Here is a 49467-nt window from a genome sequence, read left to right as displayed (position 1 = left end):
CGCCGATGGTACTGCAGGGGGGACCCTGTGGGAGAGTAGGACACCGCCGGACTTCTTTTCACAAAACAGTAAAGGCCACCCAGTGACGGGTGGCCTTTACTGCGTTACGGACACCCTCCAGAAGGAGACGAGATGTCGGAGAACGATCGCGATAAAAAGGGCGACGACGACCGTCGACGCTCCGGGGATGGACAGCGTCCCCGACGTTCTTCCGATGGTCCCGCTCGAGGCGGGTCTTCGTCGACCGGTCGGAGCGGTGGCGCAGATCGTCGTTCCGGCGATCGCGCGGGTTCGGGTGATCGCCCGTATCGCCCTCGCAACGACAACTCTTCGGGTGACCGTCCTTATCGGCCCCGTGCCGAGGGCGGTTCGAGCGAGCGCCCCGCCCGTCCCCGCAATGACAGTGCGTCCGGGGACCGTCCGTACCGTCCTCGCGCCGAGGGTGGTTCCGGAGACCGTCCCTACCGTCCCCGCAATGACAGTTCTTCCGGTGACCGCCCTTATCGTCCCCGAACGGAGGGTGGTTCGGGAGACCGTCCGTACCGTCCCCGTAGTGACAGCGCTTCGGGCGATCGTCCGTACCGTCCCCGCAACGACAGCTCTTCCGGTGACCGCCCTTATCGTCCCCGCACCGAGGGTGGTTCCGGCGACCGTCCTTACCGTCCGCGCACGGAGGGCGGTTCCGGCGACCGTCCTTACCGTCCCCGTACCGAGGGTGGTTCCGGGGACCGTCCCTACCGTCCCCGCAATGACAGCTCTTCCGACGGCCGTCCTTACCGTCCCCGTACCGAGGGTGGTTCCAGCGACCGGCCGTACCGTCCCCGTACCGAGGGTGGTTCCGGCGATCGGCCGTACCGTCCTCGCGCCGAGGGTGCTTCCGGAGACCGTCCGTACCGTCCCCGTACCGAGGGCGGTTCTGGAGACCGTCCGTACCGTCCTCGTCAGGACGGGGGAGCGGATCGTCGCTCGGGTCGCCCCTCTGATCGGGGTTCGTCCGATCGTGGGGGCTACCGGGGAACGCGTCCGCCGCAGGATGCCGATGTGCGTGCGGCGAAGGCGGCGGAGCCGGATCTCCCCGACGAGATCACGCCGAAGGACCTGCACCCGAGTGCGCGCAACGAGCTGAAGACGCTGAGCAAAGAGAACGCGGAGGCCGTCGCGCGGCACCTCGCAATGGCCGCTCAGCTCATCGACGAAGAGCCGGAGAAAGCCCACGAGCACGCGCTGGCCGCGTCACGTCGCGCTGGCCGCATTGCGGTCGTCCGCGAGACCGTCGCGATCACGGCGTACGCGCTGGGAGATTACGCCCTGGCGCTGCGTGAGCTTCGTACTTACCGTCGCATCTCCGGTCGTGAGGACCAGGTGGCACTCATGGTCGACAGCGAGCGTGGTGTGGGTCGCCCGGATCGCGCCGTCGAACTCGGCCGCTCGGTCGATCGCGCGGAGCTGCCCACTCTCGCTCGTGTCGAACTCGCGATCGCGATGTCCGGCGCACGGCTCGACCTCGGCGACCCTGCGCGCGCGTTGACCGAACTGGACATTCCGGAACTCGATCCCGATCGCGCGTTCGAGTGGAGCCCGTCGCTCTTCCAGGCGCGGGCGACCGTACTCGAGGAGCTCGGGCGCGACGACGAAGCAGCGGAATGGCACCGCCGAGCCGTTGTGGCCGCGGACGCGATCGATGATTCCACCGGTGTGGGCACCGACGAGGAGATCCTCGTCGTCGAGGAGTTCGACGAGGACGCTCTCGACGACGCAGACGACCTCGACGACGCAGACGACCTCTCTGAAGCTGAAGCTGAAGCTGAAGCTGAAGCTGAAGCTGAAGCTGAACGTGAAGTTGAGCCCGAGCCCGAGTCGGACATCAACACGGACGATCTCGACGAGCCGAACGGTGCGTCGGTCGACGCGGCGGATGCGGCATCCGAATCGGGCGAGGACGACACGCGAGACGACGTCTGATGGCGCTCTTCTCCCGTGCGGCGACTCCGCTCGATGACGTGGATGCGGTTCTGGCCGACCTCGACGGCGTCGTGTACGCCGGTGCCGGTGCGCTGCCGTACGCCGTGGAAAGCCTGAACGAAGCCGCGAAGACTCGGCGTCTCGGATTCATCACGAACAACGCGTCGCGAACCGATGCGTCCGTCGCCGCGCACCTGACCGATCTGGGTCTGCATGTCGCGGCGGACGATGTCGTGACCAGCCCGCAGGCCGCGGTGCGTCTGTTGAAGACGCGCGTCGAGCCGGGCTCGGTCATCATGGTTGTCGGCGGCGAGGGCCTGGTCTTCGAACTCGAGAAGGCCGGTTACGTCGTCACGCGAAGCGCGGATGATTCTCCGGCGGCGGTGGTGCAGGGTTTCGCGCCGCACGTGGGCTGGTCCGACCTCGCGGAGGCGGCGTTCGCGCTGAAGCTTCCCGAGGACGAGGGTGGGATTCCCTGGATCGCAACGAACACCGACTGGACGATCCCGCAGTCGCGCGGCATCGCGCCGGGAAACGGCACGCTCGTGTCTGCCGTGCATACGGCCATCGGGCGTCTCGCGACGGTGGCAGGCAAGCCGGAGATTCCGATCTTCGAAGAGGCCGTGGCGCGTTTCGGTGCGCGTCATCCGCTCTTCATCGGCGACCGACTCGACACCGATATCGCCGGCGCGCAAGCGGCCGGCATCCGGTCTGCGCTCGTTCTGACCGGTATCGACCGGCCCAAACACGTCCTCGCGGCGCCGTCGAACTCGCGACCCGATTTTATCCTCGGCGACCTGCGTGAACTCCACGAGCCCTACCCCGCGACGCGGGTCAAGGGAGATGTCACGATCGTCCGCGACGCGCGCGTGGCGATCGACGGCGCGGACCTCCGCATCCTCGAGGCGGGTTCCCGTCCGATCGACCTCGTGCGTGCGGGTGCGGCCGCGGTGTGGGCGAGCGGACGAGCGATCTTCGGCTTCCGCGTTCCCGAAGAGCTCTACGCGGATTCGTTCCACCGTCCCTGACGTCCCCGCCGATGCCAGGCGCGACCGTATCCTGGAGGGATGGACGGTCACGAGACGGATGAGGCACCCCACGACGGACCCGACGATCTGCTTCCGGCCCTCGAGGTGATCGAGCAGCAGCCCCTCGCGGCTCGCGCTACCGCGTACTCGGCGGTCCTCGACGACCTTGCCCGCCGGCTCGAGTCCGGTCCGGCCGGCGCATGAGTCCGCGCCTGGACGCCGAGCTCGCCGCACGAGGACTCGCTCGATCCCGGTCGCACGCGGCGACCCTGGTCACCGACGGTCTCGTGCGCGTCGATGGGATGGGGGTCGTGAAGCCCTCGCATTCCGTGACGGCGGAGACCACGATCGATGTCGCCGCATCCGACCACTACGTCAGCCGTGCGGCGCACAAGCTCGTCGCGGCCCTCGACTCCTTCGCCATCGACGTTTCGGGGCGCGCGGCGCTCGACATGGGAGCGTCGACCGGCGGGTTCACCCAGGTGCTCCGCGAGCGGGGCGCGTCACGTGTCGTCGCGGTCGACGTGGGCCACGGCCAGCTCGCCCCGCGGGTGGCGGCCGATGCGGGCGTCACCTCGATCGAGGGGTTCAACGTGCGTTACATGACGCCTGAATCTCTCGCCGAGGCGGTGGGGGAGCCGTTCTCGCCCGACGTGATCACGGGTGACCTGTCGTTCATCTCGCTCGGGCACGTGCTGCCCGCCGTGCGCGCGGTGTCCGGTGACGACACCGACATCGTGCTGCTGATCAAACCGCAGTTCGAGGTCGGGCGCACGGCCGTCCGCGGGGGTCTGGTGACGGATGCGGCACTCCGCGCGGACGCCGTATCGCAGGTGCTGTGGACCGCGTGGGATCAGGGCCTCGGTGTGCGCGGGCTCATCACGTCGCCGATTCTCGGAACGCACGGCAACAGCGAGTACGTCGTGCATCTCGGCCGCCGTGGCGGCAGCATTCCGACAGAATGGGAATCCACCGTGATCGAGCTGACGGGAGTGCGATGACCAGCGAACGCTACATCCTCATCGTCGCGCACGCGCGGCGCGACGACACGGTCGATGCCGCCGCGCGGGTCATCGGTGCGCTGCTCGCTGCGGGTGCGGTCCCGGTGCTCGCAGAAGACGACCGCGCGGAGCTGATCGAGCTTCTGCCCGCGTGCTCGAGCCTGCCGACGCTGGGGCTCGACATCCCGCTGTCGGAGATCGAACTCGCGATCGTGCTGGGCGGGGACGGCACGATCCTCCGCGCCGCCGAGATGGTGCGCGGGGGGACCGCGCCGCTGCTGGGCATCAACCTCGGCCACGTCGGGTTCCTCGCCGAGAGCGAGCGCGACGACATGGATGACGCGGTCGCCCGGGTCATCGCCCGCGACTATCGCGTCGAGGAGCGCCTCGCGCTCTCGGTGCGGGTGAAAGACGCATCCGGCGCCGTGATCTACGAGACCTGGGCGCTGAACGAGGCGACGGTCGAGAAGGCCAGCCGCGAGCGGATGCTGGAGGTCGTGATCGAGGTCGATGGCCGGCCGCTCTCCAGCTTCGGCTGCGACGGCGTCGTCGTGTCGACGCCCACCGGATCGACCGCCTACAACTTCTCCGCGGGCGGGCCCGTGATCTGGCCGACCGTGGAAGCCATCGCGGTCGTCCCGCTCTCTGCGCACGCCCTGTTCGCCAAGCCGCTCGTCGTGGGGCCGGAGGCCGCCGTCGCGATCGAGGTTCTCGCGCGGACGAACGGCACCGGCATCCTCTGGTGCGACGGCCGGCGTTCCCACGAGTTGCCGCCCGGTGCGCGCGTGGTCGCTCGGCGTTCCACCCGTCCGGTGCGGCTGGCGCGGCTGCATCCGCCGGCATTCACCGACCGTTTGGTGCAGAAGTTCCGCCTGCCGGTCACCGGATGGCGCGGCCCCGATCCCGCCGTCTCGGACGGCGCCTCGGGACTCTCCTCGTGATCGAGGAGATGCGGCTGCGCGGACTCGGGGTCATCGCCGATGCGACCCTGCCCGTCGGGCCCGGGTTCACCGCGATCACCGGGGAGACCGGCGCGGGAAAGACGATGGTCGTGACCGGCCTCGGGCTCCTGCTCGGCCAGCGCGCCGACTCGGGCGCCGTGCGTTCCGGAACGGGCGGCGCGGCGGTCGACGGCGTGTGGATCGTGGCGGATGACGGACCGGTGGCGGAGCGCGTGCGCGACGCGGGCGGCGACCTCGACCCCGTCGGTGACGGTCGCGCCGAGCTCATGCTCGGGCGAACGCTGAGCGGCGAAGGCCGAAGTCGCGCGACGGTCGGCGGACGATCGGCGCCCGTCGGGGTTCTCGCTGATCTGGCCGACCTCCTGGTGGTCGTGCACGGCCAGTCCGACCAGTTACGGCTGAAGTCCGCTGCGGCCCAGCGCGACGCGCTCGACCGGTTCGGAGGCGCGGCGATCAGCTCCGCGCTGGCGACCTATCGCGCGGCGTACGACGCGCTGCGCGCCGTCTCGCGGGAGCTCGACGGTCTCGTGACCTCGCGGGACGAGCGCGCTCGGGAGGCGGAGGAACTCCGCGTCGCCCTGGCGGAGATCGAAGCCGTCGATCCGCAGGCGGGGGAGGACGTCGCACTCGCGCAACGGGCCGAGCGACTCTCGAACATCGAGGAGCTGCGCGAATCGGCCGCGCTCGCGCACGCCGCGCTCTCGAACGAAGACGAGGCGCCGGATGCCCTGACGCTCGTCGCCGAGGCGCGACGCGCGCTCGAGCGGGCCGCCGGGAGCGACGAGACCCTGCAGGACCTCGCCGGTCAGGCGGCGGACATCGGCTACCGGCTCACGGATTTGGCGACCACGATCGCGGGCTACCTCGCGGACCTCGACGAGAGCGGGCCGGCCGAGCTCGCCGCCGTCGAGGAACGGCGGTCGGTGCTCTCCGCGCTCGTGCGCGTGCACGGTTCGCTCGACGCGGCGCGCGACCTGACGTCATCCGGCGGTCTCCGCCTCGCGGAGCTCGAGGACGACGGCACCCGGGTCGAGCGGCTCCAGGCCGAGCGGGATGCGGCCGCCGCCGCACTCGATCAGGCCGCCGCCGAACTGACCGCCCGGCGGACGGCGGCGGCGGTGCGTCTCGGTGCCGCCGTGACCGAGGAGCTGCGCGCTCTGGCGCTGCCGGATGCGCGCGTCGACGTGTCGGTGAGCGAAGGATCCGAGACCGTGGCCGGCCGCGACGACGTCGCGATCCTGTTGGCACCGCATCCGGGCGCCGAACCCCGGCCCGTCTCGCGCGGAGCCTCCGGCGGTGAACTCAGCCGGGTCATGCTCGCGATCGAGGTCGTGATCGCGGGAACCGACCCGGTCCCGACCTTCGTGTTCGACGAGGTGGACGCCGGGATCGGCGGTGCCGCCGCCATCGAGGTCGGGCGGCGACTCGCCCGGCTGGCGCAGAACGCGCAGGTCATCGCGGTCACCCATCTCGCGCAGGTCGCGGCCTTCGCGAACAACCACTTGAGCGTCGTCAAAGCCCACGACGGGTCGGTGACCTCCTCGAGCGTGCAGCGATTGGAGGGCGCCGATCGTGAGGCCGAGATGGCGCGTCTGCTCTCCGGGTTGGCAGACTCGGACGCAGCTCTGACCCACGCGCGCGAGTTGCTCGCGCTCGCTCGTCCCACCCGCTGATAGGATGGAAGCCCGTGACGCACTCTTCTGGCTCAGGCCTTTCTCACGGTTCGAACGACGACACCACCAAGCACATTTTCGTGACGGGCGGTGTCGTCTCCTCGTTGGGTAAGGGTCTGACGGCCGCCAGTCTCGGCAATCTCCTCACTGCGCGAGGCCTTCACGTCGTCATGCAGAAGCTCGACCCGTATCTGAACGTCGACCCGGGAACGATGAACCCGTTCCAGCACGGCGAGGTCTTCGTGACCGACGACGGTGCCGAAACCGACCTCGACATCGGTCACTACGAGCGCTTCCTCGACATCGAGCTCAGCCAGGCCGCCAACGTCACCACGGGACAGATCTACTCCCAGGTGATCGCGCGCGAGCGACGCGGCGAGTATCTCGGCGACACCGTGCAGGTCATTCCGCACATCACCGACGAGATCAAGCGACGGATGCGGCTGCAGGCCGACCAGACGCCGAAGCCCGACGTGATCATCACCGAGATCGGCGGCACGGTCGGCGACATCGAGTCGCAGCCGTTCATCGAGTCCGCGCGTCAGATCCGTCACGAGCTCGGCAGGCAGAACGTGTTCTTCGTGCACGTGTCGCTCGTGCCCTTCATGGGCGCGTCCGGCGAGCAGAAGACCAAGCCCACCCAGCACTCGGTCGCGACGCTCCGCTCGATCGGAATCCAGCCCGACGCGCTCGTGCTCCGCAGCGACCGCCCCGTCACCGAGTCCAACAAGCGCAAGATCGCGCTGATGTGCGACGTCGACGAGTCCGCCGTCGTCAACGCCGTCGACGTGCCGAGCATCTACGACATCCCGACGATGCTGCACGACCAGGGCCTCGACGACTACATCGTCCGCGCGCTCGGTCTCGCCAAGGCGGCCGAGGTCGACTGGTCGCGCTGGCAGCAGGTGCTCGGCGCCGTGCACAACCCGAAGCACGAGGTGACGATCGGGCTGGTCGGCAAGTACATCGACCTGCCCGACGCGTACCTATCGGTCACGGAGGCGCTGAAGGCCGGCGGTTTCGCGCACGAGACCCACGTCACGATCACCTGGATCCCCTCCGACACCTGCGAGACGCCCGAGGGCGCGGCGAAGGCCCTGTCCGGGCTCGACGGCATCATCGTGCCCGGCGGCTTCGGCATCCGCGGGATTGAAGGAAAGCTCGGTGCGCTCCGGTTCGCCCGCGAACAGGGGATTCCGACGCTCGGCATCTGCCTCGGCTTGCAGTGCATGGTCATCGAGTACGCGCGGAACGTCGCGGGTCTCGAGGGAGCATCGTCGAGCGAGTTCGATCCGCAGACCCCACACCCGGTCGTCGCGACGATGGCCGAGCAGGTCGACATCCTCGAGAGCGGCGACCTGGGCGGCACGATGCGGCTCGGTCTGTACCCTGCCGACCTCGCCGCGGGTTCGATCGCTGCGGAGGTGTACGGTGCCGACCGCGCGTCGGAGCGTCACCGTCACCGCTACGAGGTCAACAACGCGTACCGCGAGCAGCTGAGCGCCGCGGGCATCGTGTTCTCGGGTCTGAACCCCGAGCTCGGGCTGGTCGAGTACGTCGAACTGCCCCGCGACGTGCACCCGTACTACATCGCGACGCAGGCGCACCCCGAGCTCCGCTCGCGCCCGACGGCGCCGCATCCGCTGTTCCGCGGCCTGATCGGCGCGGCCCTCGAGCGGCACCGTTCGAGCGAGCTCTTCGACGTCGAGAACGGCTGAGATGACCGCCGCCGAGCTCCACGACGAACCGTTCGACCCGGAGGTGCTCGCGAGCGATCTCGTCTACGAGGGCCGTGTCTGGAACGTGCGGTCCGACACGGTTCGCTACAACGACGGCGAGATGGTGCGGCAGTACGTCGACCACACCGGAGCGGCGGCGGTCGTCGCGATCGACGACGACGGGCGGATGCTGCTGATCCAGCAGTATCGGCATCCGATCCGTCATCGCGACTGGGAGATCCCGGCGGGCCTGCTCGATGTGCCCGGGGAGGCGCCGGAACTCGCGGCGCGGCGAGAGCTCGCGGAGGAGGCCGACCTCGAGGCGTCGTCGTGGGAGCCGCTCGTCAGCATGTTCACCACGCCCGGAGGCAGCGACGAGATCGTGCACATCTTTCTCGCCCGCGGGGTGCGAACGGTCGCGGCGGATTACACGCGCGAAGACGAAGAGGCCGACATCCGCCAGGAGTGGGTGCCGCTCGACGACGTCGTGACGGCCGTTCTGGCCGGAAGGATGCGCAACAGCATCTTGATGGCGGGGGCGTTCGCCGCGGCGGAACGGCTGAGGCGGGCCGGCGCGGTGTCCTGACGTGCAGCTCGAGCGTGCCGTCGACGCGTACCTGCGTCATGTGACGATCGAGCGCGGTCTGTCGGGCCACACCGTCGCCGCCTATCGACGCGACCTCGCCGGGTATGTCGCGTGGATGGTGGCGCGCGGCATCACGGATGCGGAAGCGGTCACGCCCGCCCTCGTGGCCGAGTTCGTGTCCGAGCGGGCCGGCGCCGACCCGCGTCCGGCGGCGACGTCGCTCGCGCGGTTGCAGTCCTCGGTGCGGGGGCTGCACCGCTTCCTCGTTCGCGAGGGTCGTGCCGAGGAGGATCCCGCATCCGCCCTCCGGCCGCCGACCCTGCCGCAGCGCCTGCCGAAGGCGCTGACGATCGACCAGGTGGAGCGGCTGCTGGATGCCGCCGGCCCCGCGCCCGGGGCGGAGACGGTGAGCGACCTGGTTCCGGTACGGGACCGTGCCCTCGTGGAGCTGCTCTACGCGACGGGCGCGCGGGTGTCGGAGATCGTGCAGCTCGACGTCGACGACCTCGCGCACGGTGACGTGCTGAGGGTGCGGGGCAAGGGTGCGAAGGAGCGCATCGTGCCGGTGGGGTCGTTCGCGCGGTCGGCGACGGATGCGTACCTCACGCGCGCGCGGCCCGAGCTCGCCCGGCGCGGCAGCAGCACGCCGCGCCTCTTCCTCGGCGCGCGCGGGGCGCCGTTGTCGCGGCAGAGTGCGTGGGCGGTGCTGCAGACGGCGGCCGAGCGGGCGGGGCTCGATGCGCACGTGTCGCCGCACACGCTCCGGCACTCCTTCGCGACCCACCTGCTGCAGGGCGGAGCGGACGTCCGGGTCGTGCAGGAACTCCTCGGGCACTCCTCGGTCGCGACGACGCAGATATACACGCACCTCACGGTCGATACCCTGCGCGATGTCTACACGACCGCGCACCCCCGCGCGCGCTGAGCCGCCGCTGTCGCTCCTGCAGCATCCGCATCCGCTGTCGCTGCCGCATCCGCCGTCGCGAGATTCGGAGATGCGATGAGATTCGGAGCGCCCGCGCCGTTCTTCTCCGAATCCCGTGACATCTCCGAATCCCGTGACGCTCCCAGTGACCGGCCGGGCGGGGTTTTTCCCGGCGGGCGGGACCGAAGTGCGCGGGCGGATGCGGCGAGGATCGACCCATGCCCGTCCGCACCGCGTCACCCGCCCGCGCCACGGCGATCTTCTGGATCGTCGCGGGCCTCATCGGGGAGGCGGTCTCGTTCCTGCTGTACCTCGAGTACGTCGGCCAGCTCACCGGCGCCGACGCGATCGTGTCGTGCCAGCTGAGCGTGATCGTCACGTGCGGACCCAACCTGCTCTCGCCGGGCGGCAATCTGCTCGGTTTCAGCAACTCGATCATCGGCATCGTGATGTTCCTCGGCCCGGTGTACGCGGGTGTGAGCGCGCTCGCCGCATCCGGTGGCCACCGACTCTGGTTCTGGCGCGTCTACCAGTGCTTCCTCGCCGCCGGGTTCGCGCTCGTGCACCTGTTCGCGTATCGCAGCATCTTCGAGTACGGGTCGCTCTGCCCGTGGTGCATGATCGTGTGGCTCGTGACCGTGCCGCTGTTCTGGGTGACGCTCGGGTGGACCCTCCGCGCGGGCGTCTGGGGCGTCGGCTCACGAGGGTTCGGGCAGTGGCTCCGCTCGTGGGCGCCGCTCATCGCGATCGTGAACCTCGCCCTCATCGCGGTCGTCGCGCAGGTGCGGCTCGACGCGCTCGGCTCGCTCTTCTGACGTTCCGTCGCCGCGGGCGATGCCGTTTGCGGCATGCCCTTCCCGCGCGGCGTGCTCGGCGTCGCTAGAATCGAGGCAGGGGTTCGGGTCGGGAGTTCCGACGGACCCAGAGATCGGGAGTACGGTGGCGCAGCGCGTGAGCAAGGCAACGAGGACGTCGTCCGGCAAGGACGATACGCTTCTCGGGCCGACCGGTCGTCCCTATCACGGGTTCCCGACGCCGCCCGCTCTCGACAGCCACGGTCCTGCGCGCATCATCGCCCTCTGCAACCAGAAGGGTGGCGTGGGCAAGACCACGACGACCATCAACCTGGCTGCCTCGCTCGCGGCCTACGGGCGCAAAGTGCTCGCGGTCGACTTCGACCCGCAGGGCGCACTTTCGGCCGGGCTCGGCATCCAGACGCATGACGCGCCGACCATCTACGACCTACTGCTCGACACCAAGCGCGACCCGCGGACCACGATCGTGCACACCTCGGTCGAGGGACTCGACGTCATTCCCGCCAACATCGACCTGTCGGCGGCCGAGGTGCACCTGGTCAACGAGGTCGCGCGCGAGACGATCCTCGCCCGCGTGCTGCGCCATGTCGCGTCCGATTACGACGTGATCCTGATCGACTGCCAGCCCTCGCTCGGCCTCCTCACGGTCAACGCGCTCACGGCGAGCCACGGCGTGCTGATACCGCTCGAGTGCGAGTTCTTCGCGCTCCGCGGCGTGGCCCTCCTGATCGAGACGATCGACAAGGTGCGCGACCGCTTGAACCCGAGCATCACGCTCGACGGTGTGCTCGCCACGATGTACGACCCCCGCACGCTGCACTCGCGCGAGGTTCTGGAGCGGGTGGTGGAGGCCTTCGGGAACGACGTCCTCGAAACCGTGATCGGCCGCACCGTGAAGTTCCCGGATGCGTCGGTGTCGGGCATGCCGATCACCGAGTTCGCCCCCGAACATGCGGCCGCGCAGGCGTATCTGCGGCTCGCGCGGGAGCTGGTCGCCCGTGGCGCCGTCGCCTGAGCGCGAACCCGCCGCATCCGATCCGGGACCCCTCGCGCCCGCTGCGCCCGACGACTCGGGCTTCCGTGTCACCGTCGGTGCGTTCGACGGCCCGTTCGACCTGCTTCTCTCTCTGATCTCGAAGCGCGAGCTCGACATCACCGAGGTCTCGCTGAGCGCGGTGACCGACGAGTTCATCGCCTACCTGCGGGCCCTCGGACCGGATGCGGAGCTCGATGAGACATCCCAGTTCCTGGTCGTCGCGGCGACGCTGCTCGACATGAAGGTCGCGGGGCTGCTGCCGCAGGGCGAGCTCGTCGACGCCGAAGCGGTCGCGCTGCTCGAGGCGCGGGATCTGCTGTTCGCGCGGCTGCTGCAGTACCGCGCGTTCAAAGAGGTCTCGACGTGGTTCGCCCGATGCTTGGAGCGGGAAGACCGCCGGCACGTCCGGAGCGTGCGCATCGATGAGAAGTACCGCCGCGCCGCGCCGGAACTCGTCTGGAGCCTCAGCGCGGAGGACTTCGCCGCGCTCGCCATGCTCGCGATGGCGCCGAAAGAGGTTCCGATCGTCGGTCTCGATCATCTGCACGCGCCGCTCGTCAGCATCCGGGAGCAGGCGGCGATCGTCGTGACCCTTCTGCGCGAGAAGGGCACGCTGAACTTCCGCGACCTCATCGCCGGGGTGACGGTGCCCGGCGTCATCGTCGCGCGATTCCTGTCGATCCTCGAGCTCTACCGGAACTCGGCACTCTCGTTCGAGCAGCTGGAGCCGCTCGGGGAGCTCACTCTGCGCTGGAGCGCGGAACGCTGGTCCGACGACAACCTCGCCACCCTGGGAGCCGACTATGACCGCTGACCACGTGGAGACGCCGAACGGCGGTGTCGAGAGCCCGTCCGGCGAGAGTCGGGCGTTCGAAGAGACCCCCGCGACCGAGCCCGAAACCGGTCCCGGCTGGCCGCAGGATGTCGGTTCGGTCGCGCGTCGACTCGAAGCCGTGCTGCTGCTCGTGGACGAGTCGCACAGCGTGGTGAGCCTGGCCGCCGCCGTGAGCGCGCCCGTGCCCGCGGTGCGGAAGGCCATCGCGGCGCTCGTCGCGGACTACGACGGACAGTCGGACGGGCCCCAGCGGGGGTTCGAGCTGCGCGAGGTCGGCGGCGGATGGCGCCTCTACGTGCGTGAGGAATACGACCGGCTGATCGCCGAGTTCCTCGGCACGCAGCAGCCGTCGCGCCTGTCGCAGGCGGCGCTCGAGACACTCGCGGTCATCGCCTACAAGCAACCTGTCACCCGCGGTCAGGTAGCCTCGATTCGTGCCGTGAACGTCGACTCGGTCGTCCGAACACTCGTGGGCCGTGGGCTCATCACCGAGGTCGGACACGACGGCGAGACCGGCGCCATCCTCTACGGCACGACCGAGGCGCTGCTCGAGCACCTCGGGATCAACGCCCTCGATGAGCTGCCGCACATCTCGCCGCTGCTCGATGACGGGTCGGCGGGCTTCGACGAAGCAATCCGGTGAGCGCGACGCGCTCTCCGCGGAAGGACACACCATGAACGACGACAGCACGCTCGATACCGAGGGCGTTCGCCTGCAGAAGGTATTGGCGAACGCGGGCGTCGCCTCCCGCCGGGTCGCGGAGAACCTGATCGTCGAGGGCCGCGTGCGCGTCAACGGCGAAACCGTCACCGAACTCGGCAGCCGGATCGACCCGGAGACCGATCTCGTCGACGTCGATGGCGTCGCCATCCAGCTCGACCAGTCCAAGCGCTACGTCATGCTGAACAAGCCGACCGGCGTGGTCAGCTCGATGCGGGATGACCGGGGCCGCCCCGACCTCCGTCAGTTCACGGCGGAATGGGAGGAGCGCCTCTACAACGTCGGGCGTCTGGATGCGGAGACGAGCGGTCTGCTGATCCTCACGAACGACGGCGGACTCGCGCACGTGCTCGCGCACCCCTCGTTCGGTGTCACCAAGGTCTACATCGCGAAGGTCGAGGGACGCGTGCTGCCGCAGACCATCGCGCGTCTGACCCGCGGGGTCGAGCTGGAGGACGGACCGATCGCGGCCGACAAGGCGCGCCTGCTCGACACGTCGGGGGAGACCAGCCTCGTCGAGCTCACGCTGCACTCCGGACGCAACCGGATCGTGCGACGGATGCTGGCCGAGGTCGGCCACCCGGTGCGCGAGCTCGTGCGCCGCCAGTTCGGTCCGCTGCACCTCGGACCCCTCGCGGCGGGCCGCGCACGGGAGTTGACTACGATAGAGCGGGGTGCGCTTCTCACGCTCGCGCGCCGCGGTGCCGGCGAGGTGCCGCCCGAAGAGCAGGAGAACGAGTGAGCGACACCATCGCAGCAGGCGTGCCCGCGCGCGTCGCGCCGCGGACGGCGGGCCTTGTGCGCGTCGTCGGTGCCGGTCTCCTCGGGGCGAGCATCGGCCACGCGCTGACCGCTCTCGGCGTCGACGTCGCGTTGGCCGACACGTCGCCCGCGCAACTGCAGCTCGCGATCGACTACGGGGCGGGGCGCGCCGCATCCGCCGCCGACCTCCCGGCGCTCGTCGTGGTCGCCGTGCCGCCCGATGTGACCGCCGATGTCGTCGAGCGCGAACTGGCCGCTTTCCCGGGGGCCGTCGTCACCGATGTCGCGAGCGTGAAGATCGCCCCCCTCCACGAGCTCCGCTCGCGCGGCGTCGACCTCCGCCGCTACATCGGTTCGCACCCGCTCGCCGGGCGCGAACGCGGCGGGGCCATCGCCGCGCGCGCCGACCTGTTCATCGGACGCCCGTGGGTCGTCTGCCGTGACGGTGAGACCACCGCATCCGATCTCGCGCTCGTCGAGGGGCTCGCGCTGGATCTGGGGGCGACGCCGCTCGAGATGACTCCCGAGGAGCACGACCGTTCGGTCGCCCTCGTGTCGCACGTTCCCCAGCTCGTCGCGAGCCTGCTCGCCGGCCGTTTCGTCTCCGCACCAGACGGCTCGCTCCGCCTCGCCGGGCAGGGCGTGCGCGACACCACACGGATCGCTGCTTCAGCGCCCGAACTCTGGGTGCAGATCCTCGGGGCGAACTCCGGTCCGGTCGTCGAGGTGCTCGACGCGCTCGCCGGTGACCTCACCGACGTCGCCGACGCGCTGCGGGCGCCGACGGCGCCGGGTGCGCGACGGGCCGTGGCCGACACGATCCGACGCGGCAACCAGGGTGTCGAACGTCTCCCCGGCAAGCACGGTCAGAACCGCCGCTTCGAAACGGTCGTCGTCATGGTCGATGACACCCCCGGCCAGCTCGGCCGGCTCTTCGGTGAGCTCGGTGAGCTCGGTGTCAACGTCGAAGACCTGCGCCTCGAGCATTCGCCGGGCGCCCAGTTCGGTCTCGCCGAGATCAGTGTCGTACCCAGCGCCGCCGGACCCGCCGCCGCGGGCCTGGAAGAGCGCGGATGGAAGATTGCGAGCAGTTCCCATGAATGAGGACGTCTTCATCGTCGCGGTGGATGGTCCCGCCGGCAGCGGAAAGTCGTCGGTGTCGAAAGAGGCCGCCCGCCGCCTCCGGTTCGGCTATCTCGACACCGGTGCTGTGTATCGCGCGCTCGCCTGGCATGCGCTCGATCACGGTGTCGACACCTCGGACTCCACCGCGGTCGTCGAGGTGCTCGGCGATTTCGACGCCGCGATCTCGCTCGATCCCGACGACTACTGGGTGCGTGTCGGCGAGGTCGATGTGACCTCTGCCATCCGTGAACCCCGCGTGGCCGACGCGGTCAGCGGCGTCGCCCGGGTCTCGGTCGTGCGGCACGCCGTGAACGATCGGTTCCGCGCGTTGATCGCGGACTCCGACCGCGCCGGCGTGGTGGTGGAAGGCCGCGACATCACGACCGTGGTGGCGCCCGACGCCCCCGTCCGGGTGCTGCTCACCGCGTCTCCCGAGGTGCGCGCGGCCCGCCGTTCGGCGGAGATGACGGATGCGGACGCCGCTGCCGTCGCCGATGCGCTGCACCGCCGCGACGCATCGGATTCCGCCGTCGTGGATTTCATGTCGGCGGCGCCGGGCGTGGAGGTCGTGGACACGACCGAACTCGATTTCGAAGGATCGGTGACGGCGCTTCTCGCTGTCGTCGCGAAGATGCAGGAGGTGCAGAATGCGCGCTGAAGACGAATACGAAGCAGGGCCCGATCAGCTCGAGGAGCGGTTGGCGGACATCGATGAGACGCTGGCCGAACAGCGTGCGTCGGCGCTCCGCGAGGGGCTGTCGGACTACGACCTCGATGACGAGGATGCCGACGTTCTCGCGGGCCTTCTCGGCGAGGGCGACGGGATCGAGTACTCCGCGGCTCTTCCGGTCGTCGCCATCGTGGGCCGCCCGAACGTCGGCAAGTCCGCGCTCGTGAACCGGATCCTCGGCCGTCGTGAGGCCGTCGTGGAAGACACTCCCGGTGTCACCCGTGACCGCGTGATCTACAAGGCCGAGTGGCTCGACCGTCGCTTCTCGCTGGTCGACACCGGCGGGTGGGAGCCGGATGCCCGCGGTATCGACCGTTCGGTCGCGCTGCAGGCCGAGATCGCGATCGACCTCGCCGACGTCGTCATGTTCGTCGTCGACGCGATGGTCGGGGTGACCGCGACCGACGAGCACGTCGTGAAGCTGCTCCGCCGCAGCGGCAAGCCGGTCATGGTCGTCGCGAACAAGATCGACGACGCCCGCCAGGAGCCGGAGGCGGCCGCGCTCTGGAACCTCGGCCTCGGGGTGCCGTATCCGGTGTCGGCCATTCACGGTCGTGGCGTCGCCGACATGCTCGACGAGCTCATGAAGGTGATGCCGGAGGTCTCGGCCGTCGGCAAGCAGGAGATCGGCGGCCCGCGTCGCGTCGCGATCCTCGGCCGCCCGAACGTCGGCAAGTCGTCGCTGCTGAACAAGGCGGCCGGTGAGGAGCGCGTTGTCGTCAACGAGCTCGCCGGCACGACCCGCGACCCGGTGGACGAGGTCGTCGAGCTCGGCGGCAAGCTGTGGCGCCTGGTGGACACCGCCGGCATCCGTCGCCGCGTGCACCTGCAGCAGGGTGCGGACTTCTACGCGTCGCTGCGCACCTCGGCCGCGCTCGAAAAAGCGGAGGTCGCCGTCGTCGTTCTGGACGTCTCGCAGCCGCTCAGCGAGCAGGACGTGCGCATCATCGACCTGGTGCTCGAATCCGGTCGCGCCCTGGTGCTCGCCTTCAACAAGTGGGACCGGCTGAACGACGACGACATGGAGGGAATCGACCGACGTCGGTACCTCGAGCGTGAGATCGAGCAGGACCTCGCGCACGTCGCGTGGGCGCCGCGGGTCAACATCTCCGCCCGCACCGGTCGGCACTTCGACCGCCTCGTGCCCGCGCTCGAGACCGCGCTCGCCTCCTGGGATCAGCGCATCTCGACCGGCAAGTTCAACGCGTTCCTCTCCGAACTCGTGGCCGAGCACCCGCATCCGCTTCGTGGGGGCAAGCAGCCCCGCATCCTGTTCGGCACGCAGGCGAGCACCCGCCCGCCGACTTTCGTGCTGTTCACGACCGGCTTCCTGGACCCTGGCTACCGCCGGTTCATCCAGCGTCGTCTCCGTGAGATCTGGGGCTTCGAGGGAACCCCGATCCTGGTGAATATGCGAGTGCGCGAGAAGAAGCAGCGCTGAGCCGGGTTCACCGGACGATGACTTCGGTGAACCGCTCCCGCGGAAGTTCGTCGAACTGCAGCGCCGAGCGGACGGGTGTCCCCGAGCGGGCGCCCGTCGGCCGGTAGCGCTGCAGCGCCCACGTCTCGACGCCCCGCTCGGCGAGGTCGTGGCCGAGCGCGGCGAGCCCGGTGTCGTCGGTGAGGTCCGGATGCGCGGTGGTGCGCACCTCGTACCCGAGGGGACGCGGCGTGTCGCGCCGCACGAGGTGATTCGCGATCACGAGTTCGAGCGAGCGTTCGGCTGCCCGCCCGCTCGAGGGGCGCCCGGTGACCTGACCGTACTCGGCGAATCGTGCCTTGACGTCGATTCCGATCCAGTCCACCTTCGGCAGGATGCGGGCGAGCAGCGCCGGATACGGACCCCCGGTGTGGAGCCCGACGGAGAATCCAAGGCGCCGGACGTCGTCGATCGCGGCGCCCAGACCGCGCTGCATCGTCGGTTCGCCGCCCGAGAAGACGACGCCGTCGAGCAGGCCGGTGCGGGTGCCGAGGAAGGTCAGGACGTCCGGCCACGTCAGCGCCCCCGGGGTGCGGGGGTCGATCAGGTCGGGATTGTGGCAGTACACGCAGTCCCAGGGGCACCCCTGCAGAAAGACGGTCGCGACGAGCATGCCCGGCCGATCGACGGTCGAGAGCCGGGTGAGTCCCGCGATGCGGAGGCCGACCGCCCGGGGTACTCCGGTCGCGGGGAGGTGTGCGGCAGACACGGCGGCGCTCAGACCGCATCCGGCACGAGGTACGCCTCGGCCGCGCGGAACGAGAACGGAACCCGCTCGGCCGCCTCGCCCTGCTTGCCGATGTTGAACGACGAGATTGGGCGGAAGTAGCCCATCACCCGGGTCCACACCTCGCAGGTCGCGCCGCAGTCGGGGCAGAGTTCGTGCTCGCCGGATCGGTACCCGTGGGCGGGGCAGATGGAGAAGGTCGGGGTGACCGTGATGTACGGGATGCGGAACTGCTCGAGCGCGCGGCGCACCAGCGCGCGGCACGCCGCGGCTGACGGGGCGGCTTCGCCCATGTAGAGGTGGAGAACGGTGCCGCCGGTGTACTTCTGCTGGAGCTCTTCCTGCAGCGTCATGGCCTCGAAGGCGTCGTCGGTGAATCCGACGGGAAGCTGCGAGGAGTTCGTGTAATACGGGTTCGTGGCCGTTCCGGCCTGCAGGATCGCCGCGGGACCGAAGTGCTCGCCATCCGATTTCGCGAACCGGTAGGTCGCGCTCTCGGCGGGGGTCGCCTCGAGGTTGTACATGTGGCCGGTCTGCTCTTGGAACTCCACCATCCGATCGCGCACGTGATCGAGGATCGTGCCGGCGAGAGCGATGCCGGATGCGGTGGTGACGTCGTCCTGGCCGTGGGTGAAGTTGCGGACGAGCTCGTTGAGGCCGTTCACGCCGATCGTCGAGAAGTGGTTCTCGAGGGTGCCGAGATAGCGCTGGGTGTAGGGGAACAGGCCGCCTGCGAGGTGGTGGCCGATGACGTCCCGTTTGGCTTCGAGAGAGTCGCGGGCGATCTCGAGCAGTGCGTCCAGTCGGGCGAGGAGCGTGGTGCGGTCGCCCGCGTGCACGAATCCGAGGCGGGCGCAGTTGATGGTGACGACGCCGATGGACCCGGTCTGTTCGGCCGAACCGAAGAGTCCGTTGCCGCGTTTGAGGAGCTCGGTGAGGTCGAGCTGCAAGCGGCAGCACATGGATCGGATCATGTGCGGATCGAGGTCGGAGTTCAGGAAGTTCTGGAAGTAGGGGAGGCCGTACTTGGCGGTCATCGCGAAGAGAGCATCGACCTCGGGGGTGTCCCAGTCGAAGTCGGGGGTGATGTTGTAGGTCGGGATGGGGAACGTGAACGCACGGCCGTCGCTGTCGCCGGCGGTCATCACGTCGATGAAGGCACGATTGATCATCGCCATCTCGGGGGCGAGGTCGCCGTAGGTGAAGTCGGCGACCTGCCCGCCGACGAGCGGATGCTGGGGGGCGAGGTCGTCGGGGCAGGTCCAGTCGAACGTGAGGTTCGTGAACGGCGTCTGCGTTCCCCAGCGGGACGGAACGTTCAGGTTGAAGACCATCTCCTGGATGCCCTGGCGTACGTCGGTCTGGGTCAGGCCGTCGAGGCGCACGTATGGGGCGAGGTAGGTGTCGAAGGAGCTGAAGGCCTGCGCGCCGGCCCACTCGTTCTGGAGCGTGCCGAGGAAGTTCACGATCTGGCCGAGTGCGCTGGAGAAGTGGCGGGCTGGCGCGGAGGAGATCTTGCCCGGGATGCCGTTGAAGCCCTGCTCGAGGAGGTTTCGCAGCGACCATCCGGCGCAGTAGCCGGCGAAGACGTCGAGGTCGTGGATGTGCAGGTCGCCGTCGCGGTGGGCGGCGCCGGCGGCGGGGGAGTAGACCTCGTCGAGCCAGTAGTTGGCGATCAGTTTGCCGGAGGCGTTCAAGATGAGTCCGCCGAGCGAGTAGCCCTGGTTGGCGTTCGCGTTCACGCGCCAGTCCTGGCGGCGCAGGTACTCGTCGATCGTCTCGGCGACAGCGATGGTGCGAGGTGTTGCGGTGGTGGGGCTGGTCGGGGCGGGGATGGGGGTCGAGGTGGGGGTCATGGCGCGCTCCTGGTGCGGTGAGGGGAGGCGGCGCTGCGGATCGGTGGAGCGTCGTCGAAACGCAATATATGGGGGTACGTGCGACGATCGCACACGACATGTGCTGTCGGCACAGTGCGCGTGCGGATGCGGCGGAGGCGCCTTTGTGAGCTCGTACAGTCGTGCGCGTCGTTCTCGCCCGGGAGGTTCTCGGGGCGTACTCGCGCGCGCGTGATCCCAGATCGCGTCACCCGGTGCGCGTTGGATCGCCGTGAAAACCCCTTGGTTCATGACACGTGTCGTTTCGTCGTGGTGCCGGTGTGACAGGCTGGAGCGATGACGATTCTGCCGCCCGAATCCGGCGAGCCGCGGCGCCCGCAGGGCCCCCGCGATCCGGGTGATGCCTGGGTGGAGGCGCCTTCGGGTGAGCGGTACTGGGGTCGGTTCGGCGCCGCGGGCCTCCTCGCGCTCGATCCGGAACTCGGTGTCCTGTTGCAGCACCGTGTGGCGTGGAGCCATCACGGCGGCACCTGGGCGCTGCCCGGCGGTGCGCGTCACGAGGGCGAGTCGGCGACGGATGCCGCCATCCGTGAGGCGACCGAAGAGGCCGGGGTGCCGGGTGGGTCTGTTCGCCCGCGTCTTCTCGGTGTTCTGGACCTCGGGTACTGGTCGTACACGACTCTTGTGGCGGATGTCGTCGTGCCGTTCGAGCCCGTCATCAGCGATCCGGAGAGCCTGGCGTTGGCGTGGGTGCCGGTCGCGGAGATCGATGGGTATCCGCTGCATCCGGGGTTCGCGAGTTCGTGGGTGGGTCTGCGGCGCCTGCTCGATGTGCGTCCCCTGGTGATCGTGGATGCGGCGAACGTCGTGGGATCTGTGCCCGACGGATGGTGGCGCGATCGCGCCGGGGCGACGGCTCGCCTGATCGAGCGCATCGCGTTGTTGGCCGATGCAGGTGTTCCGGCAGCGGCGTTGGGGTTGGATGCGGCGCACTGGTTCCCGGAGTTCGTGGTCGTTCGCGAGGGTGCCGCGCGGGGCGCGAGCGCTGAGCGAGGTGCGGGTACTGCGCGTGGTGCGGGTGCTGCGCGTGGCGATGACGCTGCGCCTAGTGACGGCGTCGCGCCTGATGCGGATGCTTCCGAGGCGGGCGGTTCTCGTACGGATGGAGCGGAGCGCATCAGCGATGCCGTTCGGGCCGTCGATGCGCCGGGTGCGGGGGACGACGAGGTCGTCGCGCAGGTCGTGCGGGCGACCGCATCCGGATACCGGGTGACCGTGGTGACGAGCGATCGCGAGCTTTCGGCGCGCAGCACTGCGGCCGGCGCGGACGTGCGTAGCGCGGGCTGGCTGCTCAACCTGCTCCCGGAGTAGCGGACGGCACCCGAGCGCACTCCCGCCCCGTCCCTCCCGCGGCCACGCTCCCGCCCGTCCGCGCGGGCACGCTTCCGCCCATCTCTCGCGCAGGCGCACTCCCGCTCCCTCCTGGCGGGCACAGACCCATCGCCGCCACCGGGCTCGCACCCTCATCACCCCGGCTCAGGACGGTGGCGGGTCGACGCTCGAGGCGAACACGACGCGGTTCTCCGCAGTGTCGGGGTATCGGCGTCCGAGGGGGCTCGTCCACTCCAGATCTCCGTGCGGGAGTTGACGCACACTCCACGCCGTGGCGTGCTTCAACGAGTGGTGTCGTCGGCAGAGATGCGCGAGGTTGCAGACCGCGGTCGGACCGCCGAGCGCATGATCCACGGTGTGATCGAGGTCGCACCGGGAAGCGGGCATTCGGCATCCGGGAAAACGACAATGCCCGTCGCGAACCATGAGCGCGCGCCGCATCTGCTCGGTCGGGCGATATCGATCGACCGCGAGCACGCATCCGGTGATCCGATCGGTGAAGATTCGTTCCCACCCGGTCGCGCTGCCCGCCAGAAGTCGGGCCGTCGCCGCGTCGATCGGTCCGGAGCGGTCGAGTTCAGCCGGTCCGTCGTCGCCCACGAGACTTGTCACCGGGATCGTGATCCGAACCGAGGCGCGGATTGCCGAGAGCCCGCTGCCCTCCCCGGGCCCCGACCCCACGGAATCGGGCGTGCTCGTGAGGACGAGATCGCTCAGCAGGTCGGCGCGGAGCTCGTCCATCGTGCGCGGGTCGCGGTCGTCTGCGCCAGTCGCGTCGTGGATCTGCCGAGCAAACTGTGTGAGCCGGTCGTGCGCGCCGTGCGCGAGAACCGACGGCAGAATCGCCAGCAGCTCGCTCATGCCATCGTCGAGATCGCGCACGAACACGCCGCGTTGCCGGCTGGCCTCGGCGTGGCGCTCGGTGAGCGACCGTGGTTCTGCGCGCTCCGCCAGCCGACGAGCGACGGGCCGCAGGCGGCCGGGCGTTTCTCGCTCGGCCACCGCGAGAACGTCTCGCTCGAACGCGGCACGTGCCTCGTCATCCTCGAGGTGGATGCCGGCCTCCGCAATCACCCGCAGGTGAGCGCGGGAGATGCGTGCTTCGCCGAGAGCGGCCAGCGACAGTGGGAGTCGCCGCGCGATCGCCGATGACTCGACGAGCTGGCGCTGCACGGTGCGATCACTCACGCGGAGTGCGGAGGCGAACTCGGCCGCGAGCGAACGGATCGGCATCTCACGGTCACGGGTCGATCGGTCGGTGACGCGAGACATCTGATCTTCGGCGATGGCGGCGGCGGTCGCCATCAACGTCACTTCGAGCGCCTGCATCGCGGCGATCGTCGAGCGGGCGTTCTCGACCCCCAGAACCAGCGCATCGAGGAGTGCGACTTCGGCCTCGATGGGGCTCAGCGTGCGCTGTTCGGACATGTTCCTATTGTCGCGCGAACCTCGGACATTCGTTCGAACGTCGACGGTGCACCGCAGAACGCGCGCTCGGCGAGGCGGCGAGGAGGGCGTCACTCCTCGGTCGTATACCCCCGGAGCCGATCGAGGTCGCGGCGTTCGCGTTTGGTCGGGCGTCCGGCGCCCCGGTCCCGCGTCGGCACGAACGGCACGGATTCCCGGGGAGGCGGGGGAGGCGTCTGATCGTCGACGGCGGCCGCGGCGAGCGGGGCACTGACGCGCTTCGTGATGGTCTGGCGGACGACGAGGATGCGGTCGAAACCCGCGATGCGCACGCGCACCTCGTCGCCGGGTCGCACTTGCTGTGCGGCCTTCGCGCGGTCACCGCCGATGCGGACGTGCCCGGCGCGGCACGCGGTCGTCGCAGCGGAGCGTGTTTTGTAGACGCGCACCGCCCACAGCCAGGAGTCCACGCGCACGGGGCTGACCGCATCCGTCATCGTGCCACCGCCTCGCGCGCGCGTGAGGCGGTCACGACGCCGACGACCAGCAACGCCTGCCCGAGGCAGTAGGTGACCATGACGAGCGGGCTGGTCCAGTCGGGCATGGCGTCGGGGAGGAAGAGGCGGAACGCAAGGACCGTGTCGGATGCGAGGAAGAACGCGCCGCCGGCTGCGATCACGGGGCCGCTGCGCGCGGCCGTGAATGCGGTGCCGGCGAGCACGACGCCGTAGGCCGCGACCGGAAGGGCGAGTGCGCCGAGGTGCGGCCACAGGAGGACGAGGAGGAGGGTCCACCAGGCGGCGTAGATCCACGACCACGCGGGTTGGCGCGTGCCGCGCAGGTGACGCACGAAGAGCCAGATGTACGCGAGGTGCGCGAGACCGAAGCTGAGCAGCATGACCGGCAGGGTCGGTGCGAAGGGGAAGAATGTCGCGGCGCCGTCGCCGAGCCAGGAGAAGGCGAGGGCCACGAAGAGCAGGGTGAAGGGGGTTCCCCATCCGGACCCCCGTCCGGCCCAGGGCGCGGCGACCGCGAGAACCGGCATGAGCGCCAGTTTCGTCGGTGCCGCGACGGCGTCCGCATCCAGGGCGAGAGCGGTCACGTGCACGAGGGCGAGCGCGGCGAAGGCGACGAAGCCCCACCACCAGTTCTGCGGCAGTGCGGCGCGGGAGTCGGGTTTCGCTGCGGTGCCCACCGCCCCACGGTAGCGCGCCCTGCCTCAGGTCAGCGCGAGCGCGACGATGGGGCGGTCGGCGCGTGCCCGGGCGGTCTCGACGAACCCCGCGCCCCGAAAGGTGCGAAGCGCGCCTCGGTACAGCTCGTTAGTGCTGGCGTCGGTGACATCGGTGTCGACCGGATAGGCCTCGAGGAGCCGAGCGCCGTGGCCGCGGGCGAAGTCGATGGCGTGTGTAAGGAGGGTCCTCGCGACGCCCTGTCGGCGGAACTCCCGCCGCACCGAAAAGCAGCTCACCGCCCAAACCGTCTCGTCGTCCCACGGCTCGGAAGAATGTGCCGCGTAGATTCGGGTGCGCGAGAGGCGGGGTAGAAGCGTGCGTGGGCCGACGCGCACCCAGCCGGCGGTCTCGCCGTCGATCTGTGCGACGAGCCCCGGTGGCGTGGCGGCGAGGGTTTCCGCGCGCATCAGCTCGGCACGCTCCTCGCGGGTGGACCGCGAGTAGTCGGCGTTCGTCAGAGTCCACCATTGGCACTGGCATGATGCGCCGTCGCCCCCGCCGGTGAGCGCATGTTCGACGTCATCGAAACGGCCGGGTCCTGCGGGAAGCACGGCGACGGGGCTCATGGCACGAAGGTACTGGTGGCCGCCGACACGGTCTACGGCGGGCGGATGCAGACACGGAGCGCACGGCGGTTCGCGGGCGGTCACGGGGTCGGCTAAGATGGTCTAGTTGCCCGCGTGCGGGCGACATCGGGATGTGGCGCAGCTTGGTAGCGCACTTGACTGGGGGTTAAGGGGTTCACCCTTCCCGGACGGCCCGAATAACTGAAAATTGAATGCCACGGGCTGTGGCGCAGCTTGGTAGCGCACCTGACTGGGGGTCAGGGGGTCGCAGGTTCAAATCCTGTCAGCCCGACAGATGTAAAATACCTGATCAGAAGGTATTTTTATGAAGTCGTGAGATCGGTAAATCGCCGGTCTTGGACCCAAATATGTACCCGTTGAACCCCTTGACTCGACATGGTCAAGGGGTTCAACCATTTCTAGCTACTCATCGCCGCCTCCTTAGGTGCTGGTTCATGCGTTCTGCGGCGTTCTGCAGTGCGCTGTCGTCAGTGTGTAGGTATGCACGTGTTGTCTCGACGGATGCGTGCCCGAGGATGTCGCTCACGACATGGATCGGGATCCCCGCGTTTGCGAACCAGGTTGCACCCGCGTGCCGAAGGTCATGACGGCGCAACCCCGGAAACCCGAGTGATGCAACCATCTGATCCCAGCCTGTTGCATCACGCAACGCTGCGGTGGTCATGACGCCGCCGCGCGGTCCACGCAACAGCGGCAGGTTGCGTGCCCGTTGCACTGTGAGTCTGCGCAGCGCTGGCTCAAGTGGCTCGATGATCGGAACGCGGCGAACTCGACGCCCCTTTGGCGGCTTGATGCTGAGGCCGCCGGCGCCGGGGAAGCACTGACGCTCGATCGTGACTAGCTTGCTCGTCCAGTCGACGTCGCCGACGATGAGTCCGGCTACTTCTGAACTGCGCGCGGCGAGGAATGCGCTGAGCATGATGTGGTCGCCGTAGCTTTGGTGGATCGCAGCGCAGGTCTCAGCGATCCGTGCAACCTCATCGGGCGAGGGAACGGGTCTCGTACGCTGAAGTTCCGTGTTTTGGTGGTAGCGTCTGCCGGCGCGGTCGCGTACGGGATTGCGAGCGATGAGATCATCGCGCACCGCTTCATCGAGCATCCGTGTCAGCGCGGCGATCGTGCTCTTGAGTGTGGAGCGAGAGTGCTCGCTCTCCCAGAGGTCGATGGTTCGATCTACGAGCCCGGTCGTGATGTCGTGAATGCGCAGATGCCCGAGGGCAGGCAGGACCCGGAGTTGGAGCCCGGCACGATATCCGGTGGCGGTCGAGGTTGGGTCGACGCCGCGGAGGAATCGGCCATTGATCGAGAGTGCGTAATCGCTCAAACTGATGAACGGATCGATCTTATGAATCGAACTCGCCCGCATGAGTTCGAAGAACTCCCGGGCGCCGACCTCATCGTCAACCGTGACCGAGCGGCTCCGGCGCTCGCGCGATGACGGGTCAGTCCAGCGGACTCTGGCACGAAATCGAGATCCTCGTTTCAGCGTGTCGAGGTGGAGGCGAGTTCCGGGCGGCGGGAGAGCGGGTGGGCGAGTGATCATCCGATCAAGGATCTCGCCTCATTGATGTAAGTATTCCCCGCCCTTCTGTACGAGATATTGCCGTGCGTCCGCCACAGTGATCAACGAGGTCGGCGGACTCCAACTTGCCTCGGAACTCCTCGAATACGCTGCCCCAGCCGTCATCCGCGAGAACCGCATCCGCCGCAATGAGACGGTGAACTCCCTCACGGCGGAGCAGGGGCTCGGCAAGAGCTGATCGTGCGGGCGTGATCGATTGTTTGATCGGCCGTGCAACCTCAAGCCTCCCTCGTGACAGATACCTGCCACATGTATTGAATCGGGAGGCGCACTGCCCCAGCGGTGGATTCCTGACCGATTCCCGCCTCTCGGTGCCTAGAAGGCCCCAGAATGGTGCGGTAAAGTTGAGTGCTGCCACACGAAATGCATGAAGGAGGACGGTGATGAAGCGTAAGGCGATCGACCAGGACGCTGTAAAGCGTGCCGCCGTACGCTCCACACGTGAGTCAGCGTCGCTGGAACGACGAACCGTGCCGGCAAACTATGTTCGGTCTGCAAAGACCGGGCGCTTCGTCGTGGCCCGCAACACGCAGAAGTGACGCTCGATCCGGGTTACGGCGAGACTCCGCTCCCGTTCGATGAGCTGGATGCCCTGACTCCGGCGGCTCGCGAAGCCCTTGAAGAACCGATCACTAAAGCGGCCGTCTACGACCTCGAACAGGCCGTCGAAGCCGAGGTTACCGAACAGCTCATCACTGACGTTCTCGAAGACCGACTCGGGCTCGACGAGCTGCTCTCAGACCGCTTCCTGCGAGAACTGCACCAAAGACTGTACGGGGATATCTGGATCTGGGCAGGGACGCACCGGCGTCATCTCTTCAATCTCGGAGTCGACCCTGCCTACATCGCGCTCGAGTTGCGGATCTCTATCGAAACCATCCGGTATCGATGGGATCACACCGAGGACTGGACACCGCGTGAACTCGGTGTCGCTGTGCATGCTGAATGCGTGCGGATCCACCCATTCACTGATGGGAACGGCCGGAGCACCCGCCTGTATGCTGATCTGACGTTCCTAGCTGCTCAGGAGTCAGAGGACGTCGAGATGTACGACTGGTCGATCGACAAGAAGCCGTACGTTGAACTGCTCCGTGCCTATGATGTCAATCGTGACCCCACGCCGCTCGCGGCCTTCATCCCCATATACAAGCTCTAGCGCCGCGATCTGCAGCACGATTTTGTGACGGGTTCTTAGCCACGTAGCTAATACAGTCTGCGTATTTGTAGTGGGCTCGATCGTCGCGGCCTACTCGGTGTGTCAGGAGCCCGAGACGAGACTGGGAAAGTTGGGATGCTCTTGACTCAGCACCCGCTTTGTTCTTCCAAGACGAGTACGTCTGTGATTGGCCCTCCGGCGATTCCAGGTTCGAGGATTAGGGCTGGCGAATAGCGCGAATCACTCGTATCGCTGATCTCCCACTCGTACACCACCGTGCGGAGGGTGTTGAGATAGCGGCCGATGAGGATGGCCATCGGATAGGGGCCGTGGAATGCAAGATGTACCTCGGCACGTCCGTTAGTGGCGGCTAGTTGTTTTATCTGCCGCGCGATGGCAGCGCTGAGCCGTCCTGCTTCTCTAGAATCGATCCGATCTGATCCGGCAATTGAGATCACGGCTGCTGTCGTGAACGGTTGTGTTGAATCATGCAAGAGGCGTTCAAAGGCTGTCTCATCGGGGGCGGGCGTCAGACTGATGAAGATCGCGGCACGATCTGGGACCTCAGGTTGTCGTAGCCCTGCAACTATGAGTCGCGTGCTGTCGAGCTGGGTGGTTATCGGATCGTCTTCGGGGGTGACGGACGTCCAGATCTGATCGCGAGCATCGAGCACCTCGACGTTGCCGATCTTGGTTTCGGGAAGGGCTGCTCCGATAGCAAGGGCAACCGAGAGGTGTGCCCCGCCGGAGATCCGTGCAGTTTTCGCGCCGGAGGCGTACACGGCGTCTCCAGTGAGCGGGAGAGTCGTCTTGAGGTGTTCAAGCCCATCGCGGGAAGGAAGACGTCCGTTGTCGGATGACTTGATGCGGATGTGCAGGTCGTCTTCGTCGGCTTCGAGGGCAAACGGCGTGGGGCGGGTCTGGACACGGATGCTGAACGGCCGCCCCTCCTCGCGGATTCTCGGTCGTCGCTGCTCGACCCGGTGCATGAGTAGATCACGCACGATTTCTACTTCACCGGTCGGAGCCAGCATGTTGCTTTGTTTCTTGTCTGCGAGCGTTCGCGCGGGTGAGAGTCGTAGGAGGCGGTCGGGTCCGTCGTAGTCGCACTTCGATCCGTTCCCAACCCGGGGGATCGCATTTGCGATACACAGGCTGAATGCCGAATCGTTGTCGAGTTCGAGTAGGCGAGGCAACTCGCGTTCGCGAACGATTTCGCTGTAGACGATCTCCGGGGTCACGACGAGAACACCAGCCGAGAGCCCTTTGGTGAGCGCCTGTTCGAGCCGGTCGATAGTCGTCCCGGCTCGCAGATCGCTGTTATCTCTCCACACGACAAGCCCCGCGGCTCTCAGCAGGCCCTCGAGAGATTCGGCATGGGGCGTTCCGTCTGACTGTCGGTACGAGATGAAGACCGGACCGTCTCCGCGCACGGCTCCATCGGGCAAGGGGCCCAAGGGCGCGAACCTCGACGCTGGGAAGGAAACTTCCGCTTTGGTACTGGTGATGCGACCCAAGCGGTGCCGTTGGGCGACCAGTCCGATGAACGGATCGGTTCGGCCAGGCGCATAGACCAGCAGCGCTACTGGGACATCGCTGCTTTTCGCGATTGCACGCATGGCGGCGACGTCCGTCGGACTAGGCCCCGAGGGGGCGGGATGACTGTGCCATTCGCCGATATAGCCTGTCGGATCGTCATCTGCTCGTCCAGCGAGGAATTCTTCAAGGAGCTCGTTCGCCCGGACGTCGTCTCGAACGTAGCGATTAGTGCCGGCCTGCCCGTCGACAGTCAGGGCGTGGGTAACAACGATGTTGCGTCCCTCCCTGTACCCGAGAAGGACCCCGCCCGCTTCGAGCGGAAGCTGCTTTGCATTCTCGGAGGCGATCGTCTCGTGAGCATTGCCGCTCAGCTCGATGCGAGCAGGCAAGCGCGTCACAGTTCACCTCCTTGTGGGCTTGATGCGATGGTTCGCACCTCTCCCGCCGGATGGAGCGGGCTGTTCGTCAGTAGTCCGAGCGCATGTCGTACCGTTGCTGCAGCCGCTTCAATCACCGCGTACGGCGGAGTTGGTGAGATTGGGCTTCCGCATCCAGCTTCGAACACATCCGCTGTGGAACGCTCGGCATCGAGCGCCGAGGGCGGGTGAGGAGTGGCGCCGTCGAGTGGCGGTAACACGTCGATGCGGTACGTGGCACCATCGTTCTGAAGCGCAGCCGAGAGAACGCGTGTTCCAAGCGACTTGGCCGAGACATGGAGGAGCGCCGTGGTCGCGAAGTCAGCAGTCGCATTGACAACAAGATCGTGATTCTGAAGAAGCTCGACGGCTGCGTCGCCGGAACTGATGTTGTCATCAACGACTTCGATGTCGGAACCCTGGATGTCGGCGCGAGCCACAAGGTGACCCTTTACAGCTTTGCCCTTCGTCAGCCCGACGGCTTCGGGGCCAACGAGATGGCGAACGAGGTTGCCCGGCATCACGACGTCTCCATCAACAAGAGTCAGATGGCGGACACCGGATCGCACGAGCGTGTCTGCCACGAAGGAGCCCAGTGCGCCGACACCAACGACAGCGACACGGCGATCACTGAGCGCGAGGGCAAGGACGCCTGCCCGAGCCTGTCTGGCCGCGTTGGTATCTGCTCCTGAACGCAGACGTCTGACGGCGATCCCACCGGCGGTCGTCGGCCAGACGTCCAGAGCGATCGCACCGTTGTGAGCACCACGTCGATAGATGAGAACGAGGACTGCCACTGTGTGGTCGCGAATCCGGCGGTCCAGATCCACTGCGGGATCGATCAGCGCTGAAATGTCTTCCCACGTTCGGGGAGGAGCGGCCACCTCGCCAAGGTCGGCAACGTATCCGAACCGGTCTTTGCTGTGTTTCGAGACCTTCGCTGGTCGCGTGCCTGTTCCGATTCGCATGACGTCGTTCTTCGCGGGACGGAAGCGCACAAAGCCGTTTCGGTGCTGCTCGAGATCATCGTACAGATAGACACGAGCGTCCTCGGACAGGTCGAAGTACCGGTCGAGGTCGAGATCGGGACGATCGTCTGGCCAACCGGCGTCTGCTCGTTCGAACCAGGCCGTGATGTGCTCGACGAACTCGCTGGCCTCGGTCCACCACAGTCCGTCATGATCGTCCTCGGCGATCAGGCACAGTGAGCCGTTGAGTTCTCGGTGCCAGGACCAGGGCACAAGATCGAGCTCAATGGGGACGACACGCGGCGGCTGGAACGGGAACCGCGATCGTAGCGTGATGAGCACTTCCGTAGCTCTACCGGAGTGCGAGATGGGTCCCCGCCATCCGGCGTCGCTTTCGGTGAAGCCGCCACGGATGAGACCTTCTTCAAAGTGTTGCCGCGAGTAGGCGATGTAGTCGTCGTACTCGGTCAGGCTCACCCGAAAGTCCTTGTGCCGGCGGGCACCACCCGGGCGCCAGCAAGGATTGCGGACGCGCGCTTGCTGCCGTCTTCGTTGAAGCCGGGCGGCATCGGGAACACCGTCTTGTCGTCGCCGTTCTTGCCAAGGAGTTTCTGGAAGGCGAGCGCCGCCTTGCCCTCATCCTCCTCTGCCAGGGCATCATCCGCTGAGATGGCTGCATCCGCGAATCGAGTTCGCGCCGCTTCGAGTTCCTCGTCCGAGGCGCGTATGTGAATCGTCGCACCAGCCAGGGTGGGGTCGTTCACGCCGATCCCGTATGTCACGAAATTCTCGATGATCTTGCTTACCTCGGTGAGTGCTGACACGTAGTATTCCGCTTGGTCACTCCCTGACACGGCGCCCGACGCGAAGGCCTGGTAGGTCGCCAGTTCGAAGAAGAAGCCCCCAGGCTTCTTTTTGCCGAGTTGGGCCCGCCGGGTCTGACGGAGCAACTTGACCGTAGGCACGTAGTAACCATCGTGAGCCGCGTTCATCTCGCTGGACAGCGAAGTTAGACCCTCGGGGGTTGTGCGAACCCACTCGTTCTCGTCACCCTTCTGCGGGATCTCCCATGTCTCTCCGTCCCAATGGGGACGGGCCGGGACGGCGTCCACGTAAAGGTCGTACTCGGGGAAGGAGACCTGGAGGCTGCGGTCCTGACGCTTGGTGCGTCGGTGCCCGTCGGAGTCAGTGCCGAATTCCGCGTGCAACACGGCAAAGAACTTATCGAGGATGTCCTTCGATGTGACGTCGCTCGGCATGTCAGGGAGGCGCACGAATACGTCGACATCTTTGATGCGTTTGATCGACACGTTGCGCTTGTATGAACCGATCAACACGGGGGAGACGCCGTACTCGGTGAGCTTGGCGTCCGCCTCGAGGGCATCGCGGACCAGCCGATGCGCTTCTGGCGCGTTGGTCTTGTCATCGCTGGGCTCGATGGAACTCAGCGCATCCTTGAACTGCTGTTTGAGGTGAGCCATCGGCTCCTCCGATTCGGATTGTAGGGGGTCGGTGTTCCGAGTCTTCCTCACACCACCGACAGTGCGAGGAAGACTCGGAATGGGGGCTATTTCTTCTTGCCGCTCTTGCCAGTGCTCTCGTTGGTCGTCGTCTTGGGGTGACTCTTCACGGTTGACTGCTTCACAAAGCGCCCGGTGATGGCGCTACGCCCTCGCTTACCTGCCATTGCTCTCACCCCCCTTGTGTTCCAAATTCGATGTCGTGTTTCAATTCTAACACAGCCGTGTCGAGAGTGACTTGGTGTTGCACATGTGAGACACTCGAGTATGGCCAAAACAACGATCAACACGGCCGCGCTCTACTCGGCGCTCGACGCTGCCCGCCAAGAACGCCAGCTCTCGTGGCGAACGCTGGCAGGTGAGATCGGTGTGAGCCCGTCGCTGCTCTCAAGGCTCGGCAACGGACTGAAACCTGACACCGACGGATTCGCAACGATCATTGCGTGGCTCAGGCTCCCTGCCGAGGGCTTCTTTGAGCGCGATGGCGAGAGCAATGCCGACGACGCGCGTGAACCAGATCTCATGGCGCAGCTCGCGCCCCTTCTCCGGGCCCGTAAGGATCTAAGCGAGACGGATATCAACTACCTACAGCAAGTAATCGGCCTCACCGTTGAACGCGCTCGGGCGAAGGGATGATCTGTGCGTCGCGGATTCAAGACCGAGGCGAAGCGCCTTGCGCTAGAGCTTCGGACTGAAATAGGCCTCGGCGCGCACGCGCCCTTCGACCCGTATGCCTTCGCGTTGGAGTACGGAATCGCTGTCGTTCGACTCAGCGAACTCGACGGAGCAGCCCGCGAGCATTTCCTGAAAGAACAGGGGAGCGCGCTGTCAGGCGCGTTGATCCCAGACGGCACAGGAGCTGTGATTCTGGAGAACGATGCGCAACCGCTCACACGGAGGCGGACCACAATGTGTCACGAACTTGCACACGTTGTTCTTGAGCACTCATTTGGTGTCTCGCTGTCCGACGAACGGAAGTGCGGCCTCGGAGGCCAGCAGGAGGAGGAAGCCGACTGGCTCTCTGGCGAGATGCTCATTCCCTACGACGGCGCCTTCCGGCTGGCCCGAGCCAACGCCACAGATGAGCGTGCAGCTCAGGTGTTCGACGTGAGTCTTGCGGTTGCCCGCTGGCGAATGAACCACAGCGGAGCGCGCAAAGTCATGCAAAGAGCTCGTGCCAAATGGGCGTGAACCACACATGACCAACTCGATCAGCGCCTTTCCCCTCGGGACTATCGAGGGCGTCGCCAAGATCGTCGGTGACCTTTACAGCGGCACCGAACTCACACGCATCATCGCCGAGGTGCCGCTTCGCTCTGACCCGGGCGAAGGACACACCAAATGGCGTCGACTCGCCCACGCTGTCTCCAGCAATCAAGCAAAGATCGGTAACGGGAATGCGCTGGTAGCTCTCGTGCGGGCGGCAATGCGGCCGGAACGCACACTCGATCGCAAGTCCCGCGCAGACATCGCACGCGATGAACTCAATCAGGTGCTATCGCTGGTGAGCCTCAGAGTGCTCGCTGACGGACGAGTAGCGACGGCAAAGAGGGCGTCTACTGACACTGAGGCGCTGGCTCGCTCTGAGCGGCTCTACAAGATTCTCGAACAACGCGGAGCACATGCTGAAGTGCTTGCGTACTGCCGCGAAGACCTCCTCCGCAAGGATTACTACGAAGTGGTCTTTGAGGCCATCAAGGGTCTGGGGGCACGAATTCGTTCTCAGAGCGGTGTTGATGCCGATGGATACGGCCTCATCGAGAAGTCGATGGCCGGCTCAAGCCCATTACTCCGGATCAACGAAGGGCTAACCCGAACCGAACGGGACGAGCAACTCGGCATAGCCAACCTCGCGAAAGGTCTGTTCAGCGCCTTCCGGAACCCCGTGGCTCACGAGCCCAAGCGGTACTGGACGATGAGCGAGCTGGACGCACTTGACGTTCTGGGAACGCTGTCCATGATCCATCGTCGGCTGGACACAGCGACCTCACGGAACGGTGAGGGAACCTAAGCATTGCTGGAGCTATTTCAGTCGACCTAACAGCGCGGATCGCGAGCGCGGATGCGTCGCTAGCTGTAGGTGGGGTTGTTGTTGCTGGGTTATCGATCAGTAGTCGATTCCCCGCCGCCCGAGGCCTGACCACCCTCCTGTGACCGACGTCGCCACGCGATCAAAGTTGGCCAGCGCACTCGGGCGTAACGATGCTGACGCAAAGTCGCTTGTGGGTGACGACTGGGCCGACGTGGAGCAAGCATGGGCGGCGGTCGCAGGTAGCCCAGCCTCCCGCTACAGGTTCCAAAATCAGTTCGCCAAGCTCGCAGCGTGCTGCAGGCTAGGCCTGCGTTCGCGGATCGAAGCTAGCCGCAGTGCGCGGCACGAGAGTGGGCTCGATCGCCTCACCGAGGTGGTGGATGCGCCAGCTGCTGATTGGCACGACCGCGATCTCTGGGCGCCACACGAGTGTCACGTGCATTGTTGCGGGGACGGCGGCGATGTCATCGTTGAGATGCGCATCGGTTTCGACGAGGCGCACGTAGGCGACGTCCGGTGCCCCGATACCGAATAACGCTGTGGTGCTGATCTTGAGACCTGATGAGAAGACGGATCGAGCTCGGGAGAAGTCTTCCCAGGTGCCAAGCGATTCGGGAGTGACGAATGCGCCGCCTAACAGTTCTCCAGCATTCGCTTGTTCCATATCGAGGCCGGTACGAAATACATCGACGAAGAGTGATGGGTGCCAATCGGGGAGCGACTCGTAGGTCACCATCGCGTCGTCTTCTTCGGTCCAGTCAGTCGGTTCGTCGCTCATCTGGCCATAGTGGCAGGGGGCACCGACATGAGGGCGAGGCGGTCCTCGGTTGCGTCGGAGTGTCGGATCTAGGGGGCCTCTGCGCCGCTGAGGGCCGTGCGGACGCTGTACGCGGGGTCGTCGGCCAAGACAGCGCGCACATCTGCATGGTTCCCATTGGCTTGGTCCGTGAGTGCGCGTGCGAGTGCTCGACGGACGCGCGCGTCGGGGTCCCGCGCCAAGCGGATGCCGAGGTGTTCAGGTTCGCCGTGCTCAACCCACTTCAGCGCCACCAGACTTCGGATAGCCCATCCTTGCATCGAGAGAAACGCAAGGTCGTCTTTCACCGTGTCACCGAGACGTTGCAGCGCGATGGTCGGCCAGTAATCGGCCTTTTCGCCGAGCAGCGCGTAGACGACGCGTCGGACTTCTCTTCGCTGGTTATCGTTGCCTGCGAGGCTGGCGGCAAGCGCTAGCGCCTGCCCGCTACTTCCCTGGGGCATCCCGTTCATCCGGAAGCCGCCGAGCTTGTGGGTGTACTGGCCGTTGAGTTCGTCGTACTTCGACGGAGTGGGCGATTTTGCGAGTCGCATGGCAGTCTCAAAATGACTTGAACGGTGGGCTTTATTGAGATGACGTGTGAGATTGCCTGCCGCGTTTAGATAGTCCGCGCGATCGCTCGAGCCAAGGTGCGGATCATCTGCGCGAATCAGTAGTTCGGTAACCGCGGTGTTGATTGAGTCTGAGGGCAGATGACGGATGAGAAGTGAGTCGCCGATCGCATTCGTGCCGACGCTGTAGACGCCGGCGACGTGGGCAAGCGGTGTGGTGAGCCGCGCCAAAGCATCGGTCGCGACGGCCGGATCGATGTCGGTCGGGTTGGCGAGTGCCAGCGTTTCCTGTGCCCAGTGGTTGCGTGCTGCGGCGAGTACGGTGAGTCCGTCGCGTGCGAGCGTCTCGTACTTGCTGATCGCATCGTGGGCAGTCTCACTTCGCGCGCCCTGCGCTCTGCCCAGAAGCGGCACAAGATGGGCGATGGCCCGTGGAGCGAGGTTCGGATGGCTGAGCGCGATTCTCGCCACAGCAAGCGCTTCATCGTCATCGTGGAACCGGTAGTGGTTTTCCTGCACCTCCGGTTGCCGCTCAAAGTGCTCCAACGCGGCGGTCGCCGGTTCGAGAGCGATGCGGCCGGCAATACCCGCCAATGCTTTGATCGCGTTGTTATAGCGCGAGGTGGCAAAGGAGCGCAGATCGGGTCGGGTACCTTCCTCGGCTGCTGCGAGCTCCGCAACGATATGCTCCGCGATGAAGTCCACGAGGGTGTCGGGTACGAGATCCGCCTGGGAAGCGATGAGGCGGTAGGTGGCGCCGACCGTCCAGTAGTTCGGCGCGCCCAGATTTTCCGTGATGTCAAGGAATTGAAGCGGCAGTGACTTGCCCAGTGAGTCGATCTGTTTTGTCGCACCGACCTGCGCGAGGTGATGAGCGGCGAGGGTAGGTTCGTCAGAATCGATCAGGATCGAGGCAAGCACGCGCCGCGCGCGTTCTTCTTCTACCAAGTCGCTAGTCGCGACCGCATCGCGCAGCGCGCGCTGCGCGGAGATCGCCGCAGATCGCAGGGTGCCCTCGTTCAGTCCTGATAGCGCGTCGACGTAGGCGTCATGGGCCGTCGGCACGATTGGCCTTGAGGTGCCCATTTCCCGGACAGCGGTTTGCAGAGGGAGTAGCTCGTTGCTTGTGAACGGGTTCCAGCGTGAGCGGAAGGAACGCCTGCTGAAGATCCACGTCGATGCTTCGCCCCACTGCGAGGCAAGCGACGCAAAGCCGGAGGCCTCATCCCAGGCCAGGTCGGCTTTCTTGAACTTCTCGTATCGAGCGAGGCTGCGTGCGTGGCGAGCGGCGATGAGTCCGGAGACGCTATATCCGTGGGTGATCTTTCGAGCATCGGCAAGAAGCTCTGCCCAGTCCTGCGTCGACTCGGCGATGATCAGGCGAAGGCGCGTGCGTCGTATTTGATCGAGACCAGGGAGACGGGACAGCTCGGCCAGGGTGGGGACGGCGCTGCTCAGCCAGTCGGAGCGGTCGTTAGCAATAGCTGTTTCGCCCGCAAGGAGCGCGAGGCGCGCCTGGTCCTCGGGCTCCCCAAGCCGCAGCTCCTTGATGTCCGGAAGATAGCCGAGCGGATTCATGTAGAGGTTGATCGCGCTTTCGGCGACCTTGCGGCAGGCATCTACTGTTGGGGCAATGTTGGCCTGAGTTGTTAGCTCCGCGAGACGTGACTGCGTTATCTGGGCGGTTGTCGCGAGGCCTTGCTCGAGTGCCGACCAGAACTCATCGAGAGTGTGGCGTGCCGCCTCCTCGGCCCGTCCGTTGAGAGCCAAGAGGCGCACGCGCTCCTTGTCGTGAGACGCCGCATGAGGCTTGAACCCTGCATTTTGCAGGGCAGCCTGCCCCTTCTCGATGAGCGCAAGCGCCTGTTCGGGATCGGTCGTTTCAGCCGCCTTGTCGAAGAACTCCTGGGCGCCCGTGGAGACCTCTGGGGTGCGTGCGATTGCCTCGCGCACCCCGGCAGCATCGGCGGTGGGGACTTGGGTGACGTCGATCTTGAACTCGTGACAGAAAGCCTCGGCGGTGGGCATACCGAAGTACTCGATCACGATCTCTGGCCGCTTACGCAGGAACGCCGAGAGTTCCTGCGCATCCCAAAGGTCGAGAACGATTGGGTGAAGCTCCTTGCGCTGAACAGCGAGTTCCTCGACTGCGCCGGTGCTCTTGACGGCGCATGCCACGCCTAGGATCAGGCGCTGAACCGTGAACGGCTGCTCCACATTGCGGAACTTCTTGATCGCGGCGGTGAGTTGAGATTTTCCGAACTGCTTGTAGTTCTTGCTCTGGAGAGCGACGCCCGCACCGTCCGGCGCCAGTGCAACGATGTCGAGTCCGAGTTGGGCCTGCCCGCGGTCTCCGTAGAGCTGGGCTTCGCGAAGTCCTTCGACGTCTCGCATCATCCGCAGTTGAAGGCGCTCGAAGTTCTCCCAAGAAAGGGAGGTGAACGGGAGCTCCTCGAGCTTGCCGATCACCGGAGCCGGGGTGGTGACCGACGCTGGCGCGTACAGCGATGAAGCCAGCGACAGAGGTTTCCAGTCAGCCATAAATTTCCCGCCTCGCCCAGCTCCGATCGCGCCCTGAACTAGGGCCGAACCTGTCGACTCCATCCTACGAGGGGCGCTGAAGGGCGCTCCTTCACCAAGACCGATGCCAATCGCAGAGGACACCCCCTCACTGGTCCGCATCTCATGCGGCGGAGAAGGCCGGGGAGCTCGGCGGTCGAAAGCGGGGGACCAAAAGGGGACCAGAATCATGCAAACCACGCATCGCGTGACGTGTTCTGCATGATCTGATCCGCAGAACTATGCGTTTCTTGGCCCGATTTTGGCGGTTTGGACGCCTGGGGGTCAAGGGGTCGCAGGTTCAAATCCTGTCATCCCGACCATATTGAGAATGTTCCAACCTTTGGACAAAGGGACCTTCTCGGAGGTCGAAAGAGAATCCCTCGCAGAAATGCGAGGGATTCTCTTTTTTGTTGGCGCCTCAGCGCGCGGGTCAGCGATCTCGCGCTGCGCGTTCCAGGCGTGGAGGGCACCGTTCACTTCGGTGCGTTCGCTATCGATGACAAGGGTGTCGTCGTCAACGTGCACGACGAGCTGGGTGAACATCGCGCCGAGCAGATCGCGACGGACATGGTCCGGCACTCGGTTGTAAAGCTCGATCGGGTTCGCCAGCATGTCGACGTAGGCGAGGACTAGCTCAGCGCCGTAGTTGAGTCGCTCCTGCGTCTGCACAAGCTTCTCCTCGATGACTCCCTTCTTCAGAGAGACCTGCTCAAGCCGTTCGCGCAACTTGTCGATTGCCATCGCGCCGTCCGCAGCGAGTTCGATCAGGCGGTCTTCTTGAGCTTCTAGCTTCACCAACTCCGACCGAAGACTCTTCTTGACCTCACGGTCGGAGGCGTGAAACTCGTCGACAGTCTTAGCAACCTCGGCGCGGATGGCGTCGAGAGCGTCGGGAGTGAAGCGTTCGATGGCGACAGCTCGTGCCACTGCCGCTTCAAGATCGTCCATTCGGATGGAGCCAAGTTGGCAGCCTTCGCGCTGCTTGCCAGAGCAAACCCAGTACTCGTACGTGCCGCCGTTGCCCGCACTCTGGCTGTAGACGAGACGGCGCTTCTTCCCCTCGCTGCCACAGCGGCCGCAGTACATCATGCCCTTCAGGTAGTGAAAGTGAATGAGGTCGCGGTCTCCCTTGCGGTTACGGCGGCTCAAGATCTCTTGGCAGGCAAGGAATGTCTCCTTACTGATGATTGGCCTATGACGTCCGGGGTGGATCTTGCCCTTGAAGCGGATGACCCCCGTGTAGTACGGGTCCCGGAGCAGCTTGGCGAGCGCGCTCGCCGACAGTGGCTTGGCAGGGCGCTTATGGGACGGCCGGGTGGTGAGCCCTTGGTCCTCGAGCATCGAGGCGAGCTGCCAAACGGAGTACTGGTTGGTGGCGTACTGCGCGAAGGCCCACGCGATGATCGGGGCGCGCTGCGGGTCGACGTCGATGGTGTTGACGAGTCGGCCGTCATAGTCTTTTCGGACGTTGAGGTAGCCGAGCTTCGCCCGCCCCACGCTGCCACCGCGCTCGACCTTGTGCGCGAGCTTGGCTCGGATGTCTTCGCCGGACATCCGCACCTGGACTTCGTTCATGATGTCGGTGATGGCTTCCATGGCGTCACCCATGTAGCCGTCGCCGAACTCTTCCTTGGCGGAAATGAGCCGAACGCCTTTTTCTTCAAGGCGCCGCTTCGTGATGGTCGCGTCAGCGAAGGAGCGGAACGCACGCGAGCGCATGTAGATGACGACGTAACGCACGCCGGGGTTGTCGTCGATGTACTGCAGGAGCTTCTTGAACTCGGATCGCTTCTCGATGGTCTGGGCGGACTGTCCGGGCTCGACGAATTCACGCACTATTCGTGCTTGGAGTTGTCGAGCCTTCTTCAGTCCCCACTCGCGCTGAGTCGCGATGCTGTTTCCGTCCTGGTCGAGGTCGGCAGAGGTGTTCATCTGACGAGTCGTCGAAACGCGCAGATAGAGGACGGCGTCGCCTCCTGCTGTCACGGTTCCACTTCGGTCTTCGTTTGACTCGCGGAAGAGATGCTCCAGGCCGGTGGTGGACGTTAGGGGTGACGCGGTTGATGGGGTTTGTGGACTATATGGGCTCACGGGCAGGGCTCCTTCGGTTAGGTCCTCTGGATTAACCCTCTGTTGGCCCTCGAAGTCCAGGCCTTCGGCGGCGCTCCGGCCCTCCAGGTTGGGTTCCACCGGGGGTGCGCCATTGTTGTAGAAATCGCCTCGGTTGTCATGTTCGGTCATGGCATCCTCCGTCGTCTTGTGGTTCGGGTATCGGTCGGCTTACTGGACGACCTCGATGCCGCCGGGAGCGCCCGTGTGTGGGGCGAGGTCGCCGCCGGGGGCCGCTGTAGCCGGCTGCGGGGGACCGAGGCCGCCAGCGGGCGCGTGTGGCCCGAAGGGCGCGCTCCCTTCGGGCCGGGTGGACGGACTTGTGGCAAGGAGGTTGGACTCAGCGATGCCGACGAGCGCGCGGGTCAGCTTCCGGTAGTCGGGATGGGTTCGCCGTGTCGACTCGATCCGGATGTTCATTCGGAGGCGCGGTCGCCCGCGGCCTCGCTTCGGCACGTGCTGCCCTGGTGAGGATCCGCTATCTGATGAAGACATGGAGTACCTCCTCTCGTTCAACGACGTCGTAGATGTCGCGCAGTCTGGCCATCAGTGGTTCGTAGTTCCACTCAAGTGCGTCGGACTCAAGGCCCTGGTCGATGCACCAGTCCGCGAGGCTGGTCTCCCAGTCCTCGAGGGGGCTGAGCGCACGCAGGGCGTCTTCCTCGCTCTTGAACGTGCCGGCGAACGCTTCATGAAAGCTCTCCATGAGGTTGTCGCTGCCGACGCTGACGTCGGGAAGTGAGAGGAAGGCTTGGAGCGCCTTGTCCTCTGGGAGCTGGAGGTCAGTGAGGAGCTCGATGAGACCGTCGACTTCACCGCTGTCCCAGTTCGCCGGGACATTCACGATGAAGTGCTCGCCTCCAACGCGGACGCTGGTGCGCACGAGCAGCAGGTCGAGCTTGGGGGCCAGATGCTCGTTCATGAACTGGCGTCCGGTGCCCGTGTTCTCCCGAGCGACGAGGTAGGTGCCGAACCAGTCGATGAGCTCCTTTGTGGTGGCATCGGCGTGGTCGTCGGTATAAAGCGCGAGGTACTCGTCGCGAAGCGTCAGGTACTGCCCTTCTCCGGTACGCCCGAAGTCCGCCAGGGCGCTCTCTCGTCCGTAGGCGCGGCCAAGGACGTGGGCGATACAGCGGGCGGTGCCGTCGTCGACCTCGGTGTGTTCGGCTGTCGCCTGTGCGATGCCGTCCGAGATCATCTGGCCGAAGCGGCCTCGGGCTACTTCGAGACGTCGCCAGTCGGGCGTCTGGCGCTCACCAGCCGGTCGGACTTCGGGAGCCTGGTGCGGTTCGTGCTCGCTCATGATCGGCCTCCCTCCGTGAGGATGTAGCGGCCGAGAGCGTCGACCCACGCTTCCCGTTCCAGAGGCACGGTGACCTCATTGAGTTCGTTGAGGGCGCGCTCGGCGTCGAGCTGACCGGTCGCGGCGAAGGCCTCGAGGGCGCTGCCGGGTCCGTCGTGCATAGTTGCGGCGAGCATCCGGGCGATGCCCTCGTCAGCGACGTTCGTATCGCCGTAGCTCCAGTCGTCGAGGATCTGGAGTGCGGTGTCAGATTGGTCGAGTGACGCTGGGAGCGTCGAGTCGAAGTTGAAGCGTGTTTGCGTTGGTTGGGTGATCATGGTGAAACCTCCTTTCGGTTATGTGGTGTTGGGGTCAGGAAGCTGATCAGCGCGTCGAGCGCTTTATCGGCTTCGCAGGTGGTGAATAGATCCCCGGGCAGGTCACGGTCGGCACGGATGGATGCCGTGAGCTTGCGAGTGCGCTCGGCGTCTGGTGTGATCCAGAGCACGGCCGGGAACACGTCGCTTCGGGCTTGCTCGGTGCCGGTTTGCCGGTACTGCTGGTAGGTGTGGCACTTTCTGATAACGGCCGGCAGATGCTCTGTGTCGCGGTCAACCTCGACGAAGACGTGCGCTTCGACCTCAGCGTTGGCGATGACGACAAACAGGTCCGATTTGAGCGTTACCAGCCCGAGCGGTCCTTGGAACGGTCGCCAGCAGCTTGGTTCGGTGTCGAGCTCCAGAATGTCGATCTCGCCGCGCATCTCACATTCGCGCAGGGCGATGGCGACCTCTGCGACGGCGAGCGTGTGCGCCAGGAAGGTCTGCGAGGGGGTGATGTAGCGTCGTCGGTTCGGCTCGCCGCGCTGGGCTCGTAGGAGCCGTTCACCCGTCGCGGCGAGGTGCCAGGTGGTGGCGGCAGAGCCGCGAGCAGGTCCTCCGACGCGCCGCTGGATTCTTGCGATGAAGCCGTGCGCTTCGAGGCGTAGCAGCACGCGGTTGGCGAGTCTCGTGGCCGTGGGGACCGTGGCGTGCGGGCCATGAGGCGTGGATGGAAAGTGCAGTCGCTGGAGCTGTCGGGTGGTGAGCGCACGGAAGCGCTCGAGGTGTTGCAGGATGCGATGGTCGCGGTCGGTCAGAAGCGACTCGAGCTGATGCACCCTTGTGGGGTTCCAGGCGTCGGTCATGAGGCGCCTCCGGATGCGGTCGGACGGTCGGCCCCCACACCGCTCGAATGAGCGGGAGTCCCATCCCAAGAGGGCCGAAGTTGGCCGGAACGGGGGCGATTGGTGCACCGCGTCAGTGCTGCGATTGGCGCATCGACTGGCGCACCTCGGCCACAAGGCAACGTCGCTCTGAACCGCCCGTTCATGCTCGCCTCCGCTTTGTGTGAGGCACCACTTCCGGCCCTTGCGCAGCTGGGTCTGAGGTCGCCGCGGTGGTTGATGATGCTGGAGCAGTTACGGAGGCGGTCGCGAGTTGGCGGAGGCGGTGGGCTGCGCGGATGGCGGTGCCGTGCCCGAGGCGTACGGGCGGGGTCAGCGTGCGGGCGGAGAACCAGCCACTGGGTCCAGAGGCGGTCAGGACGTTGGCGTAGATCTCGTACTGGGGGAGGAGCTGGATGTCCTCGGCGCTGAGTCGTGGGCTGGAGCTCGCGATCCGCTTGGCTTCTTTGGCGCTGGTGGAGTAGGTCACTTTGCTCTTGGTGTTGACCTCGATGGCCTCGGCGAGCTCGCTGCCCATTTGGTAGAAGCCTTGGCCGAACAGTGCCCACCCGACGCCGTACGAGCGTGAGATCTCGAGTGCCGTCTCAAGGGGCACCGGAAGGCGCAGGAATTTTCGCACCTCATCGACATATACGAACCCCGGTCGCTTCTTCGGGTTGGTTTCCGTCGCCCGCTCCTGGGCGGCCAAGAAGATCTCTGAGCAGATGAGCCCTCCGATGAGCTGGCCCGTCTCCGTCCCGCCGAGTGCCTCGTTGACACTCACCAATACGATCCGGTCGCCCTTCCAGATGTCTCGCAGGCGGAACGGCGGGTCGGCTTGGCCGAGGATGGCCGTTACCCCGCGCCGCATCAGGTACCGGCGAAGTTTGTTCATGGGGGCGGCGATCTCGTTCTCCTGCTGCGCTGGCTTGAGCGCCTCGAAGCGTGCCCAGAACCGCGCAACCTCCAGTTCCCCTGCGACGGAGGGGGTGACGGTGCGCCGGAAGGCGGGTTCCGTCAGGAGCCGAGAGATGTCGAGCAGGGTGTGCGGCGTCTTCCGCGTCTGTCCGTCGATAGCGAGTGTCAGCACGGAGGCATACAGGATGTCTTCCGTGCGCGGACCCCAGCCGCTGGCGAAGACGCTTTTGAAGACGGCCAGGATGCTGTCGGCGACGGCGTACGCGTCCCGTCCGCGGGCATCAAGCGGATTAAACCCGGCCGTCCCTTCTGGATCCGAGGGGTCGAATAGGACGACGCGCTCACCTTCCTCGGGTGTCAGGCAGTCCAGCACATAGGAGACGCCTTGGCCTTTGGGGTCGATGAAGCAGACGGGCCGACCTGCGCGAACGTCGGACAGCAACCACGGCACGAGCGCCGCCTCCGTCTTCCCTGCCCCAGTGGGTGCCAGAACCGATACATGTGAGAGTCGAGCCTCTGCCGTGATCCCCACAAGACGCTCGGGGCCAGGAGAGGTTCCAACCGCGAAGACGCTCTCAGCGTCGGACACCCCCTTCGCTACTGGCAGGCGCTTGGGGTGCAGCGGTTCGACTCCGGGGAGGTCGCTGTCGCCGAGCGGCCAGCCCAACAGTGCCGTGAGTTCGGCCGCGGTCAGCTCGAGTCGGGCTCTCGCGGGGCTGCCCGCATCGAGACGACCGGTGGGCTCGCGAACAAGCCGCAGCGTGACCCCGATCGCCTGGATACTCTGCAGACTGCCGAACAGTCCTCGGACGAGTGCCTCGCGGCGCTTCGGATCGGGGCCGCCGACGCCGATTCGCAGCGCCACTTGGAGTCGGGCCTCGGCGGCATGGTCTTGGAGCTTTCGTCTGGTCTCGGGTGCGGCCTTCTTGATGCCGCGCCAGAGCCGTGAGCCGGTCGGCTGCAACGGGTCGGAGCTATCCGGATGGATCCCTCGCGGCGCCCGGGCTCTGCCGAGTACTACCTGAAGAACGAGCGTCTCGCCCTTCTTCCTCGCGGCCAACGCCCCATAGATGGACGCGGTCAGATGCTCGGGATCTGGGGTGCCGGTCGGCAGGCCGCGCTGCTGCGCCTCGACTCGGGCACTTGCGACGAGCGGAGATCGGCTCGCCGCCTCGAAGACGACATCCGGGAGCGCGGTTCGCAGCAGGTGCTTGAGTTGATGGACGCTGGTGGGGGTGCATCCCAGGATGAACTGGATGCCGTCGTCTGCTCTCGTTTCGAGGGAAAGCGGCCGGGGGATGTCGGACGCGGCGAGTCGAGCCAGCAGAGTGGTGACGGTGACGGGCTCAATGGGCCGGGGTAAATGGAGCCGGGTGAAGACGAACGGATCAGGCACGATGTACCCCTTGCTTCATTCCAGCGGGCTGGGTGCGTTTTGATGCGCGGGTGGCGTGATCGGCTTCGGCTTCTGCCTCGAGAAGCGCCTTCTGCAGCGCCGCACTTGTGAGGATCTGCGCGAGCGTCACGGCGGAGTGCCCGTCGGTCTGGGTTGTCACCCGGACTCGCCGTGAGCGGCGGGCGTAGTGACGACGGGTTGGTGGATTCTTGGTCATGATTCACCTCCTTTCGGGTTCGGATTGATAGGTACGGACTCGGCAGATTCGGAGGCCTCCGGAGCGCAGAGCGGATTGCCGTTTATGAGGCAGGTCTGGGTTTTTGTCAATACATGTTGTCTATTCCGCAACGACTCGACAGGGGCGAACATGCTCATGCTCACCACCGCCGATCGCGGCGCCACCGGATGAACCAGATGGTCGCCCAGATCAGACCGGCAACGGCGGCGATGAGCAGGAGCCATCCCCAGATTTGGCTGAGGAGCTGCAGCGCCAGCCAGAGCACGAACACTCCGGCGAGTGCCAACAGGCAGGCGCGAAAGAACTTGGTCATGAGTGGCTCCGGCTTCCGCTCCTTGGGCGTCTTGCTGTCCTCGGGCCAGAACACAGCTCAGCCCTCGCCTTCTCCATCGGCGGACGCCACCTCGGTGTCGCCCTGGCGGGCGAAGTCGCTCGGGACGGAATAGCCCCAGTCGGCCAGCGAGACGTCGCTCTCGATCTCGTTGCCCCAGACGCTCCAGTTGGCAACAGGCGGGTTCCGGCGGGCGAACAGCTCGAGCTTCTTCGTGTCGGATCCGCTGACCCGGTCGATGACGCTGTAGATCTCGTCCGGCTTGACGGAATGGTCGAGCAGAGGCCAGTACGCCCAGGTCGGCTGACTCTTGAACTGCACCGGTGCTTTGCCCTTGGTGCCGAACAGCACGTGCTCGGTCGCGTTACGCAGGTAGTTGCCGAGCGTGAAGCGGGGCTTGATCCAGGTGAGCGGTGAACGCGGTGTGAATCCCCATGCCTCCATCACGTCGTACCCGTCGCGCAGCGTCGCGTTCGTGACCCAGAGCCAGAGGTGCGCGTTCTCTTCGGAGAGCGCCTGAATCGCTGTGCCCATGCCCTTGATCTGGTCCATCGACATGAGGTCGTAGTGGCGCGAGGCGCCGAGCGCTCCGGTTTGATGCGTCGGCCACGGTGGGTCCGCGTGGAAGACGCCGAACTTCCGGACGTCCAAGGTCTTCGGCATCGGCGCCTTCTCGGTGCCGGGTGCAGTAGGACGGACTTCGCTGTTGAGGGTCATGATGAGCCTCCTTTCTTGCCCGTGGTTACGGCGGGCCGGTGGATGAGTAAGAACGGACTGGTGCGAACTGTCAATGCGCGAGTCGCGGATCAACGGGGGTGAGATTCGCCTCCGCAGGGTCTGCGACTGGTGCAGGCATGAGACGGGATCGGTCACGAGAGCGCCTCCTTGCCGAGTGGTCCGTGGAGCACGGAGTGTCGCGTGCCCCGCCTGGTGGCGGTCAGCGATCGGTGGATTGCGGCCGCGAAGGTGCCCGGTGGGTCCGACTGGCTGAGCGGCGTGACCGTCATGTTCGGCGCATTGATCAGGTCGGGTGGCACCTGTCCTCCGAGCACCACCGCGTGCACACGCCCGGGGAACGCGAGGAGCCGGGACATCACCTCAGACGGGTCACGATCGGTGAGCTCGAAGTCGGAGAAGATCGTCGCGCGTACCTCGTGGTCGGGGTGTTTCGCGGCGAGCCGTTCCAGTGCGGTGAGGCTCGGCGACAGATCGCTCGTGCCTGCGCCGCCGGGATTGCGCAGCGACGGTTCGAGACGACGTTGCAGGTGGCGGTGGTTGAGCGCCGTGATCCCGCTGGTGCCGTGCGGGTGGTCGAAGTGGAGGACCGCTACCTTCGAACGATTGGTGGCTGTCCACTCCGCGACTTGGGTGATCGCGCGGCGGGCTTCGCTGAAGCGGTTGCCGACGGGATCCGTGCCGTGTGGGGCGATCACCGAGCCCGAGTCGTCGAAGAGGAGGATGTCGAGGCACGGACGCTTCGGCTCGAGTCCGGGCCAGCCGAGCTCGATCCACGGCTCGCGCTCCGCCGGGAAGTCCCGGGTCTGGATGATGCCACCAGGCAAGATCCATGAGGGTTGAATGTAGGGGTTCACTTGGCGCCCCCGCTCCGACGGGTGGTCTGCCCGATATTGGTGGTCTCGGCGACGGGACCGTTACCGGCTGTCTGCGGGTTCCGGCGAAGGATGCCGTAGAGCAACCCCTGCATGTGGTGTCCCGCGGCAGTGCCGCGCTCCAACTGCTCCGCATGGATGGAGGCGCTGGTCGCCAGTGCTTCCTCGCGGCGCTGCCACGGCGTCGACGCGGCAAACGCCTGGTGACGGCTCACCTCGCGCTGGTAGTCCGCCTCTGCGTTATCGAGAAGATCTGCGACCGCGTCAGCAAAGCAGAAGCTCTCGATCCAGCTGGCGGCGGCAATTGCAGCGGCGATGCCGCCGAACACCAGTCCGACGAGCGGATCCTCGATGCTCGCGCGCAGAGCGAAGATTGCGCACGCGATCGTCCCCGCCACAGCAATCGACACATAGATGAGGGCTTTGACGAACGGCCAGCCGCGGTCCGGTGCATCGAAGAAGTGCGCGTGCGGGAGCAGCTCCGGGCTGAGTTCTTCGATGGGGCGGGAGCGGCGCACACGGTCGCGGACGTCACGCACCTCCCCACCGCTTAGTCCTGCCGTGACCGTCGCAGCCGCAGCTGAGATGGCCATGACGAGCGCGATCGCGGGGATCTCGCCGAGCCAGATCGCCGCGGTCGCGATACCGGCGATGTCGCCCATCAGGAACGCGGCCTTGGCGAGCAGGTGCCAGCGCTTCGCCTTTGGTGGGCGTCGCCGGTACGGGGTCAGCACTGCCAGGACGGCAATGAAAGACCGTGTGACCGTCGCCAGGACGTCGGTATGCCCCTCCAGAATGTGTCCTGCGGCGGAGGCGGCGGGCGTCAACCCGGCCGCCTCCACCTCGGGTTCCAGGGCGGACTCGTGCGCGGTCGCTTGGTGCAGCGAGTGCTGTTCGGCGGTGAGCTCGTCGTACTCCGGACTCACCCACAATTTGGCCACCGCGTCGGGTTGCGGGGTCGCGCCGGCCTCGTCGACGCGGGGGAGGGCGATCTGCTCCGCCCGCGCATCCGCATCGCTCGCTCCTACGAGCGGATCGAGTCCCTTTTGCACCGGACTCACCGCCCGTCCGTCACGACGAGGCACTGCGCCGCACCGGTGTTGGCGCACAGGCGCGTGTAGAAGGCCTTCATTCCGTCGATGAAGTCCGACGGGAGCGGATCGCCGGTCGTACGGCCGATGCCCACGACGGCGACACTGGCCTCCAGGAGCTGCGGAACGGGCACCTGGTCCGCCAGCGCCGTGGCCTCCTCAGCCGACAGTGTCCGATCGATGGTCACGCCCTGGTTGGTCATGCCATCGGTGAGCGCGGTCACCTCCAGATGCATCTCGGGGCGAAGCGTCCGGGCTTCGTCGAACAATCGGAACAGTCCGACCACGTCCGTGCCGCCCTGCGGGAGCAGTGCGATCGCGGGAGCGTAGTTCTTCTCGACCTCGGCCATGACGTCGCGCACGACGCCGGGTACACGGCGCAGCTTTGCAATATCCGTCGCGCCGTCCACGGAGATGTCTCCCTCGTAGATCGGTGCGGTGACCGAGTTCGTCCCAAAGGCGACCACGGTGAGGTGTCCGCCGCAAACGGCGACACGTTCCGCCTTTGTCTTCAGGTACGCGAGGTGCTCCCGCGCAATGAACTCGTTGTTGCTCGTGGCGCTGCCGTCGACTGCGTTGTAGCTGTTGATCTGTTGACCGTCCGGGCAGGTCTCGAGGATCTGCTGGAGGCGACCGAGGTCGCCCGGTGCGGAGGCTGTACACCCGGCGAGGAGCGCTGCTCCGATCGCGAGTGTGATGCCAGCTGCCGCGGTGCGGCGGGATACTGAAGACGTCATTGACGTGTCCTTCCAGTTGCTTGTTGCGAGTGATGGGTGGGTGTTGCTGACACGGGGCGATCCAGTTACCGCTGGGTCGTCCCGCTTCTCTTGCCGGCAGGTGGTGCCGGTGAGTCCTACCGGGAGGGGGCTGTGGTCGCTTCGCAGATGCGCAGCGAGAGGCGGGTGATCTGCTCGATGTGCTTGCGCCCCGACGGGGCAAGGACGGTGAGGCCGTCGAGGCGCAGGTCGGGATGCTGCATCGCGACGTGCGCCTTCTGCAGGGCAATGGCGGCGAGCTCGAGGCGCGCGATGGCTTCGAACTGGGCGTTGGGGATGGTGGCGGGCATGGAGTGTCCTTTCAGGCGGGGCGGTCGTTAGTGACGGTGAACCGGATACGGGAGGCGTCACATCGGTCATCTAGCGCGTTTGGGGTGGGTGCTGGTTGGGGTCCTCCACATGGGCGGAGACTCTGCAAACACGTGCTGGCAGAGCGCGCAGCCGACGCTGTCTTCGAGCCACCAGCCGCGAGCCATTCGGATGGTGCGCGGACGGCCACGCTGATCGCGGCACTTGCACTGCGCCGAGACGTACTTGCTGGCATTCCCCGCTTCGCCCTCCCCGAGCCCGAGCGGCGTCACCGACACGGATGGCAACGCCACCGCTCGGCCGGTCGCGCCGCTTGCGGGGAGCAGACGGATAGCGCTCTCCAATTCGGCGACCAGGTCCCCGAACCTGTCCCGCCCCACTTCGGAGAGCCCGACGGTGACGTGCCCGATGTAGCTGCGGTCGTTCTTGGCAACACGAAGACCCAGGAGCGTGGCCAGACGAGCGAAAGTGCGGTTGTGGTACCGATTGCCGCGTCCCGACGTGTCTTTCAGTCCCAC

Annotated in this window: 48 protein-coding genes and 1 tRNA gene (1 of these 49 cut by a window edge); 24 read left to right on the top strand and 25 right to left on the bottom strand. The window is 66.4% G+C overall.

The window, feature by feature from the left end:
* Positions 1-1041 precede the first annotated feature (1041 nt).
* From LMI96_RS05845 to der, 17 genes are all read left to right on the top strand, one after another.
* Positions 1042-1962 carry a hypothetical protein gene (locus LMI96_RS05845; RefSeq protein ID WP_228360790.1) on the top strand — a complete coding sequence of 307 codons (921 nt, stop codon included), beginning with the start codon at positions 1042-1044 and terminating at the stop codon, positions 1960-1962.
* Positions 1962-2990 carry an HAD-IIA family hydrolase gene (locus tag LMI96_RS05840; RefSeq protein ID WP_223721612.1) on the top strand — a complete coding sequence of 343 codons (1029 nt, stop codon included), beginning with the start codon at positions 1962-1964 and terminating at the stop codon, positions 2988-2990. The genes LMI96_RS05845 and LMI96_RS05840 overlap by 1 nt, the downstream gene beginning before the upstream one ends.
* Before the next feature lie 39 nt (positions 2991-3029).
* Entirely contained in the window at positions 3030-3194 is a 165-nt protein-coding gene (locus LMI96_RS05835; RefSeq protein WP_228360789.1) for a hypothetical protein, read from the top strand.
* Positions 3191-3991 carry a TlyA family RNA methyltransferase gene (locus LMI96_RS05830; protein WP_223721610.1) on the top strand — a complete coding sequence of 267 codons (801 nt, stop codon included), beginning with the start codon at positions 3191-3193 and terminating at the stop codon, positions 3989-3991. The genes LMI96_RS05835 and LMI96_RS05830 overlap by 4 nt, the downstream gene beginning before the upstream one ends.
* On the top strand, positions 3988-4932 hold the full coding sequence (locus tag LMI96_RS05825; RefSeq protein WP_223721609.1) for an NAD kinase: 945 nt from the start codon (positions 3988-3990) through the stop codon (positions 4930-4932). The genes LMI96_RS05830 and LMI96_RS05825 overlap by 4 nt, the downstream gene beginning before the upstream one ends.
* Positions 4929-6626 carry a DNA repair protein RecN gene (gene recN / locus LMI96_RS05820; protein ID WP_228360788.1) on the top strand — a complete coding sequence of 566 codons (1698 nt, stop codon included), beginning with the start codon at positions 4929-4931 and terminating at the stop codon, positions 6624-6626. Before LMI96_RS05825 ends, recN begins: the two co-directional genes overlap by 4 nt.
* 14 nt (positions 6627-6640) lie before the next feature.
* Positions 6641-8344: a CTP synthase gene (locus tag LMI96_RS05815; protein WP_228360787.1), complete on the top strand. Its 1704-nt coding sequence runs from the start codon at positions 6641-6643 to the stop codon at positions 8342-8344.
* A gap of 1 nt (position 8345) precedes the next feature.
* On the top strand, positions 8346-8930 hold the full coding sequence (locus tag LMI96_RS05810) for an NUDIX hydrolase (protein ID WP_223721606.1): 585 nt from the start codon (positions 8346-8348) through the stop codon (positions 8928-8930).
* A gap of 1 nt (position 8931) precedes the next feature.
* Entirely contained in the window at positions 8932-9855 is a 924-nt protein-coding gene (locus LMI96_RS05805; RefSeq protein WP_223721605.1) for a site-specific tyrosine recombinase XerD, read from the top strand.
* Between the two features lie 218 nt (positions 9856-10073).
* Complete coding sequence (locus tag LMI96_RS05800; protein ID WP_223721604.1) at positions 10074-10670, top strand: vitamin K epoxide reductase family protein; 597 nt, start codon at positions 10074-10076, stop codon at positions 10668-10670.
* A gap of 136 nt (positions 10671-10806) precedes the next feature.
* Positions 10807-11685, top strand: a complete 879-nt coding sequence (locus LMI96_RS05795; RefSeq protein ID WP_223721603.1) for a ParA family protein — start codon at positions 10807-10809, stop codon at positions 11683-11685.
* Positions 11669-12520, top strand: a complete 852-nt coding sequence (locus LMI96_RS05790; protein ID WP_223721602.1) for a ScpA family protein — start codon at positions 11669-11671, stop codon at positions 12518-12520. The genes LMI96_RS05795 and LMI96_RS05790 overlap by 17 nt, the downstream gene beginning before the upstream one ends.
* Positions 12510-13184 (top strand): SMC-Scp complex subunit ScpB, encoded by a 675-nt coding sequence (scpB, locus tag LMI96_RS05785; protein WP_223721601.1) that lies wholly within the window; start codon positions 12510-12512, stop codon positions 13182-13184. Before LMI96_RS05790 ends, scpB begins: the two co-directional genes overlap by 11 nt.
* Before the next feature lie 31 nt (positions 13185-13215).
* Complete coding sequence (locus tag LMI96_RS05780) at positions 13216-14004, top strand: pseudouridine synthase (protein WP_223721600.1); 789 nt, start codon at positions 13216-13218, stop codon at positions 14002-14004.
* Positions 14001-15128 carry a prephenate dehydrogenase gene (locus tag LMI96_RS05775; protein ID WP_223721599.1) on the top strand — a complete coding sequence of 376 codons (1128 nt, stop codon included), beginning with the start codon at positions 14001-14003 and terminating at the stop codon, positions 15126-15128. The genes LMI96_RS05780 and LMI96_RS05775 overlap by 4 nt, the downstream gene beginning before the upstream one ends.
* On the top strand, positions 15121-15807 hold the full coding sequence (cmk, locus tag LMI96_RS05770; protein WP_223721598.1) for a (d)CMP kinase: 687 nt from the start codon (positions 15121-15123) through the stop codon (positions 15805-15807). Before LMI96_RS05775 ends, cmk begins: the two co-directional genes overlap by 8 nt.
* Entirely contained in the window at positions 15797-17320 is a 1524-nt protein-coding gene (gene der / locus LMI96_RS05765) for a ribosome biogenesis GTPase Der (protein WP_223721597.1), read from the top strand. The genes cmk and der overlap by 11 nt, the downstream gene beginning before the upstream one ends.
* A 7-nt stretch (positions 17321-17327) precedes the next feature.
* On the opposite strand, the gene LMI96_RS05760 is transcribed toward der, so the two are convergent.
* Positions 17328-18068 carry an anaerobic ribonucleoside-triphosphate reductase activating protein gene (locus tag LMI96_RS05760; RefSeq protein WP_223721596.1) on the bottom strand — a complete coding sequence of 247 codons (741 nt, stop codon included), beginning with the start codon at positions 18066-18068 and terminating at the stop codon, positions 17328-17330.
* An 8-nt stretch (positions 18069-18076) separates the two neighbouring features.
* Complete coding sequence (locus LMI96_RS05755; protein ID WP_228360786.1) at positions 18077-19942, bottom strand: ribonucleoside triphosphate reductase; 1866 nt, start codon at positions 19940-19942, stop codon at positions 18077-18079.
* A 315-nt stretch (positions 19943-20257) separates the two neighbouring features.
* Here LMI96_RS05755 and LMI96_RS05750 point away from each other — a divergent pair, with 315 nt between their 5' ends.
* The gene (locus LMI96_RS05750) at positions 20258-21292 is read left to right on the top strand and encodes an NUDIX domain-containing protein (protein ID WP_228360785.1); all 1035 of its coding nucleotides are present in this window, start codon (positions 20258-20260) and stop codon (positions 21290-21292) included.
* 165 nt (positions 21293-21457) lie between these two features.
* Here the strand turns inward: LMI96_RS05750 and LMI96_RS05745 are convergent, their stop codons facing one another.
* From LMI96_RS05745 to LMI96_RS05730, 4 genes are all read right to left on the bottom strand, one after another.
* On the bottom strand, positions 21458-22741 hold the full coding sequence (locus LMI96_RS05745) for an HNH endonuclease signature motif containing protein (RefSeq protein WP_223721593.1): 1284 nt from the start codon (positions 22739-22741) through the stop codon (positions 21458-21460).
* 89 nt (positions 22742-22830) lie between these two features.
* Positions 22831-23217 carry an RNA-binding S4 domain-containing protein gene (locus tag LMI96_RS05740; RefSeq protein WP_223721592.1) on the bottom strand — a complete coding sequence of 129 codons (387 nt, stop codon included), beginning with the start codon at positions 23215-23217 and terminating at the stop codon, positions 22831-22833.
* Positions 23214-23915, bottom strand: a complete 702-nt coding sequence (locus LMI96_RS05735) for a lysoplasmalogenase family protein (protein WP_223721591.1) — start codon at positions 23913-23915, stop codon at positions 23214-23216. The genes LMI96_RS05740 and LMI96_RS05735 overlap by 4 nt, the downstream gene beginning before the upstream one ends.
* A 24-nt stretch (positions 23916-23939) precedes the next feature.
* Entirely contained in the window at positions 23940-24521 is a 582-nt protein-coding gene (locus tag LMI96_RS05730) for a GNAT family N-acetyltransferase (RefSeq protein ID WP_223721590.1), read from the bottom strand.
* Positions 24522-24739: 218 nt separating this feature from the next.
* On the opposite strand from LMI96_RS05730, the gene LMI96_RS05725 reads away from it, so the two are divergent.
* Positions 24740-24813: transfer RNA gene (locus tag LMI96_RS05725), tRNA-Pro, on the top strand.
* 135 nt (positions 24814-24948) lie between these two features.
* On the opposite strand, the gene LMI96_RS05720 is transcribed toward LMI96_RS05725, so the two are convergent.
* On the bottom strand, positions 24949-26085 hold the full coding sequence (locus LMI96_RS05720) for a site-specific integrase (RefSeq protein ID WP_223721589.1): 1137 nt from the start codon (positions 26083-26085) through the stop codon (positions 24949-24951).
* A gap of 76 nt (positions 26086-26161) precedes the next feature.
* Here LMI96_RS05720 and LMI96_RS05715 point away from each other — a divergent pair, with 76 nt between their 5' ends.
* Both LMI96_RS05715 and LMI96_RS05710 read left to right on the top strand, forming a co-directional pair.
* Positions 26162-26302 (top strand): hypothetical protein, encoded by a 141-nt coding sequence (locus tag LMI96_RS05715; protein WP_223721588.1) that lies wholly within the window; start codon positions 26162-26164, stop codon positions 26300-26302.
* Between the two features lie 357 nt (positions 26303-26659).
* Positions 26660-27280 (top strand): Fic family protein, encoded by a 621-nt coding sequence (locus LMI96_RS05710; RefSeq protein WP_228360784.1) that lies wholly within the window; start codon positions 26660-26662, stop codon positions 27278-27280.
* A gap of 146 nt (positions 27281-27426) precedes the next feature.
* Here LMI96_RS05710 and LMI96_RS05705 read toward each other — a convergent pair whose 3' ends face one another.
* Genes LMI96_RS05705 through LMI96_RS05695 form a run of 3 tightly spaced genes read right to left on the bottom strand, consistent with a single transcriptional unit; the run spans position 27427 to position 31684 of the window.
* Positions 27427-29217: an SAVED domain-containing protein gene (locus tag LMI96_RS05705; protein ID WP_223721586.1), complete on the bottom strand. Its 1791-nt coding sequence runs from the start codon at positions 29215-29217 to the stop codon at positions 27427-27429.
* Positions 29214-30680: a ThiF family adenylyltransferase gene (locus tag LMI96_RS05700; RefSeq protein ID WP_228360783.1), complete on the bottom strand. Its 1467-nt coding sequence runs from the start codon at positions 30678-30680 to the stop codon at positions 29214-29216. The genes LMI96_RS05705 and LMI96_RS05700 overlap by 4 nt, the downstream gene beginning before the upstream one ends.
* Complete coding sequence (locus LMI96_RS05695) at positions 30677-31684, bottom strand: nucleotidyltransferase (protein ID WP_228360782.1); 1008 nt, start codon at positions 31682-31684, stop codon at positions 30677-30679. Before LMI96_RS05695 ends, LMI96_RS05700 begins: the two co-directional genes overlap by 4 nt.
* Positions 31685-31990: 306 nt before the next feature.
* Here LMI96_RS05695 and LMI96_RS05690 point away from each other — a divergent pair, with 306 nt between their 5' ends.
* From LMI96_RS05690 to LMI96_RS05680, 3 genes are read left to right on the top strand one after another with little or no spacing between them, the layout of a single operon-like run.
* Positions 31991-32359 (top strand): helix-turn-helix domain-containing protein, encoded by a 369-nt coding sequence (locus LMI96_RS05690; protein WP_033107435.1) that lies wholly within the window; start codon positions 31991-31993, stop codon positions 32357-32359.
* Between the two features lie 3 nt (positions 32360-32362).
* Positions 32363-32914 (top strand): ImmA/IrrE family metallo-endopeptidase, encoded by a 552-nt coding sequence (locus LMI96_RS05685; RefSeq protein WP_223721583.1) that lies wholly within the window; start codon positions 32363-32365, stop codon positions 32912-32914.
* A gap of 7 nt (positions 32915-32921) precedes the next feature.
* Positions 32922-33734, top strand: coding sequence for a TIGR02391 family protein (locus LMI96_RS05680; protein WP_228360781.1), 813 nt, complete (start codon positions 32922-32924; stop codon positions 33732-33734).
* Positions 33735-34056: 322 nt separating this feature from the next.
* Here LMI96_RS05680 and LMI96_RS05675 read toward each other — a convergent pair whose 3' ends face one another.
* The 15 genes from LMI96_RS05675 to LMI96_RS05605 form a co-directional block, all read right to left on the bottom strand.
* Positions 34057-34533: a hypothetical protein gene (locus LMI96_RS05675; RefSeq protein ID WP_223721581.1), complete on the bottom strand. Its 477-nt coding sequence runs from the start codon at positions 34531-34533 to the stop codon at positions 34057-34059.
* Positions 34534-34601: 68 nt separating this feature from the next.
* The gene (locus tag LMI96_RS05670) at positions 34602-37664 is read right to left on the bottom strand and encodes a hypothetical protein (RefSeq protein WP_228360780.1); all 3063 of its coding nucleotides are present in this window, start codon (positions 37662-37664) and stop codon (positions 34602-34604) included.
* 303 nt (positions 37665-37967) lie between these two features.
* Complete coding sequence (locus tag LMI96_RS05665; RefSeq protein WP_228360779.1) at positions 37968-39926, bottom strand: recombinase family protein; 1959 nt, start codon at positions 39924-39926, stop codon at positions 37968-37970.
* 346 nt (positions 39927-40272) lie between these two features.
* The gene (locus LMI96_RS05660) at positions 40273-41097 is read right to left on the bottom strand and encodes a hypothetical protein (protein WP_228360778.1); all 825 of its coding nucleotides are present in this window, start codon (positions 41095-41097) and stop codon (positions 40273-40275) included.
* Complete coding sequence (locus LMI96_RS05655; protein ID WP_228360777.1) at positions 41094-41414, bottom strand: hypothetical protein; 321 nt, start codon at positions 41412-41414, stop codon at positions 41094-41096. Before LMI96_RS05655 ends, LMI96_RS05660 begins: the two co-directional genes overlap by 4 nt.
* Positions 41411-42262, bottom strand: coding sequence for a replication-relaxation family protein (locus tag LMI96_RS05650; protein ID WP_228360776.1), 852 nt, complete (start codon positions 42260-42262; stop codon positions 41411-41413). The genes LMI96_RS05655 and LMI96_RS05650 overlap by 4 nt, the downstream gene beginning before the upstream one ends.
* Before the next feature lie 181 nt (positions 42263-42443).
* A complete protein-coding gene (locus LMI96_RS05645) occupies positions 42444-44594 on the bottom strand; it encodes a type IV secretory system conjugative DNA transfer family protein (protein WP_228360775.1) in 2151 nt (716 codons plus the stop codon).
* A complete protein-coding gene (locus LMI96_RS05640; protein WP_228360774.1) occupies positions 44587-44811 on the bottom strand; it encodes a hypothetical protein in 225 nt (74 codons plus the stop codon). Before LMI96_RS05640 ends, LMI96_RS05645 begins: the two co-directional genes overlap by 8 nt.
* Before the next feature lie 160 nt (positions 44812-44971).
* Positions 44972-45145, bottom strand: coding sequence for a DUF4175 domain-containing protein (locus LMI96_RS05635; RefSeq protein WP_228360773.1), 174 nt, complete (start codon positions 45143-45145; stop codon positions 44972-44974).
* 57 nt (positions 45146-45202) lie between these two features.
* Positions 45203-45880, bottom strand: a complete 678-nt coding sequence (locus tag LMI96_RS05630) for an MT-A70 family methyltransferase (RefSeq protein ID WP_228360772.1) — start codon at positions 45878-45880, stop codon at positions 45203-45205.
* 152 nt (positions 45881-46032) lie between these two features.
* Complete coding sequence (locus LMI96_RS05625; RefSeq protein WP_228360771.1) at positions 46033-46725, bottom strand: hypothetical protein; 693 nt, start codon at positions 46723-46725, stop codon at positions 46033-46035.
* A 26-nt stretch (positions 46726-46751) separates the two neighbouring features.
* Complete coding sequence (locus LMI96_RS05620) at positions 46752-47834, bottom strand: hypothetical protein (RefSeq protein ID WP_228360770.1); 1083 nt, start codon at positions 47832-47834, stop codon at positions 46752-46754.
* On the bottom strand, positions 47831-48601 hold the full coding sequence (locus LMI96_RS05615; RefSeq protein ID WP_228360769.1) for a hypothetical protein: 771 nt from the start codon (positions 48599-48601) through the stop codon (positions 47831-47833). Before LMI96_RS05615 ends, LMI96_RS05620 begins: the two co-directional genes overlap by 4 nt.
* 116 nt (positions 48602-48717) lie before the next feature.
* Positions 48718-48930 (bottom strand): hypothetical protein, encoded by a 213-nt coding sequence (locus LMI96_RS05610; RefSeq protein WP_228360768.1) that lies wholly within the window; start codon positions 48928-48930, stop codon positions 48718-48720.
* A 66-nt stretch (positions 48931-48996) separates the two neighbouring features.
* Positions 48997-49467 carry the 3' portion of a hypothetical protein gene (locus LMI96_RS05605; protein ID WP_228360767.1) on the bottom strand. The gene runs 201 nt beyond the window's last position, so the window shows 471 of its 672 coding nt (coding positions 202-672); its start codon lies beyond the right edge, outside the window; it ends in the stop codon at positions 48997-48999.

Source organism: Microbacterium sp. cx-59 (assembly GCF_020805625.1).
Classification (GTDB): Bacteria; Actinomycetota; Actinomycetes; order Actinomycetales; family Microbacteriaceae; genus Microbacterium.
The sequence above is the reverse complement of the archived record's forward strand: the minus strand, read 5'-3'. Positions and strand labels throughout refer to the sequence as shown.

Excerpts from the sequence above, each read along its gene's own strand:
- LMI96_RS05840 (WP_223721612.1), top strand. The coding sequence starts at position 1,962 with ATGGCGCTCTTCTCCCGTGCGGCGACTCCGCTCGATGACGTGGATGCG.
- LMI96_RS05835 (WP_228360789.1), top strand. The coding sequence starts at position 3,030 with ATGGACGGTCACGAGACGGATGAGGCACCCCACGACGGACCCGACGAT.
- LMI96_RS05830 (WP_223721610.1), top strand. The coding sequence starts at position 3,191 with ATGAGTCCGCGCCTGGACGCCGAGCTCGCCGCACGAGGACTCGCTCGA.
- LMI96_RS05825 (WP_223721609.1), top strand. The coding sequence starts at position 3,988 with ATGACCAGCGAACGCTACATCCTCATCGTCGCGCACGCGCGGCGCGAC.
- LMI96_RS05810 (WP_223721606.1), top strand. The coding sequence starts at position 8,346 with ATGACCGCCGCCGAGCTCCACGACGAACCGTTCGACCCGGAGGTGCTC.
- LMI96_RS05800 (WP_223721604.1), top strand. The coding sequence starts at position 10,074 with ATGCCCGTCCGCACCGCGTCACCCGCCCGCGCCACGGCGATCTTCTGG.
- scpB (WP_223721601.1), top strand. The coding sequence starts at position 12,510 with ATGACCGCTGACCACGTGGAGACGCCGAACGGCGGTGTCGAGAGCCCG.
- LMI96_RS05780 (WP_223721600.1), top strand. The coding sequence starts at position 13,216 with ATGAACGACGACAGCACGCTCGATACCGAGGGCGTTCGCCTGCAGAAG.
- cmk (WP_223721598.1), top strand. The coding sequence starts at position 15,121 with ATGAATGAGGACGTCTTCATCGTCGCGGTGGATGGTCCCGCCGGCAGC.
- der (WP_223721597.1), top strand. The coding sequence starts at position 15,797 with ATGCGCGCTGAAGACGAATACGAAGCAGGGCCCGATCAGCTCGAGGAG.
- LMI96_RS05755 (WP_228360786.1), bottom strand. The coding sequence starts at position 19,942 with ATGACCCCCACCTCGACCCCCATCCCCGCCCCGACCAGCCCCACCACC.
- LMI96_RS05750 (WP_228360785.1), top strand. The coding sequence starts at position 20,258 with ATGACGATTCTGCCGCCCGAATCCGGCGAGCCGCGGCGCCCGCAGGGC.
- LMI96_RS05745 (WP_223721593.1), bottom strand. The coding sequence starts at position 22,741 with ATGTCCGAACAGCGCACGCTGAGCCCCATCGAGGCCGAAGTCGCACTC.
- LMI96_RS05740 (WP_223721592.1), bottom strand. The coding sequence starts at position 23,217 with ATGACGGATGCGGTCAGCCCCGTGCGCGTGGACTCCTGGCTGTGGGCG.
- LMI96_RS05730 (WP_223721590.1), bottom strand. The coding sequence starts at position 24,521 with ATGAGCCCCGTCGCCGTGCTTCCCGCAGGACCCGGCCGTTTCGATGAC.
- LMI96_RS05720 (WP_223721589.1), bottom strand. The coding sequence starts at position 26,085 with ATGATCACTCGCCCACCCGCTCTCCCGCCGCCCGGAACTCGCCTCCAC.
- LMI96_RS05695 (WP_228360782.1), bottom strand. The coding sequence starts at position 31,684 with ATGGCTCACCTCAAACAGCAGTTCAAGGATGCGCTGAGTTCCATCGAG.
- LMI96_RS05690 (WP_033107435.1), top strand. The coding sequence starts at position 31,991 with ATGGCCAAAACAACGATCAACACGGCCGCGCTCTACTCGGCGCTCGAC.
- LMI96_RS05680 (WP_228360781.1), top strand. The coding sequence starts at position 32,922 with ATGACCAACTCGATCAGCGCCTTTCCCCTCGGGACTATCGAGGGCGTC.
- LMI96_RS05675 (WP_223721581.1), bottom strand. The coding sequence starts at position 34,533 with ATGAGCGACGAACCGACTGACTGGACCGAAGAAGACGACGCGATGGTG.
- LMI96_RS05670 (WP_228360780.1), bottom strand. The coding sequence starts at position 37,664 with ATGGCTGACTGGAAACCTCTGTCGCTGGCTTCATCGCTGTACGCGCCA.
- LMI96_RS05665 (WP_228360779.1), bottom strand. The coding sequence starts at position 39,926 with ATGACCGAACATGACAACCGAGGCGATTTCTACAACAATGGCGCACCC.
- LMI96_RS05660 (WP_228360778.1), bottom strand. The coding sequence starts at position 41,097 with ATGAGCGAGCACGAACCGCACCAGGCTCCCGAAGTCCGACCGGCTGGT.
- LMI96_RS05655 (WP_228360777.1), bottom strand. The coding sequence starts at position 41,414 with ATGATCACCCAACCAACGCAAACACGCTTCAACTTCGACTCGACGCTC.
- LMI96_RS05650 (WP_228360776.1), bottom strand. The coding sequence starts at position 42,262 with ATGACCGACGCCTGGAACCCCACAAGGGTGCATCAGCTCGAGTCGCTT.
- LMI96_RS05640 (WP_228360774.1), bottom strand. The coding sequence starts at position 44,811 with ATGACCAAGAATCCACCAACCCGTCGTCACTACGCCCGCCGCTCACGG.
- LMI96_RS05635 (WP_228360773.1), bottom strand. The coding sequence starts at position 45,145 with ATGACCAAGTTCTTTCGCGCCTGCCTGTTGGCACTCGCCGGAGTGTTC.
- LMI96_RS05630 (WP_228360772.1), bottom strand. The coding sequence starts at position 45,880 with ATGACCCTCAACAGCGAAGTCCGTCCTACTGCACCCGGCACCGAGAAG.
- LMI96_RS05615 (WP_228360769.1), bottom strand. The coding sequence starts at position 48,601 with ATGACGTCTTCAGTATCCCGCCGCACCGCGGCAGCTGGCATCACACTC.
- LMI96_RS05610 (WP_228360768.1), bottom strand. The coding sequence starts at position 48,930 with ATGCCCGCCACCATCCCCAACGCCCAGTTCGAAGCCATCGCGCGCCTC.